53 protein-coding genes, 1 tRNA gene and 1 pseudogene (1 of these 55 only partly in view) are annotated in these 56,067 nt (G+C 72.1%); 28 read left to right on the top strand and 27 right to left on the bottom strand.

The window, feature by feature from the left end; all coding sequences use genetic code 11:
- Positions 1-143 precede the first annotated feature (143 nt).
- From ABZ877_RS14070 to ABZ877_RS14090, 5 genes are read right to left on the bottom strand one after another with little or no spacing between them, the layout of a single operon-like run.
- A complete protein-coding gene (locus tag ABZ877_RS14070) occupies positions 144-1,145 on the bottom strand; it encodes an SIS domain-containing protein (RefSeq protein ID WP_361069494.1) in 1,002 nt (333 codons plus the stop codon).
- Positions 1,146-1,203: 58 nt separating this feature from the next.
- Positions 1,204-2,040 (bottom strand): ABC transporter permease, encoded by an 837-nt coding sequence (locus ABZ877_RS14075; RefSeq protein WP_361069497.1) that lies wholly within the window; start codon positions 2,038-2,040, stop codon positions 1,204-1,206.
- Positions 2,037-2,864 carry an ABC transporter permease gene (locus tag ABZ877_RS14080; protein ID WP_361069987.1) on the bottom strand — a complete coding sequence of 276 codons (828 nt, stop codon included), beginning with the start codon at positions 2,862-2,864 and terminating at the stop codon, positions 2,037-2,039. Before ABZ877_RS14080 ends, ABZ877_RS14075 begins: the two co-directional genes overlap by 4 nt.
- A gap of 53 nt (positions 2,865-2,917) precedes the next feature.
- Positions 2,918-4,174: a spermidine/putrescine ABC transporter substrate-binding protein gene (locus ABZ877_RS14085; RefSeq protein ID WP_361069500.1), complete on the bottom strand. Its 1,257-nt coding sequence runs from the start codon at positions 4,172-4,174 to the stop codon at positions 2,918-2,920.
- A gap of 23 nt (positions 4,175-4,197) precedes the next feature.
- Positions 4,198-5,373 (bottom strand): ABC transporter ATP-binding protein, encoded by a 1,176-nt coding sequence (locus ABZ877_RS14090; RefSeq protein ID WP_361069503.1) that lies wholly within the window; start codon positions 5,371-5,373, stop codon positions 4,198-4,200.
- 257 nt (positions 5,374-5,630) lie between these two features.
- Between ABZ877_RS14090 and ABZ877_RS14095 the strand changes: the two genes are divergently transcribed.
- The 5 genes from ABZ877_RS14095 to ABZ877_RS14115 all read left to right on the top strand — a co-directional run bounded on the left by ABZ877_RS14095 (position 5,631) and on the right by ABZ877_RS14115 (position 9,711).
- On the top strand, positions 5,631-6,728 hold the full coding sequence (locus tag ABZ877_RS14095) for a LacI family DNA-binding transcriptional regulator (protein WP_361069505.1): 1,098 nt from the start codon (positions 5,631-5,633) through the stop codon (positions 6,726-6,728).
- 277 nt (positions 6,729-7,005) lie between these two features.
- On the top strand, positions 7,006-7,758 hold the full coding sequence (locus ABZ877_RS14100; RefSeq protein WP_361069508.1) for an alpha/beta fold hydrolase: 753 nt from the start codon (positions 7,006-7,008) through the stop codon (positions 7,756-7,758).
- Between the two features lie 33 nt (positions 7,759-7,791).
- A complete protein-coding gene (locus ABZ877_RS14105; RefSeq protein ID WP_361069511.1) occupies positions 7,792-8,421 on the top strand; it encodes a class I SAM-dependent methyltransferase in 630 nt (209 codons plus the stop codon).
- A gap of 85 nt (positions 8,422-8,506) precedes the next feature.
- Positions 8,507-9,079, top strand: coding sequence for a DUF308 domain-containing protein (locus ABZ877_RS14110; protein ID WP_361069514.1), 573 nt, complete (start codon positions 8,507-8,509; stop codon positions 9,077-9,079).
- Positions 9,076-9,711 (top strand): chorismate mutase, encoded by a 636-nt coding sequence (locus tag ABZ877_RS14115; protein WP_361069517.1) that lies wholly within the window; start codon positions 9,076-9,078, stop codon positions 9,709-9,711. Before ABZ877_RS14110 ends, ABZ877_RS14115 begins: the two co-directional genes overlap by 4 nt.
- 24 nt (positions 9,712-9,735) lie before the next feature.
- On the opposite strand, the gene ABZ877_RS14120 is transcribed toward ABZ877_RS14115, so the two are convergent.
- Together ABZ877_RS14120 and ABZ877_RS14125 are read right to left on the bottom strand one after the other, a co-directional pair.
- Entirely contained in the window at positions 9,736-10,326 is a 591-nt protein-coding gene (locus ABZ877_RS14120; RefSeq protein WP_361069520.1) for a helix-turn-helix domain-containing protein, read from the bottom strand.
- A gap of 124 nt (positions 10,327-10,450) precedes the next feature.
- Positions 10,451-10,573 carry a hypothetical protein gene (locus ABZ877_RS14125; RefSeq protein ID WP_361069523.1) on the bottom strand — a complete coding sequence of 41 codons (123 nt, stop codon included), beginning with the start codon at positions 10,571-10,573 and terminating at the stop codon, positions 10,451-10,453.
- 167 nt (positions 10,574-10,740) lie between these two features.
- Between ABZ877_RS14125 and ABZ877_RS14130 the strand changes: the two genes are divergently transcribed.
- The gene (locus ABZ877_RS14130) at positions 10,741-11,970 is read left to right on the top strand and encodes a GNAT family N-acetyltransferase (protein WP_361069526.1); all 1,230 of its coding nucleotides are present in this window, start codon (positions 10,741-10,743) and stop codon (positions 11,968-11,970) included.
- A 19-nt stretch (positions 11,971-11,989) separates the two neighbouring features.
- Here ABZ877_RS14130 and ABZ877_RS14135 read toward each other — a convergent pair whose 3' ends face one another.
- Genes ABZ877_RS14135 through ABZ877_RS14150 form a run of 4 tightly spaced genes read right to left on the bottom strand, consistent with a single transcriptional unit; the run spans position 11,990 to position 17,725 of the window.
- A complete protein-coding gene (locus ABZ877_RS14135) occupies positions 11,990-12,757 on the bottom strand; it encodes an ABC transporter ATP-binding protein (RefSeq protein ID WP_361069529.1) in 768 nt (255 codons plus the stop codon).
- 9 nt (positions 12,758-12,766) lie between these two features.
- Complete coding sequence (gene mdlC, locus ABZ877_RS14140) at positions 12,767-14,386, bottom strand: benzoylformate decarboxylase (protein ID WP_361069531.1); 1,620 nt, start codon at positions 14,384-14,386, stop codon at positions 12,767-12,769.
- A gap of 5 nt (positions 14,387-14,391) precedes the next feature.
- Positions 14,392-16,734 (bottom strand): ABC transporter permease subunit, encoded by a 2,343-nt coding sequence (locus ABZ877_RS14145; protein ID WP_361069534.1) that lies wholly within the window; start codon positions 16,732-16,734, stop codon positions 14,392-14,394.
- Positions 16,735-16,753: 19 nt separating this feature from the next.
- Positions 16,754-17,725 carry an ABC transporter substrate-binding protein gene (locus ABZ877_RS14150; protein WP_361069537.1) on the bottom strand — a complete coding sequence of 324 codons (972 nt, stop codon included), beginning with the start codon at positions 17,723-17,725 and terminating at the stop codon, positions 16,754-16,756.
- Positions 17,726-17,848: 123 nt separating this feature from the next.
- On the opposite strand from ABZ877_RS14150, the gene ABZ877_RS14155 reads away from it, so the two are divergent.
- Both ABZ877_RS14155 and ABZ877_RS14160 read left to right on the top strand, forming a co-directional pair.
- A complete protein-coding gene (locus ABZ877_RS14155) occupies positions 17,849-18,697 on the top strand; it encodes a cyclase family protein (RefSeq protein ID WP_361069540.1) in 849 nt (282 codons plus the stop codon).
- Entirely contained in the window at positions 18,694-20,343 is a 1,650-nt protein-coding gene (locus ABZ877_RS14160; protein ID WP_361069543.1) for a thiamine pyrophosphate-binding protein, read from the top strand. Before ABZ877_RS14155 ends, ABZ877_RS14160 begins: the two co-directional genes overlap by 4 nt.
- A 21-nt stretch (positions 20,344-20,364) precedes the next feature.
- Here the strand turns inward: ABZ877_RS14160 and ABZ877_RS14165 are convergent, their stop codons facing one another.
- Positions 20,365-20,571, bottom strand: coding sequence for a DUF397 domain-containing protein (locus ABZ877_RS14165; RefSeq protein WP_361069546.1), 207 nt, complete (start codon positions 20,569-20,571; stop codon positions 20,365-20,367).
- Complete coding sequence (locus ABZ877_RS14170) at positions 20,568-21,413, bottom strand: helix-turn-helix transcriptional regulator (RefSeq protein ID WP_361069549.1); 846 nt, start codon at positions 21,411-21,413, stop codon at positions 20,568-20,570. The genes ABZ877_RS14165 and ABZ877_RS14170 overlap by 4 nt, the downstream gene beginning before the upstream one ends.
- Before the next feature lie 109 nt (positions 21,414-21,522).
- Between ABZ877_RS14170 and ABZ877_RS14175 the strand changes: the two genes are divergently transcribed.
- Positions 21,523-21,669, top strand: coding sequence for a hypothetical protein (locus ABZ877_RS14175; protein WP_361069552.1), 147 nt, complete (start codon positions 21,523-21,525; stop codon positions 21,667-21,669).
- A gap of 142 nt (positions 21,670-21,811) precedes the next feature.
- Here the strand turns inward: ABZ877_RS14175 and ABZ877_RS14180 are convergent.
- Both ABZ877_RS14180 and ABZ877_RS14185 read right to left on the bottom strand, forming a co-directional pair.
- Positions 21,812-22,927, bottom strand: a pseudogene (locus tag ABZ877_RS14180) (polysaccharide lyase family 1 protein); the annotation flags it as partial.
- 92 nt (positions 22,928-23,019) lie between these two features.
- Positions 23,020-23,511: an FBP domain-containing protein gene (locus tag ABZ877_RS14185; protein WP_361069554.1), complete on the bottom strand. Its 492-nt coding sequence runs from the start codon at positions 23,509-23,511 to the stop codon at positions 23,020-23,022.
- 87 nt (positions 23,512-23,598) lie between these two features.
- Between ABZ877_RS14185 and ABZ877_RS14190 the strand changes: the two genes are divergently transcribed.
- The 7 genes from ABZ877_RS14190 (at position 23,599) to ABZ877_RS14220 (ending at position 32,422) form a co-directional block, all read left to right on the top strand.
- The gene (locus ABZ877_RS14190) at positions 23,599-24,174 is read left to right on the top strand and encodes a WHG domain-containing protein (RefSeq protein ID WP_361069557.1); all 576 of its coding nucleotides are present in this window, start codon (positions 23,599-23,601) and stop codon (positions 24,172-24,174) included.
- 69 nt (positions 24,175-24,243) lie between these two features.
- A complete protein-coding gene (locus ABZ877_RS14195) occupies positions 24,244-25,431 on the top strand; it encodes a GDSL-type esterase/lipase family protein (RefSeq protein ID WP_361069560.1) in 1,188 nt (395 codons plus the stop codon).
- A 47-nt stretch (positions 25,432-25,478) separates the two neighbouring features.
- Positions 25,479-26,939 carry a glyceraldehyde-3-phosphate dehydrogenase gene (locus ABZ877_RS14200; RefSeq protein ID WP_361069562.1) on the top strand — a complete coding sequence of 487 codons (1,461 nt, stop codon included), beginning with the start codon at positions 25,479-25,481 and terminating at the stop codon, positions 26,937-26,939.
- A gap of 311 nt (positions 26,940-27,250) precedes the next feature.
- The gene (locus tag ABZ877_RS14205) at positions 27,251-28,201 is read left to right on the top strand and encodes a TauD/TfdA family dioxygenase (RefSeq protein WP_361069565.1); all 951 of its coding nucleotides are present in this window, start codon (positions 27,251-27,253) and stop codon (positions 28,199-28,201) included.
- Between the two features lie 141 nt (positions 28,202-28,342).
- Positions 28,343-29,515 carry a histidine kinase gene (locus ABZ877_RS14210; RefSeq protein ID WP_361069568.1) on the top strand — a complete coding sequence of 391 codons (1,173 nt, stop codon included), beginning with the start codon at positions 28,343-28,345 and terminating at the stop codon, positions 29,513-29,515.
- Entirely contained in the window at positions 29,512-30,168 is a 657-nt protein-coding gene (locus ABZ877_RS14215; protein ID WP_361069571.1) for a response regulator transcription factor, read from the top strand. Before ABZ877_RS14210 ends, ABZ877_RS14215 begins: the two co-directional genes overlap by 4 nt.
- A 145-nt stretch (positions 30,169-30,313) precedes the next feature.
- Complete coding sequence (locus ABZ877_RS14220; protein ID WP_361069574.1) at positions 30,314-32,422, top strand: MMPL family transporter; 2,109 nt, start codon at positions 30,314-30,316, stop codon at positions 32,420-32,422.
- A gap of 282 nt (positions 32,423-32,704) precedes the next feature.
- On the opposite strand, the gene ABZ877_RS14225 is transcribed toward ABZ877_RS14220, so the two are convergent.
- From ABZ877_RS14225 to ABZ877_RS14240, 4 genes are all read right to left on the bottom strand, one after another.
- A complete protein-coding gene (locus ABZ877_RS14225) occupies positions 32,705-33,178 on the bottom strand; it encodes a thioesterase family protein (protein WP_361069577.1) in 474 nt (157 codons plus the stop codon).
- Positions 33,175-34,137: a 3-hydroxyacyl-CoA dehydrogenase NAD-binding domain-containing protein gene (locus tag ABZ877_RS14230; RefSeq protein WP_361069580.1), complete on the bottom strand. Its 963-nt coding sequence runs from the start codon at positions 34,135-34,137 to the stop codon at positions 33,175-33,177. The genes ABZ877_RS14225 and ABZ877_RS14230 overlap by 4 nt, the downstream gene beginning before the upstream one ends.
- Entirely contained in the window at positions 34,137-35,039 is a 903-nt protein-coding gene (locus tag ABZ877_RS14235; RefSeq protein ID WP_361069583.1) for a 3-keto-5-aminohexanoate cleavage protein, read from the bottom strand. Before ABZ877_RS14235 ends, ABZ877_RS14230 begins: the two co-directional genes overlap by 1 nt.
- 95 nt (positions 35,040-35,134) lie before the next feature.
- Positions 35,135-35,962 carry a TetR/AcrR family transcriptional regulator gene (locus tag ABZ877_RS14240; RefSeq protein WP_361069585.1) on the bottom strand — a complete coding sequence of 276 codons (828 nt, stop codon included), beginning with the start codon at positions 35,960-35,962 and terminating at the stop codon, positions 35,135-35,137.
- A gap of 203 nt (positions 35,963-36,165) precedes the next feature.
- On the opposite strand from ABZ877_RS14240, the gene ABZ877_RS14245 reads away from it, so the two are divergent.
- From ABZ877_RS14245 to ABZ877_RS14260, 4 genes are read left to right on the top strand one after another with little or no spacing between them, the layout of a single operon-like run.
- Positions 36,166-37,170, top strand: coding sequence for an ABC transporter substrate-binding protein (locus ABZ877_RS14245; protein ID WP_361069588.1), 1,005 nt, complete (start codon positions 36,166-36,168; stop codon positions 37,168-37,170).
- A complete protein-coding gene (locus ABZ877_RS14250) occupies positions 37,170-37,928 on the top strand; it encodes an ABC transporter permease (protein ID WP_361069990.1) in 759 nt (252 codons plus the stop codon). Before ABZ877_RS14245 ends, ABZ877_RS14250 begins: the two co-directional genes overlap by 1 nt.
- Positions 37,925-38,728, top strand: coding sequence for an ABC transporter permease subunit (locus tag ABZ877_RS14255; RefSeq protein WP_361069591.1), 804 nt, complete (start codon positions 37,925-37,927; stop codon positions 38,726-38,728). Before ABZ877_RS14250 ends, ABZ877_RS14255 begins: the two co-directional genes overlap by 4 nt.
- Positions 38,721-39,509 carry an ABC transporter ATP-binding protein gene (locus tag ABZ877_RS14260; protein WP_361069594.1) on the top strand — a complete coding sequence of 263 codons (789 nt, stop codon included), beginning with the start codon at positions 38,721-38,723 and terminating at the stop codon, positions 39,507-39,509. Before ABZ877_RS14255 ends, ABZ877_RS14260 begins: the two co-directional genes overlap by 8 nt.
- Here the strand turns inward: ABZ877_RS14260 and ABZ877_RS14265 are convergent.
- Positions 39,485-40,516: a hypothetical protein gene (locus ABZ877_RS14265; RefSeq protein ID WP_361069597.1), complete on the bottom strand. Its 1,032-nt coding sequence runs from the start codon at positions 40,514-40,516 to the stop codon at positions 39,485-39,487. The genes ABZ877_RS14260 and ABZ877_RS14265 overlap by 25 nt on opposite strands.
- An 89-nt stretch (positions 40,517-40,605) precedes the next feature.
- Here ABZ877_RS14265 and ABZ877_RS14270 point away from each other — a divergent pair, with 89 nt between their 5' ends.
- The 6 genes from ABZ877_RS14270 (at position 40,606) to ABZ877_RS14295 (ending at position 47,727) form a co-directional block, all read left to right on the top strand.
- Positions 40,606-42,360 carry a histidine kinase gene (locus tag ABZ877_RS14270; protein WP_361069599.1) on the top strand — a complete coding sequence of 585 codons (1,755 nt, stop codon included), beginning with the start codon at positions 40,606-40,608 and terminating at the stop codon, positions 42,358-42,360.
- A complete protein-coding gene (locus ABZ877_RS14275) occupies positions 42,357-42,995 on the top strand; it encodes a response regulator transcription factor (protein ID WP_361069993.1) in 639 nt (212 codons plus the stop codon). The genes ABZ877_RS14270 and ABZ877_RS14275 overlap by 4 nt, the downstream gene beginning before the upstream one ends.
- Positions 42,996-43,357: 362 nt before the next feature.
- On the top strand, positions 43,358-44,545 hold the full coding sequence (locus ABZ877_RS14280; protein ID WP_361069602.1) for a thiolase family protein: 1,188 nt from the start codon (positions 43,358-43,360) through the stop codon (positions 44,543-44,545).
- Between the two features lie 32 nt (positions 44,546-44,577).
- Entirely contained in the window at positions 44,578-45,336 is a 759-nt protein-coding gene (fabG, locus tag ABZ877_RS14285; protein ID WP_361069605.1) for a 3-oxoacyl-ACP reductase FabG, read from the top strand.
- A 66-nt stretch (positions 45,337-45,402) separates the two neighbouring features.
- Positions 45,403-46,920, top strand: coding sequence for a long-chain fatty acid--CoA ligase (locus tag ABZ877_RS14290; protein ID WP_361069607.1), 1,518 nt, complete (start codon positions 45,403-45,405; stop codon positions 46,918-46,920).
- Between the two features lie 33 nt (positions 46,921-46,953).
- On the top strand, positions 46,954-47,727 hold the full coding sequence (locus ABZ877_RS14295; RefSeq protein ID WP_361069610.1) for a sulfite exporter TauE/SafE family protein: 774 nt from the start codon (positions 46,954-46,956) through the stop codon (positions 47,725-47,727).
- A 10-nt stretch (positions 47,728-47,737) separates the two neighbouring features.
- On the opposite strand, the gene ABZ877_RS14300 is transcribed toward ABZ877_RS14295, so the two are convergent.
- Positions 47,738-49,804 (bottom strand): MDR family MFS transporter, encoded by a 2,067-nt coding sequence (locus tag ABZ877_RS14300; protein ID WP_361069613.1) that lies wholly within the window; start codon positions 49,802-49,804, stop codon positions 47,738-47,740.
- Positions 49,805-49,939: 135 nt separating this feature from the next.
- Positions 49,940-50,437 (bottom strand): DUF309 domain-containing protein, encoded by a 498-nt coding sequence (locus tag ABZ877_RS14305; protein ID WP_361069616.1) that lies wholly within the window; start codon positions 50,435-50,437, stop codon positions 49,940-49,942.
- A 121-nt stretch (positions 50,438-50,558) separates the two neighbouring features.
- On the opposite strand from ABZ877_RS14305, the gene ABZ877_RS14310 reads away from it, so the two are divergent.
- Together ABZ877_RS14310 and ABZ877_RS14315 are read left to right on the top strand one after the other, a co-directional pair.
- A tRNA-Pro gene (locus ABZ877_RS14310) sits at positions 50,559-50,632 on the top strand.
- Between the two features lie 80 nt (positions 50,633-50,712).
- Complete coding sequence (locus ABZ877_RS14315; protein ID WP_361069619.1) at positions 50,713-51,603, top strand: aminoglycoside phosphotransferase family protein; 891 nt, start codon at positions 50,713-50,715, stop codon at positions 51,601-51,603.
- On the opposite strand, the gene ABZ877_RS14320 is transcribed toward ABZ877_RS14315, so the two are convergent.
- From ABZ877_RS14320 to ABZ877_RS14340, 5 genes are all read right to left on the bottom strand, one after another.
- Positions 51,600-52,682, bottom strand: coding sequence for a mechanosensitive ion channel family protein (locus tag ABZ877_RS14320; RefSeq protein ID WP_361069622.1), 1,083 nt, complete (start codon positions 52,680-52,682; stop codon positions 51,600-51,602). The genes ABZ877_RS14315 and ABZ877_RS14320 overlap by 4 nt on opposite strands.
- A 193-nt stretch (positions 52,683-52,875) precedes the next feature.
- On the bottom strand, positions 52,876-53,910 hold the full coding sequence (locus tag ABZ877_RS14325) for a Gfo/Idh/MocA family oxidoreductase (protein ID WP_361069624.1): 1,035 nt from the start codon (positions 53,908-53,910) through the stop codon (positions 52,876-52,878).
- Positions 53,907-54,941 (bottom strand): Gfo/Idh/MocA family oxidoreductase, encoded by a 1,035-nt coding sequence (locus ABZ877_RS14330; RefSeq protein WP_361069626.1) that lies wholly within the window; start codon positions 54,939-54,941, stop codon positions 53,907-53,909. Before ABZ877_RS14330 ends, ABZ877_RS14325 begins: the two co-directional genes overlap by 4 nt.
- A gap of 23 nt (positions 54,942-54,964) precedes the next feature.
- Positions 54,965-55,801, bottom strand: a complete 837-nt coding sequence (locus ABZ877_RS14335) for a carbohydrate ABC transporter permease (RefSeq protein ID WP_361069629.1) — start codon at positions 55,799-55,801, stop codon at positions 54,965-54,967.
- Positions 55,794-56,067, bottom strand: partial view of a sugar ABC transporter permease gene (locus ABZ877_RS14340; RefSeq protein WP_361069632.1) — the 3' portion only. 695 nt of this gene lie beyond the right edge of the window; only the last 274 of its 969 coding nucleotides appear in the window; its start codon lies off the right edge, out of view; it ends in the stop codon at positions 55,794-55,796. Before ABZ877_RS14340 ends, ABZ877_RS14335 begins: the two co-directional genes overlap by 8 nt.

Below are 56,067 nucleotides of genomic sequence, written 5' to 3' on the forward strand. Positions count from 1 at the left end.
GGGGTGGGGGCCGAACACCGACAGCCCCGGGGGGGGCGGGCGCGCCGCGCGCGCGCGCGGCGCCCGCCGGCGGCGCGCGGGGGCCGGCCGGGCGGCACCGGCGCGCTGGAGGGATGGACGAGGGGGACGAACCGTCGAGCCGGTCAGTAGTCCATGACGCGGTAGTAGCGGCGCAGGTCGAGCGAGTGGTCCCGGACGCGCTCCAGGTGCTTGCTGACCCGGTCCATCACGGTGTCCATGACCAGCGGGGAGAGCAGGCCGCGGAATTCCGGGCTGATGCCGTCGAGCGGGTAGTCGCGGGTGTCGAAGACGGTGACGTCCTTGGAGACCCGCTTGGCGAAGGACTCGGCGCGGTCGGTGAGCGGCCGCGTCTCGTCCTCACCCTGGAAGAGGATCACGCTGGTGTCCTCCTCAAGCAGTTCGAGGGAGCCGTGGAAGAACTCCGCGCTGTGCACGCGCGTCGTGCGCAGCCACTGCATCTCCTCGAGGATGCACATGGAGTACAGGTAGGTGAATCCCCACAGGTTCCCGCCGCCGATGAGGAAGTGGTAGTCGTTGTCCTTGTGGGCCTTGGCGAAGGCTTCCGCGACCGGCTCCGCCTGGCGTGAGACGTCCACGAGGACGCGGGGGAGGGCGGCCAGCTCGTCCGCGAGCCGCTCGTAGCCCTCGAACTCGCCCCGACGGGACAGCAGCCGGCCCATGAACAGCAGCATCTGTACGTCGAAGGGCCAGGCCTTCGGCGCGGAGATGAGCGCCGTGTCGACGTTCTGCGCGACCGGCGAGTCGGCGATGCCGGTGAAGCCGACGGTGTGGGCGCCGCGGGACTTGCAGTGGTCGATGGCGCGCAGGCTGTCCTCGGTGGTGCCGGAGACGGAGGTGAAGACGGCGACGGTGCGCTCGCCGAGGAGGGCGTCGCCGGAGACGGCCAGTTCGGCGGCGATGGCGGCGCGGACCGGGAGGGCCGAGGTGCGGCGGGCGAGGTGCTCGTAGGGCCACATCTGCGCGTAGGTGCCGCCGGCGCCGACGAGGAGGACGTTGTCGTAGCCGTCGTCGACGAGCCGGTCGACCAGCTCCTCGATCTGCGGGCGGAGTGCCACGAGGCTCTCCGTCTGGGCGACGAACTCGGCTTCGTTGAACTTGAGCACGGTGAAGGTTCCTTCGAGGGTGGAGGGGTGTTTCTCAGGGGCGCGGGGACCGGTTCGGTCAGGCCGCGCGGCGCCGGGAGAACAGGACGTTCGCCCCGGCGATGATCAGACCGCCGACGAAGATCAGCGTTCCCATGACGTTGACCTGCGGGGGCACGCCGGTACGGCTGGCGCTGTAGACCCACAGCGGGAACGTGACCGTACGGCCGGCGTTGAAGCTGGTGATGATGTAGTCGTCGACGGACAGGACGAAGCAGAGCAGGGCGCCGGAGGCCACACCGGGCAGCAGGGTGGGGAGGGTGACCAGGCGGAACGCCGTCCAGGGCCCTGCTCCCAGATCGCGCGCCGCCTCCTCGAGCGTCGGGTCGTGGCCCGCCATCCGGGCCCGTACGGTGATGGCGACGTACGGGATGCAGAACGCCACGTGGGCGAGGACGACCGTCCAGTAGCCGCGCGGTACGCCGAGCACGATGAGCAGCGACAACAGGGCGGCGCCCAGGGCGATTTCGGGGGCAGCGATCGCCGCGAACAACAGCAGGTCGACCGAGCCCCGGCCGCGGAAGCGGTAGCGGCCGAGCGCAAGGCCGATCGGGGTGCCGAACAGGGTGGCGACGACGGCGACGATCAGCGCGATCGTGAGGCTGTTGACCAGCGCGGACGTCAGGTTGGGGATGGCGAACAGGTGCCGGTACCAGTCGAGGGTGAAGCCCTGCCAGGTGAAGTTCACCTTGCTGTGCGTGTCGTTGAAGCCGAACAGGATCATCACGGCGATCGGTGAAAGCAGCCAGAGCAGGACCAGGACCGTCCACACGGTCAGGGTCGGGCGGCGGCGCACCCGGGTGCGCGCGGCGGGGCGTGGCGGGGTCGCGGCGGGCGCGACGGTGGACGTGGTCATCGCGCGGCCGCCTCCAGGACGTCCTCGGTGCCCAGGACGCGGGCGTAGGTGAACACGGCAAGCAGCAGCGCGCCCATGAGGACGAAGGAGAGCGCGGCGGCGCTGGGGTAGTCGAGGTTGGTGAAGTACTGGGACTGGATGATGTTGCCGATCATCGTGGTCGAGGGGCCGCCCAGGATCGCCGCGTTGACGTAGTCGGAGGAGGCGGGCACGAAGGTAAGCAGCACCCCCGCGAAGACACCGGGCAGCGACAGCGGAAGGACCACGCGCAGGAAGGTGCCCGCGCGGGAGGCGTACAGGTCGGTGGAGGCCTCGACGACCTTGGGGTCGACCCGCTCCAGGGCGACGTACACCGGCAGCACCATGAACGGCAGGAAGTTGTAGGTGAGCCCGCCGATCACCGCGTACGGCGTCGCCAGCAGGTGGAAGTCGGCCGGGAGCAGCCCCGCGTCCTTGAGCGGGCCGAGCAGGACGCCGTGGTCGGCGAGCACGACGTTCCAGGACTGGGTGCGGATGACGAACGAGACGAAGAACGGCAGCAGGATCAGGAAGAGGAAGACCGACTTGTGGCGGCCCGCCCGGAAGGCGATCCAGTACGCCACCGGGTAGCCGATCAGCGCGCAGGCGGCGGTGGCGGCGGCGCCGTAGCCGAGGGAGCGCAGGAACTGCACGTGATAGGTGCTGATCACGTCGGCGTAGGTGGCGAAGTGGAAGGTCTGGCGGAAGCCCTCGATGAAGTCGCCGGTCTGGAGCGACAGGGAGACCATGACGATGACGGGCATGATGAAGAAGGCGGCCAGCCACAGCCAGCCCGGCAGGATCATCCAGTAGGGGGCCAGCGCGCCCGCGCGGCGGGGCCGCCGCTTCCGGCTCGGGCTCACGCCTGGTAGATCGGCTCGAACAGCTTGTTCCACTGCTTCTCCTCCTCCTTGTCGAGCACCCGCAGGCGGCGCAGCTTCTTCTGGTCGGCCTCGGTCGGGAAGACGAGGGGGCTGGTGCTGAGGGCGTCGAGGACGGTGCGCCGTTTGCCGGTGGCGGCGGCCGCGTGCTCGGCGATGACCTGCTGGGCGCCGGGGACGGGGCAGACGAACTGCACGGTCTCGCTGATCCTCGCGGCGACCTCGGGCCGGTACACGTAGTCCATGTAGGCGAGGGCGTCGACGGGGTGGGACGCGGACGAGGGGATGCACAGGTTGTCGGTCCAGAGCAGACCGCCCTCGTCGGGGATGACGAACTCCAGCTGCGAACCGCTCTGGTTGGCCTGGAACACGTCGCCCGAGTAGACGAGCGAGGCGGCCAGGTCACCGCGTTGCAGCGAGGACTGGTACGTGGCGGTGGAGTAGGAGCGGACCATGCCCGCGTCGCGCTGCTCGCGCAGCCAGGCCGCCGCCTTGCGCCAGTCGGCGTGGGTGGAGGTCTCGGGGTTCACGCCGATGGCGAGGAGGCCGACGTTGCCCATCTGCACGGCGTCGTTCCACATGCCGATCTTGCCGCGCAGCTTGGGGTCGCGCAGGTCCTGCCAGCTGGTGATCTTCCGCCCGACCTGCGCCGGGTCGTATCCGATGCCGGTCATGCCGGACTGCCAGGGCACGGTGTAGACGTTGCCGGGGTCGAAGGAGGAGTTCTTGAACACGGCGCCGCCGTGCCGGGCGAAGGTGGGGAGCCGGCTGTGGTCGAGCGGGGCGAGGTAGCCCAGTTCGATGTACTTGGTGAGGTAGCTGTCCCCGCCGACGACCATCAGGTCGTAGCCGATGCCCTGCCCGGAGGCGAACTCGGGCTGGATCTTGCCGAACCAGGAGGCGCTGTCGTCGATCAGCTCGTGGTAGGAGACCTTGGTGCCGGACTCGCGGGTGAAGGCGTCCAGGGTCGGGTGCTTGCTCTGGTCGGCGGGGTCGACGTCGATGTACTGCGTGTAGTTGACGAAGTCGATCTTGCCGGACTTCTTCTTCCCGTCCCAGAAGTCGTGGACGGCGGCGGCGATCTCCGCCTTGCCGGTGGGTACGTGGACCCGGGCGCCGGGGACGCTGCACGCGGCGAGCGGCGCGAGCGCGGCGGCGCCGAACGCGGCGCGCAGCAGGCCGCGCCGGGTGAGTCCGCGCGGCCGGGGCGCGAACGGGGTGGAGTGCTCGGGCATGGTGGTGGTCTGCCTGTCGTCGGTCAGCGCGAGGTGAGGGAGACGGGGGCCGTGTCCGCGGCGGCGGGCGCGGTGGAGAGCAGATAGGAGTGGCCGGCGGCCCAGGACAGCCAGACGGTGTCGCCGCGTTCGGGGAAGACGAGGGCGGTGCCGTCGTTGGGCTGGAAGACCGTCATCTCGACGCCCGCGTCCGTGTCCACGGTGTAGCTGGTGGAGGTGCCGAGGTAGACCACCTCGCGGACGGTGCCGCGCACGCGGCTCGCGGTGTCGGCGGGGCCGGTGGTCAGCGTGATCTTCTCGGGGCGCACGGTCATCTCGACCCGCGCCCCCGCCCGGTGGTCCTTGTCCTCGATCGGGACCGCGAGGCGCTGGCCGTCGCCGAGGTCGACGGTGCCGCCGTCCCCGTCCACGGAGGTCAGGCGCCCACCGATCAGGTTGGAGGTGCCGATGAACCCGGCGACGAACGCGGTGGCGGGCCGCTCGTAGACCTCGCGGGGCGGGGCGACCTGTTCGACCAGGCCGTTGTTCATCACCGCGATCCGGTCGGACATGGTCAGGGCCTCGGCCTGGTCGTGCGTGACGTAGATGAAGGTGATGCCCACCTCGCGCTGGATCCGCTTCAGCTCCAGCTGCATGGACTGGCGCAGCTTCAGGTCGAGGGCGCCGAGGGGTTCGTCGAGGAGGAGCGCGCGGGGCCGGTTGACCAGGGCGCGGGCGAGCGCGACCCGTTGCTGCTGGCCGCCGGAGAGCTGGCGGGGGCGGCGGTCGGCCTTGTCGGCGAGTTCGACGGTGTGCAGGATCTTCTCGACGCGGTCGCGGATCTCGTCCTTGGGGACGCGTTTGCGGCGCAGTCCGAACGCCACGTTGTCGGCGACGCTCAGGTGCGGGAACAGCGCGTAGGACTGGAACACCATGTTGATGTCGCGCTTGTTGGCCGGTACGCCGACCATGTCGCGGCCGTGCAGCAGGATCTGGCCGCTGGTCGGCTCCTCGAACCCGGCGATCATCCGCAGGGTGGTGGTCTTGCCGCAGCCGGAGGGGCCGAGCAGGGAGAAGAACTCGCCCTCGCCGATGGAGAGGTCGACGCCGCGGACGACGGCGGTGTCCCGGGCGCCGGCCCCGTCGAAGTACTTGACCACGTCGACGAGGGTGATGGCCGGTTCTGCGGCCGGTGGCGGCGAGAGGGTGTCGGGTGCCATCCGTGGTACCTCCGGTGTTCGGGACGAGGAGCCGGGGCGACCGTGGACGCGGGCATGCCGTGGTCGGCCCGGGGAGGACAGGGGAGGGTGGCCGGTCGGACACGGGCAGGGAGAGCCGCCGACCGGTTTTTGATAACGTTACCAATCTGCTCGTACCTTACCCATCGGCTGTTGCCCTCCGTCAATGGTTGGATGGAGGCGGATTTCACCGACCGTTCCCTCGGCGTCCGCCGAGCCGTCCCCGCGAGAGACCGCCCATGTCGAACACCGCACGGCCGCCGCGTCGCGTCACCATCCCCGACGTCGCCCGGCACGCCGGCGTCGGACAGGCCACCGCCGCCCGCGTCCTCGGCGGCTACGGCTCGGCCAGCGCGGCCACCCGGGAACGCGTCCTCGCCGCCGCAGCCGAACTCGGCTACAGCACCAACGCGGTGGCCCGCAGCATGATCAGCGGACGCACGCACACGCTCGGAGTGATCGTCGCCGACGTGGAGAACGCGTACTTCGCCCGTGCGGTGCGCGGCGTCAGCGACATCGCGGCGAAGGCCGGTTTCCAGGTGGTCCTCGCCAACAGCGACGAGGACGGCGCGACCGAGAAGGCCGCCACGCAACTCTTCATCGAGCGGCGCGTGGACGGCCTGGTCGTCGCGCCCGCCGCCGCCGACCACGAACACCTCGACAAGGCCGTCGCCTCGGGCATCCCGGTCGTCCTCCTCGACCGCGCCCTCGGCGGCGCCGCGCTCGACACCGTCGTGGTCGACAACCGGGGCGCGGCCAAGTCCGCCGTCACCCGGTTCACCGACGCCGGGCACACCCGCATCGGCGTCATCACCTCCGCCACCGCCGACGCCACCTCCGGGCAGTTGGCGCCGGGCGCGGACATCTGGACCACGACCGAGCGCCTCACCGGCTACCGGCAGGCCCTGCGCGCGGCGGGCATCCCGCGCGGCGCTGAGGTCATCCGGCACACCGGCTACGACCGGGCCTGGGCCCGCTCCGTCGTCCTGGAGCTGATGACCGGCGACGACCGGCCCACCGCGCTCTTCACGACGGACAACGTGGCCACGCTCGGCACCCTGGACGCCCTGCTCGACCTCGGCGCCCGCATCCCCGACGACGTCTCCGTCATCGGCTTCGACGACGCGGAGTGGGCCACCCTCGTCCGCCCCCGCCTGAGCGTGGTCAGCCAGCCGGTGCAGGAACTGGGCGGTCTCGCGGCGGACATCCTGGTACGCCGGATCAACGGCTCGGCGACCCGTCCGCGCCGCCACACGCTCCGCACGAGTTACGTGGAACGGGAGTCGACGGGGGGCGCGCCGGGGCGGGTACGGGCGCTGCGGGGGCCGGAGGGATGAGCGATACGGGGCCGGGCGTCGACTGCGCCGGTTTCGCTCCGGGGGCGAGGCCCACGGCCGGACCGCGACTGCTCATGGCCTCGGCCCGCATGTATGTGGCCGCCATTGACGGGACCGGTCACCGGCAGTAGTTCGGCACCGTACCCGGCACCAGGGCGAGCGGGCCCGCACGCACGCCCCACCACCCTGTCAACACCGGTGATTTCACCGATGGCGCGCGGGCCCGGCGCCATGACCCTGGTCGGGACAGCTACCCCCACCCCGACAGGAGGGCTCCATGAGCTCCGCATCCCGTCGTTCCCCGCGTCGGCTGCTCGGTGTGCTCGTCGCCACCGCCGCCGCATTCACCTTCTTCTCCCCGGCCACGGCGGCGGGCGCCGCCGACACCGGAGCCGCCGCCGCACCGGCCGCGGCCGAGCGGTCCGCCGCGCAGCCGCTGTCCACCAGCACACCGGTCGTCTTCGTCCACGGCTACACCGGCAGCGCCTCCAACTGGATCACCGCCATGAGCGTCTTCCGCGCCAACGGCTGGTCCAGCTCCAACCTGTTCGCCTACGAGTACAACTCGTACGGCAACAACATCACCAACGCGCAGGGCCTCGCCTCGTACGTCAACACGGTCAAGGCACGGACCGGCGCCGACAAGGTCGCCATCGTCAACCACTCCATGGGCGGCCTGGTCAGCCAGTACTACCTGAAGGTGCTCGGCGGCAACACCAGCGTCAGCCACCTCGCCTCGATCGCGGGCGCCAACCACGGCACCACCTACGCCGGGGCCTGTCTGATCTACACGACCTGCCAGCAGATGTACCCGGGCTCCTCGTTCATCTCCCAGATCTCCTCCGGTGACGAGACGCCCGGCTCCACCAAGTACGCCACCTGGTACTCGGCGTGCGACGGCATCATCATCCCGTACACGAGCACCCGGCTCGACGGCGCGACCAACAACAACGTGCTCTGCCAGACCCACCTCGGATACCTGACGGACACGGTCGTCCTCGGCCAGATCGCCCGCTTCGTCGCCTCCTGATCGCCTCCGCCCCGGCCACCTATAGTCGATCACATGAGCCGTTGGCAGGAACTGACCGGTGGGACGTCCGGGGAGGAGTACGCCGCCCGCTTCGACGCACTGCGCCGGGGCGGGAAGGACGTGCACGGCGAGGCCGCGTTCTGCGCGGCGCTCGTGCCCGCCGGGGCGCGGGTGCTCGACGCCGGGTGCGGCACCGGGCGCGTCATGATCCGGCTGGCGGAGCTCGGGTACGACTGCGTGGGGATCGACCTGGACGCCTCGATGCTCGACGTGGCGCGGGAGCGGGCACCGCACCTGCCCTTCCTCCAGGTCGATCTCGCCGACTTCGCACCGGCCCCGCTCGGCCTCGCCCCGGACTTCGACCTCGTGGTCGCCGCCGGGAACGTCCTGCCCCTGCTCGCGCCCGGCACGGAGGCCACGGTGGTCCAGCGCCTCGCCGCGGTCCTCCGCCCGGGCGGCCTGCTCGTGGCGGGCTTCGGCCTGGACGCGGCGCATCTGCCCGTGCCGCCCGCTCTCACGCTGCCGGAGTACGACGCGTACTGCGCGGCGGCCGGTCTCGCACTCGTGAACCGATGCGCGACATGGGACGCCGACCCTTACGGGGGTGGCGGTTACGCGGTCAGCGTCCATCGCGCGGGCCCGGTCGATCCGGTGCGTATCTGAGGGAGAACGTTCGGTCTTGACAGGGTGGACCACGCTTGCCACTCTGAGGGTACAGAACGTTCGTTCTTCCCTGAGAGGACCCGTCGTGACCACCCTCACCGCCGCACCCGGCGTCACCAACACCGCCGCCGCACTGCGCCGCCTGTACTTCGTCCGGTTCGGCTTCGCCATCGTCTGGGCGCTCGTGATGTTCACGATGGCATCGGAGATCACCCCGGTCGGCGCCGTGCTGCTCGTGCTGTACCCGCTGTTCGACGTGGGCGCCGCCGTCGTCGACGCGCGGGCGTCGCGCGCCACCGGAGCGCCCGGATCGCCTACGGTGCTCTACGTGAACATGGTGGTCAGCCTGGCCGCGGCCGTCGGCGTCGCGATCGCCGCCGCGTCCGGCGTCCCGGCGGTCCTGCGCGTATGGGGCGCCTGGGCGATCCTGTCCGGCCTCGTGCAGCTCATCGTCGCCGTGCCGCGCCGCGCCATGGGCGGACAGTGGCCGATGATCCTCAGCGGCGCCATCTCGGTCCTGGCCGGTGCCTCGTTCGTCGCGTCGGCCGGTGCGGACGAGCCCGCCCTCACCAGCGCGGTCGGCTACGCGGTACCGGGCGGCATCTTCTTCCTCGTCTCGGCGCTGCGTCTGGGCCGCGCCGCGAAGGAGGGCCGATGACCGGGCGACGTCCCGCTGTGATCGCCGGTACGCTGCTGGCCGCAGCAGTGCTGACGACCCCTCAGGCGGTGGCGGCGGGCGCCGAGTCGAGCCCCGTGCCCGCCGACCGTACGGTCCTGAGCGCCGGGTCGCTCGGCGGGCTCGGGCCGCTGACGGACCTGGTCATCGAGCGGCTCCGGGTGAGCGACGACGTGGCCGCGTCCAAGTACGGCACCGACTCGCCCATCGAGGACCCGGTGCGCGAGGAGCAAGTCCTGGCGCAGGTCCGCAGGAAGGCGGAGGCGGCCGGGGTGGACCCCGGCGCGGCGACGGCGTTCTTCCGCGACCAGATCACCGCGAGCAAGAGCGTGCAGCGGGGCTTGTTCGAGCGCTGGGCAGCCCATCCCGAGGAGGCCCCCACCGAGCGCCCCGACCTGGCCAGGATCCGTGAACGGCTCGACGGGCTGACCACGGCCCTGCTGCGGGAGCTCAAGGAGACGGAGCGCGTACGGGAGCGGCCCGTGACCTGCGCGGTGCGGCTCGCCCTGGCCGGCGGGTCGGGCGCGGCGCGGGAACACCTCGACGGGCTGCACCGTCAGGCGCTGCGGACCGCCACAGGGTCCGTCTGCGGGTCCGCGCACCCGGCGCCCTGACGGGACGCTGGGGGCCGGGTGGGATCAGGCGGCGCGCGCCAGCAGGATCCCCTCCACGCCCTCCAGGAAGGTCTCGGAGACCAGTACGGGGTCGGCCAGGCAGCCGGAGGCCATCGCGCCGTCCCGGAGCATGACCAGGTGGCGGCCCGCGGGTTCGGCCGGTCCCTCACCGGTCTTGGCCAGCAGCTCCGTGACGGTCTCCAGGAACCACTGACGGTGCGTCAGGACAGCGCGGTGCACGGGGTGTTCGCGGTCGGGGTACTCCGCCGCCGCGTTGAGGAAGGCGCAGCCCCTGAACCCGGGGGACTGGATTCCGGCGGTGATGGCCCGGCAGACGGCGCGGACCTTGTCGGCCGCCGACTCCGCACCCGCCTGCGCGGCCTCGGCCTGCGCCCGCATCTCCCGGTCCGCCAGGTCGAGGTAGGCCAGGACGAGGTCCTCCTTGCCTTTGAAATGGCGGTAGAGGGTGGCCCGGGTGACCTGCGCCTCCGCGATGATCCGGTCGACGCCGACGGAGTGGATCCCCTCCGCGTAGAAGATCCGTGTCGCCGTGGCGAGCAACCGCGCCCGCGCCTGCGAGGTCGAGGTACCGCCCGGTTTCGTGCTCTGGGTCATGGGGCCAGGTTAGCGAAGAGTGAGGAGAACGGTCTGTATCGCCCGGGTCCCGGGGCCTCCGGGCCGGTCCCGCCCCCGCGCGGGCCGGGGGACCGGCCGGTGCGGGGGCTTGGCCCTCTCCCGGTCACTGTTGGCCGAGCCAGACGTAGAGAATCAGGCCACCGAGAACGGTGCCCGTCGTCTGGACTGCGACGGCGGCCGCGAACTCGAAGAGCCGCTGCCATGTGTTGGGCTTGCTGTTGTCCATGAGATGTCCCCTCTCAACTGGTGAAGCTTGAGAGAGAGCCCGCGCTGAAAATACCGTCGGCCGGGCCGTTTGGGTAGCGAGGGGGACTTACGCGGGGCCGTGAGCGTTGGGTCCACAGAGTCCGACGCGCCGACACCGGCGGCCTGCCGAAGTAGGGAGCTGCACCGATGGAGATACGCCCCACCACCGACGACGACCTGGAGCTGTTCGTCGACACGCTCCACATGGCGTTCGGGAAGTTCCCGGAGCCCCCGGTCGCGGGCGATGGCCGCTGGTGGTCGGCGCTCGAGATGGACCGCGGCCTCATGGCCCTCGGAGCGGACGGGCGGCCCGTGGGCACGGCGGGCGCGTACTCCCTCGACCTCACGCTGCCCGGAGGGGCGCTCACCCCTGTCGCCGGGGTGACCGGGGTCGGCGTCGTGCCCTCGCACCGGCGCCGTGGCGTGCTCACCGCCCTGATGCGGCGCCAGCTTGCCGACGTACGGGCCCGGGGCGAATTCCTCTCCGTGCTGCTCGCCTCCGAGGCGGCGATCTACGGCAGGTTCGGGTACGGCCCCGCGACCTTCACGACGCGTCTGGCGGTGACCCGCCACCGCGCCGCTCCCGCCGCGCCCCGGGCGCGAACCACCCCGCAGGAGACGGGCGCGGACACCGGGTCGGTCGAGGTGCTGCGCCGCTCCGACTGCGGCGAAGTCCTCGAACAGGTCTACGACCGATACCGCCGAGCCCAGCACGGCGCGCTCTCCCGGCCGCACCGCTGGTGGGCTCGCGGGGCCGGACAGCCCCCGGTCTCCGAGGCGCCGCGCTACGTCGCCGTCCACCGGGGCGCGGACGGTACGCCAGACGGGTACGCCAGCTACTCCATCGGCGGCGACCCCGCCACCTTGACGGTCGACGAGACGATCACCGCGGATGACACGGTCTACACCGCGCTGGCCCGCTTCGCCCTCGGCCACGACCTGATCACGCGGGCCGTCTTCCGGCACGTCCCGCCCGACCACCCCCTGCGCTGGCAGCTCGCCGACCTCCGCGCGGGCGAGGTGACCGAGCACAGCGACTGGCTGTGGGTGCGCCTCCTCGACATCCCGCGCGCCCTGACGGCTCGGCGCTGGTCCGCGGACGGTGAACTCGTCCTCGACGTCGACGACCCGTTCCTCACCGAGCAGGGCCGCTACCTGCTGACGGTGCGCGACGGCGAGGCCGCGTGCGAGCCGACGGACCGGGAGCCCGATCTCTCCATGGACGTACGGGACTTGGGCTCGCTGTACCTCGGCGGCGTGGCCCCCAGCACGCTGGTGCGGGCGGGGCACGTACGGGCCCACCACGCGGAGGCGTCGGCGCGCGCGGACGCGCTCTTCCGCACCGAACGCGCCCCGCACTGCCTGCACTGGTTCTGACCCCGGCTCGAACAGCCGGCTACGGCTCGACCGGGCCGTTCCGGGTCCGTACGGCCTGTCCGACCTCCGCCCGCAGCGCCACGAACTCGGGCAGGCCGCGGGTGGTGATCTGGTCGCGTTTCAGGGGCAGCCCGACCGGCAGGTCCAGGGCGACGCGGGAGCCCGGGCCGGGGGAGAGGACGACGACGCGGTCACCGACGTACACGCTCTCGTCGATGTCGTGCGTGACGAAGACGATCGTCGTGCCCTCGGTGCGGTGGACGTCGAGGAGGAGGTCCTCCAGGTCCTCGCGCGCCTGCGCGTCGAGCGAGCCGAACGGTTCGTCCATGAGCAGCAGTGACGGGCGGACGACCAGCGCGCGGGCGATGGCGACTCTCTGCTGCATGCCGCCGGAGAGCTGCCAGGGGTGGCGGCGGGCGGCGGTGAGCAGGCCGACGCGGTCCAGGATGCGTTCGGCCTCCTCGCGGCGTGCGGCGCGGCGCAGGCCCTGGCGGCGCAGGGGGAGCGCCACGTTGTCGCGGACGGTGAGCCAGGGGAGGAGGGAGCGGCCGTAGTCCTGGAAGACGACGGCGAGCCGGTCCGGGACGCCGGTGACGGGTGTGCCGTCGACGGTGACCGTGCCCGCGCGCGTGGGCAGCAGTCCGGCGATGGTGCGCAGCAGGGTGGACTTGCCGCAGCCGGACGGGCCGACGACGCAGAGGAGTTGGCCGTCGGGGACGGTCAGGGTCACGTCGTGCAGGACGTGGTGGTCGCCGTAGTACTGGCTCACGGAGTCGAGGCGGAGCATACGGTGCCCTCACTCGGCCCAGGGTTCGTACAGGACGCCCTCGGTGCCGGTGACGCGGAGGTGGAGGAGGTGGGGGCCGTCGCCGTCACCGAGGCGCGTCACCGCGCGGTCCAGGGCCTTGCCGAGTTCGTCCGGCCGGTCGGCGTGGTCGGAGGCGCACCCGAACGCCTCGGCGAGCCGCGAGAACTCGATGCCGCCGAGGTCCGTGCCGGGCACGTGGGCGATGCCGAGCCGGCGGCCGAGGGCACTGACCGCCCCGTAGCCGCCGTTGTCGAGGATCACGAAGGTGACCGGGGCGCGGTGGCGGGCCGCCGTCCACAGCGCCTGCACGGAGTAGAGCGCGGAGCCGTCGCCCAGGACGCACACCACGCGCCGCATGTCGGCGAGCGCGCGGCCGACCGCGAGCGGCAGGCCCCAGCCGAGGGCGCCGCTGCCCGCCGTGAGAAACCCGCCCGGCAGATCGACGGGCACGCGCGCGTGCAGCGCGTCACGGTGGCTGGGCGCCTCCTCGACGAGGACGCGGTCGCGGGGCAGGCGGCGGCGCAGCTCGTCGAGGACGAGTTCGGGCGTGAGACGGTCCCCGGCGATCGGCGTCGCGGGTGGTGTGCGGGGGGCGGGTGGTTTGCGGTCCGACTGCCGCATCAGGGGGAGGAGTTGCGTGAGGGCCGGTCGCAGCGTCGTGATCAGGCTCGTGCCGGTGGGCAGCCACGCCGCCTGGGCCGGGTCGCAGTCGAGGTGGAAGAGGTCCGTGCCGGGCGCGAGGGGCGGGCTGTCGTCCGCCACGTGGTACGTGAACACGGGCGTCCCGAGCGCCACCACTACGTCGTACGGGGCCAGGCGCGCGGCCAGTCGGCCCGCCACCGGGGGCAGGAAGCCCTGGAAGAGCGGGTGCGACTCGGGGAAGCCGGAGCGGCCGGACAGCGGGCTGATCCACACCCCGGCGCGGGTCCGCTCGGCGAGCGCCAGCGCCTCGGGCAGCGCCGCCTCGTCCTCCACGCCCTGGCCGATCACGAGCGCGGGGCGGACACAGGCGTTCAGGCGGGCGGCGAGCGCGGCCAGCGCGTCCGGCTCCGCGGTGAACCCGGTGTGCACGGTCCGGGGCGCGACCGGTTCGGCCGGCCGGTCCCAGTCGTCCTCCGGTACGGAGACGAACACCGGCCCGCGCGGATGCGTCATCGCCACCCGGTGCGCCTCCGCGAGGACGGCCGGTACGTCGGCGGCGCGCTCGGGCTGACGGGCGGACTTGATGTACGGGCGCGGGAACTGGGCCGGTTCGTCGGCGCCCAGGAACGGGCGCGACTGGAGCAGGGAGCGGGTCTGCTGTCCGGCGACGATCACCAGCGGCACGCGGTCGCGGTACGCGTTGAAGACGGCGCCCAGGGCGTGCCCGACGCCGCCGGCGGAGTGCAGGCTGACGAACGCCGCGCGGCCCGTGCCCAGCGAGTGGCCCGCGGCCATGGCGACCGCCGTGGACTCCTGGAGGCCGAGAACGTAGCGGAAGTCGTCGGGCCAGTCCCGGAACATGCGGAGTTCGGTGGAGCCGGGGTTGCCGAAGACGGTGGTCATGCCGGTGTCGCGCAGGAGGCCGACGACGGCCTCGCGGACGGTGGTCCCGGTACGGTCGCTCACGTGGGTCACGCCGTCCTTCCTGGGGTCAGCAGGCGTCTCTCGATCGCCAGCAGGCCGGAGTTGAGCAGATAGCCGAGGACGCCGAGCAGGGCAAGGGCGGCCCATACGGTGGGCAGGTCCGAGCGGGACTGGGCGTCGGTGAGGGTGAAGCCGATGCCGTTCTCCGTGCCGGGCAGCAGCTCCGAGAACACCATCAGGATCAACGCGAGGGACAGGCTCAGCCGCAGCCCCGCGAAGACGCGCGGCAGGGCCGAGGGCACGATCACGAACCGGAGCCGTTCGACCGGGGTGAGCCGCAGCACGGCGGCGACCTCCATCCGGAGGGGGTCGGTGTTGCGGGCGCCCTCCGCCGTGTTGATGAGCACGGGCCACACGGCGCTGAACACGATCGACGCGACCTGCATCGGCGTACCGAAGTCCAGGACCACGACGAAGACCGGCACCAGCGCGGGCGGCGGAACGGCCCGCGCGAACTGCAGCACGGGATCACAGAGCGCGTACGCCCGCCGCGACCGCCCGACGACGACCCCGAGCACGCCCCCGACGGCGGCGGCGACCGAGAACCCGGCCGCCATACGCCCAAGGCTCGGCCCAATGGTGCCCAGCGCGTCCCCGGTGAGAAACAGATGCCGGGCGGGCCCGGAGAACCAGAGTGCGTAGGCGTGCCGAGCGATGCGGGAGGGCGGAGGAAAAAACACACTCCCACGCGCGCGTGCGGCCACCTCCCAGACCCCGACCGCGAGAAGAAGCACCGTCCACCGAAGAAGGGCACGCCCCGTCCGAACCGCCGACCGGGCCCCCAGGGGACCACCCACCGCACGGAACACCGCCGAACCGCTGTCCCAACGCCCCAGCGCCGAACGACCGGGCCGACCATCCCCGGGAACGCTTGCCGCCCCCCACACCGGCCGACTGTCGCCGAGGGAGGTGTCCGTCGGTTCCGGTCCGGCCTGACCTGCAACTGGGGGCGGCCCAGTCGTTCGTTGTCCGGCGTGGGTGTCGGTCGCCGGGTCGTGGGTGGTGGTGTCGGCGGGTTGCGGCCTGGTCCGGTTGTCGGCTGGGGATGTCGTCGTTCGTTGTCCGGTATGGGTGTCGGTCGCCGGGTCGTGGGTGGTGGTGTCGGCGGGTTGCGGCCTGGTCCGGCTGTCGGCTGGGGGTGTCGTCGTTCGTTGTCCGGCGTGGGTGTCGGTCGCCGGGGCATGGGTGGTGGTGTCGGCGGGTTCCGGCCTGGTCCGGCGTTCGGCTGGGGGTCTCGTCGCCCGTCGTCCGGCGCGGGTGTTTGCCGCCGGGGCGTCGGCAGTGGTGTCAGTCGGTTGTGGTCCGGTCTGGGGCTCGGGTGGAGAGCCGGTTGCTTCTCGTCCTGCACCTGTGTCTGCCAGGGCCGCCTCCGCCTCTCGGACCTGCGCGCCTTCCACCGTACGGGCCGTCGTTCGCGGGGGCCGTGTGCTCGCCGAAGCGTCCGCCGCCTGCCGAGGGGGCCGCTCGCCCGCTGACCGCCACGAACTCCCCGCACCTCTCCCCGCCCGCGCGAACACCACCCGCGAACCGGTCCGCCCCCTCCTCTCCGGTGTCCACGGGAACAACGCCGCCTCCGCCCGCACCAGCAGCCCGTTGATGACCAGGCCGAGCGCCCCGGCCCACACCACGCCCGCCAAGACGTCCCGCGTGCCGTTCGTCGCGAGTTGGGACTGGGCGATGTGGATGCCGAGGCCCTGACCGAAGCCGGACAACAGTTCCGTGGCCACTGCCACGATGAGGGCGACCGACGCCGAGATGCGGATGCCCGCGGCGATGAAGGGAGCCGCACCGGCCAGTTCGACGCGGAGGAGTACGGAGAGGCGGCCGAAGCCGAAGGCGCGCAGCGTGTCCTTGGCGAGGGGGTCGCTCTCGCCGAGGCCGTACATCGTGTTGTAGAGGATGGGCCACACGGAGGCGTACGTGACGAGCGCGATCTCGGTCTCGGCACCCGAGCCGAGGAGCAGGGACACCAGCGGGATGAGCGCCACGGACGGCATGGGCCGCAGGAACTCCACGATGGCCCGCACCGCCGCGTCGACGACCGGCACGCTTCCGAGCAGCAGCCCCGTCGGCACGGCGATGGCACAGGCCAGGCCCAGACCGAGCGCCCAGCAGCGCACCGTCGCGGCGACCCCGTCGAGGAACGCGGAGTCGCCGGCCAGTTCCACGGCCCGCGCGAGGACGTCGGACGCGGGCGGAAGGTAGGTGCGCCGCACGAGCCCCGCACGCGGCACCGCCTCGCACACGCCGAAGGCGAGCAGCACACCGAGGACGCCGAGCCCGATGTCGGTGCCCCGACGGCTGCCCCGACGGCTGTGGCGCCGCCTCACGGACGGCCGCCTTCCCCGCTCACTTCACCAGCAGCGCCGACGGGTCGACGTCCTTCTTCAGCAGCCCTTGTTCCCGCATGAGGCCGACGAGGCGTCGCAACCGCGCCGGGTCGGCCGTCGCCGGGTACGACGGCAACCCCATCGTCCTGGCCTGCGCCGCTGTCACCTTCGTGTACTTCGGCAGCTCCGCGCGCACGGCGGAAGGGTCCCGCGCCGCGATCCTCGACGCCGCCTCGATCGCGCGCCGGAACTTGGCGGCGGTCTCCGCATGGTCCTTCACGTATCGGGCCGTGGTGACGTACCCGCTGATCGGCATCGCCTGGACCGGGTCGGCGCCCCCGTCCAGGACGATCCGCGCCCCGAGGTCGTCCTGGATCGAGCTGTCGAACGGCTCGACGGCGTGCACCGCATCGACCTGGCCCCGTTCGAGCGCGGGCCCCATCTGCGGAAACGCTATCTGCCGATAGTCCGGTCGGCCGACTCCCCGCTTGTCCAGTATTGCGTTGAGGGTCAATGTCTGGATGTTGTTGAGAATGTTGACGGCGACCTTCTTGCCGTCCAGATCAGCCGCACTCTTGATGCCGGAGTCCTTGGGCACGAGCACGTCCATCATGTGCGGTGCGGTCCGTACACCCTCCGCGAGGACCCGTACGTCGAGCGTGCCCTTCTCGTACGCCTGGAGGAACGTCACGTAGTTCGCGCTCGCGATGACATCGACCTGCCCTTTCGTCAGCGCGGGCAACGCCTGGAGGCTCTGTTGCACCGGCTGGATCGTCACCTTCAGCCCCTCCTTCGCGAAGAGGCCGCGGTCACGGGCGAGGTACAGCGCCGCGGAGTCCGTCAACGGAAGCGCGGCGACGGTGACATGGTCGTCCCGCCCGGCACCCGCGCTGTCCGAGTCGGAGTCGCCGCACGCCGTCAGCAGCAGCGCGAGGGCGACTGTGGCGACGGCCGCCTCACGCGTTCTCGTCCTTACCTGACGTAACGTCACGTCATCCTGCCTACCAGGTCGACCACATTGATCGCCATAGCGGACCACGTACATGGCGGGTCCTTGCAAAAAGTTGGGGATCCACTGTGGCGCGCACGGCGCCGTTGCCCCCAAGATGCGGACATGCCCGAGCCGCCGTCACCGCCCGCCGCGCCCGCCGCATCCTCCGCGTCTCCCGCCCCTTCCGTTTTCGGCGCCCTCGTCGCCGGGTTGCGGGGCGGCGCGATCGAGGCCGTCGATCTCACCGCTCCCTTGTCGTCAGGCACCCCGGTGCTCGAACTGCCGCCCCAGTTCGGGCAGACCGCGCGGTTCGAACTGGAGGAGATCAGCCGGTACGACGAGCGCGGCCCCGCCTGGTACTGGAACAACTTCCGCACCGGCGAGCACACCGGCACCCACTTCGACGCGCCGAACCACTGGGTCACCGGCAGGGAGGGCGCGGACATCGCGTCGGTCCCGGCCCGGCAGCTCATCGCCCCGGCCGTGGTCGCCGACTTCACCGACGAGGCCGCCAAGGACCCCGACTTCCTCGTCGGGGTGGCGGACCTCCAGGCGTGGGAGCAGCGGCACGGCGCACTGCCCGAGGGCGGCTGGCTGCTGCTGCGGACGGGGTGGAGCAGCAGGGCGTACGCGCAGGAGCCGTTCCTGAACGCCGACGAGAGCGGCCTGCACACGCCCGGCCTGTCCGCCGAGTGCGCCCGCTGGCTCGCCGAACGGACGCCGGTCATCGGGCTCGGCGTGGAGACCGTCGGCACCGACGCGGGCCGCGCCCACAGCTTCGAACCGGCGTTCCCCTGTCACTCGTATCTGATGGGAAGCGGCAAGTACGGCCTCACGCAGTTGCGGAACCTGGACCGGCTGCCGCCGACCGGTGCCGTCCTCGTCGCCGGGCCCCTTCCCATCGTCACGGGTTCCGGCGCCCCCGCGCGCGTGCTCGCCCTGGTCGAGCACACCGGCGGGCAGCGGTCGTGAAGGTGGCGGAGGCGGTCGGGCGGGCCCTGGTCGCGTCGGGCGTCGGGCAGGTCTTCGGCGTCGTCGGATCGGGCAACTTCCACGTCACCAACGCGATGGTGGCGGCCGGAGCGCGCTTCGTCGCGACCCGCCACGAAGGCGGCGCCGCCACCATGGCCGACGCGTACGCCAGGGTGAGCGGCGCCGTCGCGGCGGTCAGCGTGCACCAGGGGTGCGGGTACACCAACGCCCTCACCGGCATCGGTGAGGCCGCCAAGAGCCGTACGCCGCTCGTCGTGGTCGCGGCGGAGGCGTCGCAGCCGCGCTCCAACTTCGCCGTCGACCAGGACGCGCTCGCGCGTGCGCTCGGTGCCGGGGTCGCCCGGGTGACGTCCGCGGCGGACGCCGTCGCGCAGGCGTGCGACGCCGTGCGCACCGCGGTCCAGGAACGCCGTACGGTCGTGCTCAACCTGCCGCTCCACGTGCAGGCCGAGGACGCCCCGGACGCGGCCCACGCCCTGGCGGCCGTGCGGCCGCCCTCACCGCGCCCCGCGGTCGCACCCGCCGACACCGACGTGGCGGCCCTCGCCGACCTCCTCACGCGCGCGGAGCGTCCCGTCCTCCTCGCCGGACGCGGTGCGCGCGGGCCCGGCTGCCGCGCCGCCCTCGAAGCGCTCGCCGAACGGTGCGGCGCGCTCCTCGCCACGTCGGCGGTGGCCCGCGGCCTGTTCGCAGGCAATCCGTGGTCCCTCGACGTGGCGGGCGGCTTCGCCTCGCCGCTCGCCGCCGAACTGCTCCAAGGCGCCGACGTCCTGGTGAGCTGGGGCTGTTCGCTCACCATGTGGACCACCCGGCACGGGCGGCTCATCGGCGCGGACACCACGCTCGTCCAGGTCGACGACGATCCGGCGGCGCTCGGCGCCAACCGGCCCGTCGCCCTCGGTATCACCGGCGACGTCCTCCTGACGGCGCGACGCACGCTCGCCGCGCTCGGCGACCACGACGCCCTCGCCCACCGGACGCCCGGCACCGCCTCCGCCCTCGCCGCCCGACTGCGCTGGCGCGACCTCCCGTACGAGGACACCAGCACCCGGGACCGCATCGACCCGCGCACGCTGAGCATCGCCCTGGACGACATCCTCCCCGCCGAGCGCGTGATCGGCGTCGACTCGGGCAACTTCATGGGCTACCCGACCATGTACCTGTCCGTCCCCGACGAACAGGGCCTCTGCTTCACACAGGCGTTCCAGTCCATCGGCCTCGGCCTCGCCACCACCGTCGGCGCGGCCCTCGCCCGCCCGGACCGGCTCGCGGTGGCCGCGCTCGGGGACGGCGGCCTGATGATGAGCGCCGTCGAGCTCGACACGGTGCGACGGCTCGGAATCCCGCTGGTCATCGTCGTCTACAACGACGACGCGTACGGCGCGGAGGTGCACCACTTCGGGCCGGACGGCTTCCCGCTCGCCACGGTCCGGTTCCCGGACACCGACATCGCGGCCGTCGCCCGGGGGTACGGCTTCCAGGCCGTCACCGTACGGACACGGGACGACCTGAAGGCCGTGGAGGAGTGGGTGGCGGGCCCACGCTCCGCACCCCTGCTCATCGACGCGAAGGTGGTGCGGGAGCGCGGGGCGTGGTGGCTGGAGGAGGCGTTCCGGGGTCACTAGGACCCAAGCGCTGCCGCGCCCTTAGGGGCGTGACAGTGCCATGAACGCCTCCCACTGGTCCCGGCCGACCCGTAGTACGGGGCCGTTCCCGGTGGCCTTGGAGTCCCGTACGTAGACGGCGTCGGGACCGGCGGCGACCTCGACGCAGTCGCCGCCGCCGGATCCGCTGTAGCTGCTCTTGTACCAGTGCAGCGGGTGGACGCCCTCGGATACCTGCTCGACGCTCATGTCTCTCCTACCAGTCGTTCGATGAGCCGCGCAGACTGGTCGCTGTTCAAAGCCTGCGAGCGCAGCTTGCCATAGCGCAATCCGAAGGCGCTGACATCTGCCGGATCTTGAACGATGTACCCGACTTCCTGTGACTCGACGTACCCGAGGTGCCGGTGTTCTTTGGTCTCCAGCGTCACGAACGGTCCGTCCAGGCCGCAGTGGAACCCGCTGGCGGCCGGCATGACCTGCACCTCGACGTTGCGCAAGGCGCCCACCGCCAGCAGGTGTTGCCACTGTCCGCGCATGACGGCGGGGTCGCCCACAGAGCTGCGCAGGGCCTCCTCGCCGATGGTGAACGACAACTCCGCGAGCGGCACCCGGCTGAGCAACTTCTGCCGGGACAGCCGTGCCTCGGTGTGCCGGTCGATGATCTCGGCGCTCAACGGCGGACAGTGCCCCGCAAAAACGGCCCGCGCATACGCCTCGGTCTGCAACAGACCAGGCACCAGCAGCGGGTCGTACGAGAAGCGGCTCACCACCTCCGCCTCGATCTGGGCGAAGTTGCGGAAGAACCGCGGCAACTTGCCCCGGTCCACCTCGTCCTGGAGCGCTTCCAGCGAACCCCGCGCCTCCAATGTCCGGTCCGCCGCCGTCGTGAACGCCGCCTTCGCCGGGCGGCGCCCCTGCTCGACCGAGGCGACCTGTTCCAGCGAGTAGCCGATGGCGTCGCCCAGTTCCTGCTGCCGCAACCCGGCCCGCTTGCGCAGGTGTCGCAGCAGCGCGCCGTACGCCGCCCACGCGCCCGGCAGATCCTTCTCCTCCCGTGGCTTGGCCGCGCAGCCCTTCTGCGTGTCCCGCATCGTCCTCACATCCTTCTGTCGGGCATGGTTCAACGCGGGGCGCTCGTGCGCGGACACGGGGCCGGACCCGTACAGGACCCGTACAGAAAGGGGCCGCATCGCCGTACGGGTGGCATCGGTACGGGCGTCGTACCTGGTCGGCGTCGGCGGTGTCCGCCTGGCCCGTACGCTCGCCGTGCAGCAACTGAACGACTGGTGCGGCGTCGCGAACGGCTCGGAGACCGCGCACGCGGTGGCTGTCGTCACGGCCGCCTGACGCTCCGTCTGCTGCCGGACGTGTTCCGCGTCGAGGTCGCCGACACCCGCCCCGACGCGGCACCGCCCCGGACGGGCGGAGGTGCCGCTCCCGCCCAGTCGGTGAGTCCGTAAGTCCGTAAGTCCGTAGTCCTTACGGGTCAGCAGCTGCCGTCGGACACCTTCAGGCCCGTGCTGGCGCCCGCCGTCCTGCTGACGATCGACGGCACGCAGCTCGCCTTGTCGAGCGTGTAGGAGTACGGGACCGAGACGGTGGTCGTGGACTTCATGTCGGGGCCTGCCGGGTTGTTCTCCTCGCCGGGCGAGGACCAGGTCACGTTGTCGAGGATGTTGCCGCTGGTCTGCCAGTAGCCCTTGGCGTCGGTGTAGAAGGTGCCGAGGACGTCCTTGGAGTCCTTGAAGTAGTTGTTCTCCACCTTGGCCTTGGCACCGGCCCGCGCGTTGATGCCCGACTCGTTCAGCTTCACGTACGAGTTGTTGTAAATGTGGGCTGTGCCGCCGCGCAGCAAGGGGGCGCGCGAGTCCAGGTTTTCGTACAGGTTGTGGTGGAACGTGACGTTGCCGTTGGACAGGTCGCTCTCGCTGGAGCCGATGAGGCCACCGCGGCCGCTGTTGCGCAGCGTGCTGTAGGACAGGGTCACGTACTGCGTGTTGTTCTTCATGTCGAAGAGGCCGTCGAAGCCCTCGTCCTCGCCGCCGGACGCGGCGAGGGAGACATGGTCCACCCACACGTTGCGGACGTTCTTCTCCATGCCGATGGCGTCGCCGCCGTTGGAGGTGGGGGAGCCGGACTTCTTCACGTTCCTGACCGTGACGTTCTGGATGACGATGTTGCTCGACTCCCTGATGTGGATGCCGAGTTGATCGAATACAGCACCGCTGCCGACGCCGACGAGAGTGACGTTCTTGACCTTCTTCAGCTCGATCACCCCGGCGGCGGTGTCGCAACTGTCGCCGGAGACCTTGCTCGTGTTGCCGTGGTTGATCGTCCCCTCGACCTGGATGGTGAGCGGGGTGTCGGCGGCGGCGCGGCCGCACAGGGCCTGGTGGATCTGGGTGCCCGTGGTGGCGCGCACGGTGGTGCCGCCCGCGCCGCCCGTCGTGCCGCCGTTCTGCGTCGCGTAGCCGGTGGCGCCCGCGGCGGCGGCGGACGCCTCCGGCACGGACAGGGCCACTCCGGCGCCCGCGGTGAGGGCCGCCGCGGTCAGGGTGGCGGAGAGGCGCCGTGCCAGGGGGCGCTGTGTCGTGCGTCGGCTCATCGTGGTCTCCCGCATCGTCTCGTCCCGTTCCGGCGGGGTGCCGGTTCAGCACCTAGTGGTCGCGGGGGAGCCCGGGGTTGCCGGGTCGGCGCCTACGCGGTGACCTTCGCGACGAACGTCGCCAGGTTCGCCATCGTCCGCTCGGCCTTCTCCTCGACCGTCAGCGTCTCGTGCAGGCGCGATCCCATGCCCGCGTCCTTCTTGCCGCGCACGTACAGCGAGCAGGCGAGGTCGCTGCAGATGTACGCGCCCACCGAGTTGCCCTGCTTCCCGGCCTTGCCCGCCTTGGGCGCGACCATGAGCGAGACGCCGCCGGTGTGCGTGGTCACGCAGAACGAGCACATGCTGCGCCGCGTCATCGACGCCCCGGTGTGCGAGGCGCGCAGCGCGACCCCGCGCAGGCGGCCGTCGAGTTCGGCGACGAGGTAGGCGCGGTCGGGCGCCTGGGGGTCCCGCCAGCCGAAGTAGTCCAGGTCGTCCCAGGGGCGGTCGGCCAGATCGCGCGGGATGTTCATCCGGGTCGCCTCGCCCTTGGTGCAGTTCACGAATGCGGAACGGATCTCCCGTTCGGTCAGTGGCTTCATAAGACCGAGGCTAATTTGCCTAAAGGTTTTAGGCAAATGCATAATGAGTGCAAGGTCGAGCTAGAGCTACATGGAGGACGTACGGGCATGGTGCGAGCAGGGCTGAACGCGGAGCGGCTGGCGCGGGCCGGGGCCGAGCTGGCCGACGAGGTGGGGTTCGAGCACGTCACCGTCTCGGCGCTGGCCCGCCGGTTCGACGTCAAGGTCGCGAGCCTGTACTCGCATGTGAAGAACTCGCACGACCTCAAGGTCCGGATCGCGATGCTCGCCCTGGCGGAGATGGCCGACCGCGCCGCCGACGCGCTCGCCGGCCGCGCGGGCAAGGACGCGCTCAGCGCCCTCGGCAACGTCTACCGGGACTACGCCCGCGAGCACCCCGGCCGCTACGCCGCGTCCCAGTTCCGCCTCGACCCCGACGCGGCCGCCGCCAGCGCGGGCCCCCGGCACTCCCGGATGACCCGCGCCCTGCTGCGCGGCTACGACCTGGCCGAACCCGACCAGACCCACGCCGTGCGCCTCCTCGGCAGCGTCTTCCACGGCTACGTGAGCCTGGAGATGAGCGGCAGCTTCAGCCACAGCGCCCCGGACACGGACGAGACGTGGCTCCGGACGCTGGACGCGCTCGACGCGCTGCTGCGGAACTGGCCGGAGCGGGACTCCTGACCGCCCCATCGATCAACAGGTTGAGGGCACATCGAAGGTATGGACAGCGATAGCGATATGGACAGCGATATGGACAGCAACGTGAACATCACCACCCCGCTCACCCCCGAGCTCCTGCGCGGCGCTCTCGACGTCGAGCGCACCGAGCGCGGGCTCCTGCCGCACCGGCTCCCCGCCTGGGCCCGCGCGCAGAACACCGACGGGCAGCTCGCCATGGTCGAGAGCCAGCCCTCCGGCGTCCGGATCGTCTTCCGCAGCCGCGCCACCGTCATCGAGCTGGACACCTTGCCGACCAAGCGCGCCTACACCGGCGTGCCCGGCAGGCCCGACGGCATCTACGACCTGCTCATCGACGGGCGGCTCGCGCGGCAGGGGAGTGTGAGCGGGGGCGACGTCCTGACCATCGACATGGCCACCGGCGCCTTCGGGCGCTCCCCGGGCGCGCCCGGCACCCTGCGGTTCGACGAGCTTCCCGGCGCCATGAAGGACGTCGAGATCTGGCTCCCGCACGACGAGACCACCGAGCTGCTCGCCCTGCGCACCGACGCCCCCGTCGAGCCCGCGGCACAGCGCGGCCGGCCGGTGTGGCTGCACCACGGCAGCTCCATCAGCCACGGCTCCAACGCCGCGAGCCCCACGACGACCTGGCCCGCGCGCGCGGCGGCCCTCGCCGACGTCGACCTCGTCAACCTCGGGTTCGGCGGCGGCGCCCTGCTCGACCCGTTCACCGCCCGGGCCATGCGGGACACCCCGGCCGACCTGATCAGCGTCAAGATCGGGATCAACATCGTCAACTACGACGCGATGCGGCTGCGCGCCTTCGGCCCGGCGGTGCACGGCTTCCTCGACACCCTCAGGGAAGGGCATCCGACGACCCCCCTGCTCGTCGTCTCCCCGGTCCTCTGCCCGATCCACGAGGACACCCCGGGCCCCGGCGCGCCCGACCTGAGCGAGATGGCCGAGGGCCGGTTCACGTTCCGGGCCATGGGCGACCCCGCCGAACGCGCCCAGGGCAAGCTCACCCTGAACGTGATCCGCGCGGAGCTGTCCCGCATCGTCGAGCAGCGCGCCGCCGACGACCCGCACCTGCACTACCTCGACGGCCGCGCGCTCTACGGCGACGAGGACTTCGCCGAGCTACCGCTGCCCGACGGCATCCACCCCGACGCCACCGCCCACCGCCGCATGGGTGAGCGCTTCGCGGAGCTGGCGTTCGGCGGAAACGGACCCTTCAAGGGGGCGCCGGAGCGCCGCTGAACGGGCGGGTTAGCATATGAGCGCCGCCTAGCTCGAAAGAGACGCACGTGACTGTCAATGACGACTCGTTCACCAATTGGAAGCACCGCGAGGAGACCGCGGAGTCGATGATCCCGATCATCGGGAAGCTGCACAGGGAGCGGGACGTCAACGTCCTGCTGCACAGCCGCTCCTTGGTGAACAAGTCGGTGGTCAGCATCCTCAAGACCCACCGATTCGCCCGGCAGATAGCCGGCGCCGAGCTCTCGGTCACCGAGACGATGCCGTTCCTGCGCGCCCTCGCCGGCCTCGACCTGGGCCCCTCGCAGATCGACATCGGCATGCTCGCGACGACGTACCGCGCCGACGAACGCGGGCTCTCCGTCGAGGAGTTCACCGCCGAGGCCGTCGCGGGGGCCCTGGGCGCGGCCAAGATCGAGCGCGGCGCCGGACGCGACGTCGTCCTCTACGGCTTCGGCCGCATCGGCCGCCTCGTCGCCCGCCTCCTCATCGAGAAGGCGGGCTCCGGCAACGGCCTGCGCCTGCGCGCCATCGTCGTGCGCGGCGGCGGCGAGCGGGCCGCCGAGGACATCGTGAAGCGGGCGTCGCTGCTGCGCCGGGACTCCATCCACGGCCAGTTCCAGGGCACGATCACCGTTGACGAGACGAACGGCACGATCAACGCCAACGGCAACGCCATCAAGGTGATCCACGCGAACGACCCGTCGGAGATCGACTACACCGACTACGGCATCCGCGACGCGATCCTCATCGACAACACCGGCAAGTGGCGCGACCGCGAGGGTCTCTCCCAGCACCTGCGCCCCGGCATCGACAAGGTCGTCCTGACCGCCCCCGGCAAGGGCGACGTGCCCAACATCGTCCACGGCGTCAACCACGACACCATCAAGCCGGACGAGCGCATCCTGTCCTGCGCCTCCTGCACCACCAACGCCATCGTGCCGCCGCTCAAGGCCATGGCCGACGAGTACGGGGTCCTGCGCGGCCACGTCGAGACGGTCCACTCGTTCACCAACGACCAGAACCTGCTCGACAACTACCACAAGGCCGACCGGCGCGGCCGCTCGGCGCCGCTCAACATGGTCATCACCGAGACCGGCGCCGCCTCCGCCGTCGCCAAGGCGCTGCCCGACCTCAAGGCGCCGATCACCGGCAGCTCGATCCGCGTGCCCGTCCCCGACGTGTCGATCGCCATCCTCAGCCTGCGCCTCGGCCGCGAGGCCACCCGCGAGGAGGTCCTCGACTACCTGCGCCAGGTCTCGCTGACCTCACCGCTCAAGCGGCAGATCGACTTCATCAGCGCGCCCGACGCCGTCTCCAGCGACTTCATCGGCTCGCGCCACGCCTCCATCGTCGACGCGGGCGCGACCAAGGTCGACGGCGACAACGCGATCCTCTACCTCTGGTACGACAACGAGTTCGGCTACTCGTGCCAGGTGATCCGCGTCGTCCAGCACGTCTCCGGCGTGGAGTACCCCACCTTCCCGGTCCCTGTCCCGGTGGCCTGAACCGCACCCCGACCGCCGCCCCCGCCGAACGCGGGGGCGGCGCGCTCTTGACGCGATGATCATCCTCGGCGCAGGATGAGGGCATGTTCACCTATCGCGCCCACGCGTTCGGAACGGCCACCGCGCCGGACCGATGTGGTTGCGCGCGCAGCGGCTTGTAGCAGGACCGCCGGTCCCTCGTCGCTTCCTTCTCCGTACGTTCCGCGGGCCCCCTGGACCTCTTCGCGTGGGCCGCGCCCGTACGGCTCCCCCTCGCGTCTCCCGCCACCGCCGCGAGTACGCGATCACCGCGCGCCTTCCGGAGAGTGCCCATGTCCGTGACGGAACTGTCCCCCGAAACGCCTGCCATCGCCCCCCTGCGCCCCGCGCCCATTCCCGCCGACGGCCTCTACGAAGGGCGGCGCCTGCTGCGCCGTACGCCCGACGGATGGCGCGAGCGCCCCTACGAACTGTTCGAGCTGGTCCCGCAGGCGGCCACCATCGGCGCCGAGATCCGCGGCCTCGACCTCGCGCGCCCGCTCACCGACGCCCTGCGCGAAGAGCTGAACCGGGCCCTGCTCGAATGGAAGGTGCTGTTCTTCCGCGGCCAGCACCTCAGCAGCGACAGCCAGCGCCGATTCGCGCTCAACTGGGGCGAGTTGGAGACCAACCCGCTCCTGGAGCGCGGCGACAGCGACGACGTCGCACGCTTCGACAAGGGCGCCGCGGGCACCCCGTCGTTCGAGAACGTGTGGCACACCGACGTCACCTTCCGCGAGCGGCCCGCCATGGGAGCCGTACTGCAACTGCGCGAGGTCCCGCCGTTCGGCGGCGACACCATGTGGGCCGACATGGCCGCCGCCTACGACAACCTCCCCGACGACGTGAAGGCCCGCATCGACGGAGCCGTCGCCGAGCACGACTTCCTGCCCGGCTTCCGCCGCTTCTACGGGCCCGAGCGCCTCGCCCGCTGGCAGGACACCTTCCCGCCCGTCCGCCACCCGGTCGTGCGCCGCCACCCCGAGACCGGACGGCGCATGCTCTTCGTCAACACCTCCTTCACCACCCGCATCGTCGGCCTCGACCGCGCCGAGAGCGACCGCCTGCTGCGGCTCCTCTTCCAGCAGGCACACGTCCCGGAGTTCCAGGTCCGCTTCCGCTGGCAGGCGGGCGACGTCGCGTTCTGGGACAACCGCGCCACGCAGCACTACGCCGTCGCGGACTACGGCGACGCGCGCCGTGTCGCCGAGCGCGTCGCCATCGCGGGCGACCGGCCGTACTAGACCGCACGCGGACCAGAACGTACGGGGACCAGAACGTACGGGGACCGAAATATCCCTCGCACCGGCGAGGACCCACCGGGCCGGGCGGCCGATACTGGCCCCGCCCGGAGGGTCCCGTCACGCGCCGCGAGGAGTCGTCCCATGCGTCTGCCGCGCACCACGTCCCCGTACCTGACCTCGCCGTACGTCGTCGACGGCGCCCTCGCCGCGCTGGTCTTGTTCGCCGTGTCGCTCCAGTTCCTCTTCCCCGACCGCGACGGCGACCCGCTGTCCTGGCAGGGGTTCCTGCTCGGCGCGGGCACCGCCGTGCCGCTGGTGTGGCGGCGCCGGGCGCCGATGACGTGCGCGTACACCGTCGCGGCGTTCACCACCGCGATGGCCCTCCACCACGCGCCGCCGCCCGACGTCGTGTACGGCGGTCTCGTCGTCCTCTACACCGTCGCCGCCTACTGTCGCAGCGGGCCGCGCCGCTTCATGCTCACCGGGTGGGTGGTGTTCGGCTCGGTGACGATGGCGATGAAGGAACACGCCGAACCGTTCGAGTACGCCTTCCACCTGCTGAGCTTCCTCAGCGCGTACGGCTTCGGCATCCTCGCCCGGCTGCAACGCGCCCACACCGCCACCCTGGAGGCGCACGCCCGGACCCTGGAGCGCGAGCGGGAGACCGACCGGGCCCGTGCCGCCGCCCGCGAGCGCGCCCGCATCGCCCGCGACATGCACGACGTCCTCGCCCACGCCGTCAGCCTCATGGTCGTGCAGGCCGAGGCAGGGCCGGTCGTGGTGCGCAGCCGCCCCGAGCGGGCGGAGGCCGCGTTCGACGCCATCGCGGGCGCGGGCCGCGACGCCATGGTGCAACTCCGCCGCATCCTCGGCGTGTTGCGCGACCCCACCGACCTCGGCGACGACGTCCGGGCCCGCGCCCCGCAGCCCGGCCTCGACGACCTGCCCGAGCTGCTCCACCGGGTCGACGCGACCACCGGCCTGCGCGTCACCCTGCGCTCCACCGGCCACCCCCGCCCCCTCGGCCCCGACACGCAGACGGCCGCGTACCGCATCGTCCAGGAGGCACTGACCAACACGGTCAAGCACGCGTACGCTGCCCGGGCGGACGTACAACTCGACTGGGCGGAGCGGGAGTTGACCATCACCGTGACGGACGACGGCACCGGCCCCGGACCGCGCGCGAACGGCGGCGGGCACGGGCTCGTCGGCATCCGGGAGCGCGCCACGGCCTGCGGCGGCACCGCGCACGGCGGCCCGGGGCCCGAGGGCGGGTTCCGGGTGCGTGCCCGCCTGCCACGGGCCGCCCCATGAGTATCCGCGTCGTCGTCGCCGACGACCAGGAACTCGTCCGCAGCGGCTTCACGATGATCCTGGAGGCGCAACCCGACATCGAGGTCGTCGCCGAGGCGGGCGACGGCGACGAAGCGGTCACCGCGGTCCTGCGCCACGCCCCCGACGTGCTGCTCCTCGACATCCGGATGCCCCGCGCGGACGGCCTGGAGGCGGCGCGCCGCGTGTGCGCGCAGTCCACGTGCCGCGTCGTCATGCTGACGACGTTCGACCTCGACGAGTACGTGTACGAGGCGCTGTACGCCGGTGCGTCCGGGTTCCTGCTCAAGGACGTGCGCCGCGACGACCTCGTGCACGCCGTCCGCGTCGTCGCGGCGGGCGACTCCCTCCTCGCCCCGTCCGTGACCCGCCGTCTCGTCGCCGACCTCGTCCGCCGCGGCCACCGGAGCGCCACCCCGCCGAGCCTCACCCAGCTCACCGCCCGCGAGACGGAGACGCTGCGCCACCTCGCGCGCGGCCTCACCAACGCGGAGATCGCCCGCACGCTCCACGTCAGCGAGCACACCGTCAAGACGCACGTCAGCAACGTGCTGAGCAAGCTGGGGCTGCGCGACCGGGTGCAGGCGGTGATCCGCGCGTACGAGTCCGGGCTCGTGACGCCCGCCGCCGACTGACCTCCCACGCGCGGGCGATCCGACGCGGGCCGCCTCACCCGCGCGGACGAGCCCCGGAACCGCCCGCCCCGGCGATCCGCCCGCCCCCTCCGAGCCGCCACGCTGACCGGGTCCCTTCGGCCCACCGGACCTCCGAGGAGGAGCCGTGCTCAGCGCACTCGCCCGGACGGCGACCCGCCGCCCCCGCACCGTGATCCTCATCTGGCTGGCCCTGATCGCGCTCGGTCTCGGCCTCGGCACCGGCGTGTTCGGCCGGCTCTCCGACGCCGTGCCCGACGTGCCCGGCACCGAGTCCGACCGCGCCGAGGCGCTGCTCGAACGCCTCGACCCGCGCGGTGAATCCCTCACCGCCGTCGTCCAGGCGCCCCGCGTCACCGACCCGCGGGTACGCGCCACGGTCGGCCGCGCCGTCGCCGACCTGCGCCGCATTCCCGGTGTCGCCGACGTCCCCGACCCCTACGCCGAACCCGGCCTCGCCGCCGAGGACGGCCGGGCCCTGATCGTCCCCGTCACGCTCGCGGGCGGGCTCGACGACGACGCGGAGGACGCCGCCGTGGACGCCGCCGCCGACCGCGTCGAGGAGATCGACGGCGCCGAGGCGCACATCAGCGGCGGCCCCCTGCTCGGCAAGCAGCTCGGCGAGCGCGCCCAGGAGGACGTGCAACGCGCCGAACTGCTCTCCTTGCCGGTCGTCCTCGGCCTGCTGCTGCTGATCTTCGGCGGGCTGCGCGCCGCCGGTCTTCCGCTGCTCGTCGCCGTGAGCGGCGTCGCGGGCGCCTTCCTCGCCCTGTTCGGCTTCAGCCAGATCACCGAGATCTCGGTCTACGTCGTCCAGGTGACGACGATGCTCGGGCTCGGCCTCGCCGTGGACTACGCGCTCCTCATGGTGGTCCGCTTCCGCGAGGAGCGCCGCGCGGGCGGCGACGTCGCCGGGGCCGTGCACCGCACCGTGGAACGCGCGGGCCGCACCATCCTCTTCTCCGGCCTCACCGTCGCCGTCAGCCTCAGCGGGTTGCTCGTCTTCCCCAGCCCGTTCCTGCGCAGCATGGGGCTGGCCGTCGCCGCCGTCGTGGTCGTCGACATGCTCGCCGCGCTGACCCTGCTGCCCGCGCTCCTCGCCCGCTTCGGCAAGCGCATCGCCCCGCCCAAGCCGCGCGCCCCTGGCGAGGAGGGCCGCGTCTTCGCCCGGCTCGCCCGGTTCGCGGGCCGCCGCCCCGTCGCCGTCCTCACCCTGGGCGTCCTCGGGCTCCTCGCCTTGGCTTTTCCCGTCACCGGCATGCGCATCGACATCGGGGACGCCCGCCAACTGCCCGCGTCCACCGAGGCGCGGCAGGTGTACGACGCGGTGCACGCGCACTACCCAGCCGGGACGGGCGTGGACCCGGTGACGGTCGTGGCGCGGCCGGGGACGGACGCGGCATTCGAGCGGCGGGTGGCGGCGCTGCCGGGCGTGGCGTCGTCGCGGGCACGGACACTGGACGACGGCACGCGGGTGCTGCGCGTCGAGCCGGCGGGTTCGGTGGACGGGGGCACGGCGACCCGGCTGGTCACCGACATACGGGAGGTACGGGGGTCCGACCCGGTCGTGGTCGCCGGGACGGCCGCGCGGCTCGTCGACTTCCGGCAGATGCTCGCCGACCGCACGGCCTGGGCCGCGCTCACCGTCCTCGCCGGGATCCTGGTCCTGCTCTTCGCCTTCACCGGCTCGGTACTGATCCCCCTGCGCACGGTCCTGACGACCCTGCTCAGCCTGGGCGCCGCGCTCGGGGTCGTCGTGCTGGTCTTCCAGGACGGACACCTGGCCTCATGGCTCGGCGGGGAGGGGCTCGGCGCGCTGAGCCTCACCGCGCCCCCGCTGATCATCGCGATCGCGTTCGGCCTCGCCATGGACTACGAACTGTTCATCCTGGCCCGGATGCGCGAGACATGGCGCGCGACCGGTGACCCGGACCAAGCCGTGGTGGACGGCCTGCGCCGCTCGGGCCGCGTCGTCACCTGCGCGGCGCTGCTCCTCGCCGTCGTCTTCGGCGCCTTCATGACAGGCGGCTTCGCCCCGATCCTGGAAATCGGCCTCGGCCTCACCCTGGCGGTCCTGATCGACGCGAGCGTGGTGCGCCTACTGCTCGTACCGGCGTCGATGACCCTGCTCGGCCCCTTGGCCTGGTGGGCCCCGAGCCGCTTGCGGCGACTGCATGAGCGGTTCGGGGTACGGGAGGAGACCGAGGCGGGGGAGCGGACCGGGGCCGAGGCCTGAGAGCGAGCGCGGGGCGGGGTCTGGGTCGGGTGTTGGGCGGGTCCGGGCCGGGTGCCGGGTGGGTCCGAGGGCGGGTGCTCGCGAGGGTTGCGGACGAGCGTCGTTCCGGGCCCCGCGAGGTGCCCGGACGGCGCCGTTTTCGGCTGCCAGAGTTTCGCACCCGCCGTTCCCTGGCGCCGCGAAGCGCCGGCCCGCGAGGTGACCGGACGGTGCCGTTCTCGGATGCCAGGGGCCCGCACACGCCGTTTCCGGGCGCCGCGAAGCGCCCCGGACGCGTCTTCCTCAGCCCACCGCCGCGATCGACCTCCCCGCCCACTCCGGTGCCGGCTCCGTCAGTTCCACGAACCGTTCCCGGATCGCGGGCGGGAACTCGGTTGCGCGGCTCGCCCGCTGGTCGACGTGGAGTGCGAGCAGTTCTGTCGTCGCCACCGGTTCCGCGTCCGGGGCCGGGGTGCCGGACGCGTTCTGGACCACGTACATCTCGTGCGTGAACCGCGCCTTCCTCGCGGCGGCGCCCAGTACGCGCGTGCGGAGGGCGAGGTGGGCGCCCTCGGGGACGTCGCGGAGGAAGCGGAGGTGGGACTCGACCGTGTAGAGGGAGCAGCCGGTCGACTCGCGGTACGCGGAGTGCAGGCCCGCCTCGATCATCAGGGCGTCGGTGGCGTGGCCGAAGGCGAGGACGTAGAACGCCTCGCTCATGTGGCCGTTGTAGTCGATCCACTCGGGGTGGACCGTGCGGTGCAGAAGGGGGATCAACGGTCCTCCCCCTTCCGGCCGAGGCGGCCCGTCGCGCGCAGGACGGCGATGACACCCTGGTCGCGTTCGGCCACGAGGTCCGCGATGGTGCGCCCGTCCGCCGCGTCGTCGCACCCGGCGACCACCGCGTCGTACAGGGCCCGGTCCAGTTCCGGCGCGTCGAGGCGGGTCCAGGGCGCCTTCAGGGACGGGCCGAAGTGGTCGAGCATGTGCGCCATGCCGCCCTCGCCGCCCGCGAGGGCGAACGTCAGCATCGGGCCCATGACCGCCCAGCGCAGGCCGGGCCCCTCGGTGATCGACGCGTCGATGTCCCGTACCGTCGCCTCACCGTTGGCGACCATGTGCAACGCCTCGCGCCACAGCGCCTCTTGGAGCCGGTTCGCGATGAACCCGGGCACCTCGCGCTCCATGGTGATGACCGACTTGCCCGCCACCTCGTAGAACCGGGAGGCCCACGCGACGGCGGCGGCGTCCGTCCGCTCACCGCCGACGACCTCGACGAGCGGGATCAGGTACGGCGGGTTGAACGGGTGTCCGACGACCAGGCGCGACGGGTCCGCGGCCGTCGTCTGCATGTCCGTCATCGGGTAGCCGGAGGTCGAGGAGGCGATGACGACACCGGGCGGGGCCGCCGCGTCAAGCCGGGCGAGCAGATCACGCTTGAGATCGAGCTTCTCGGGTGCGCTCTCCTGCACGAACTCAATGTCCTCCACGGCCAGTTCGAGGCTCGGGGCCACCGTGAGGCGGTCGCGGGACGCGCCCTCCGCGAGGCCCAGCCGAGTGAGCGCGGGCCAGGCCGCGTCGACCAGGCGGCGCAGCCTCGGCTCCGCGTCCGGTGCCGGATCCCAGGCCGTGACGTCGTAGCCACGGGCGAGGAAGTGGGCGACCCAGCCGCCGCCGATGACACCGGCGCCGACGCAGGCGACACGGCGCACTTCTTCCGGAGTGACCGGGCTCATCAGCGGTTCTCCTTCCGGGCACGCAGGCCGAGCATCTCGCGCGCCTCGTCCGGAGTCGCGACGCGCGTGCCGAGCGACTCGGTGATGGTCACGGCCCGCTCGACGAGCTGCGCGTTGGTCACCTTGTTGCCCTTGCCGAGGTACAGGTTGTCCTCCAGGCCGACGCGGACGTGACCGCCGAGCAGGATCGACTGCGCCACCCACGGCATCTGCATCCGCCCGAGCGCGAAACTCGCCCAACGGGCGCCGTCCGGCAGCATGTTCACCATGGACTGGAGCACGCCGGGGTCGGCCGGCGCGCCCCACGGGATGCCCATGCACAACTGGAAGACGGTCGGATCGTCGAGCAGCCCCTCGGCGAGCAACTGCTTGGCGAACCACAACTGTCCCGTGTCGAAGATCTCCAGCTCGGGCCGCACCCCCAGCTCCTGGATGCGACGGGCGCCGGCCCGGAGCATGTCGGGCGTGGAGACGTACAGGCTGGAGCCGTCGCCGAAGTTGAGGGAGCCGCAGTCGAGCGTGCAGATGTCGGGGAGCAGCTCCTCGACGTGCGGGAGCCGTTCGAGGCCGCCCACGAGGTCGGTGCCGGGGAGATGGGTCAGCGGGTCGTCGGGGTCGACGACCAGGTCACCGCCCATGCCCGCGGTGAGGTTGATGACGACATCGGTGCCGGTCTCCCTGATCCGCTCGACGACCTCGCGGTACAGCTTCGGGTCGCGGGACGGGGCGCCGGTCTCCGGATCACGTACGTGGATGTGGACGACGGCGGCGCCTGCCTGTGCGGCCTGCACCGCGTTCTGGGCTATCTGCTCCGGGGTCACGGGGACGTGGGGGCTCTTGCGGACGGTGTCGCCCGCGCCCGTCAGGGCGCAGGTGATGATGACGTTCTCGGTGATGGGCATGTGGGGGCCTCCCGTGTGGCCTTCTCGCCGTTGGGCTGTTGTGGTGTGCGCGGGTGCGGGCCGTGTGTGGTTGCTCGCGCCGTTCCCCGCGCCCCTTACGGGGCTTTCAGCAGCGCCGTTCTCACGTGTGTCTCCAGGGCTGTCTGCATCGCGGCGGGGGCGATCCCCGAGGCCAGTACCTGGGTCGCCAAACCGTCGATCAGCGCGGTCAGCGTCAGCGCCGCCGCCTCCGGGTCCGTCGCCGCGCGGAACACGCCCTGCGCGACCCCTCTCCGTACGACGTCGGCGACCGTCTCGCGCCACTGCCGGTAGTACTCGGCGTGCAGCCGGCCCACCGCCGTGGAGCGCGCCGCCTCCGCCCACAGATCGAGCCAGACCGCCCACTGGCGGCGCTGCTGCGCGGTGCGCGGCGTCTGCAACTCGATGAGCTGGGCCAGCTCCGCGACCGCGTCGTCCGCCGAGGCGAGGCGCGCGGCGCGGCGTGCGGTGTCCTCGTCCATGCACCAGCGCACGGCGGCTTCGAGGAGGTCGGCGCGGCCGGGGAAGTGGTAGTGGATGGCGGCGGTGCTGGTGGCGCAGGCGCGGGCGATGTCCGCGACCCGCACCGCGTGGAAACCGTGCTCGGCGATCAGCCGGACCGTCTCGCGGACGATCTGCAGCGGCCGCCCGCCCTCGACGGGCGCGGCGACGGCCGGTGCCTGCTCCCGCTCCCGGGGTGAGCGGGTGCCGAGCAGCCAGCCGACGTCCACCCGCCCCTCGTCGGCGATCCGTGCCAGCTCGGCCGCGGTGAAGCGGCGGGTGCCGCTCAGCGACCGGGACAGCTTCGACGGGTCCATGACGATGCGGCGCGCGAACTCGCGCTGGCTGACGCCCACGGCCGCGATGACCTCGCGGACCCGGGCGGCGGTGTCGGTGGTCTCCACGCGGCCCGACCCTAGTCAGGTGTTGAGCAGAACTCAACACCCGTTCCCGAGAAACTGGCTGTTTCACGAGGCTATTGCGCCCCTGACTTATGCGTCAGTCAGCATCACATCGCAATGCCCGCCCCTGTGTGAAGGGGGCAGTCATCGGCATTGACCCGGTGGGGCGCGGGCTCTATGTTCCCGCTGAGTCCCAGGGGGGATCCATGTCTCGCACCGGTCGCACTCGTCGTACCCGTCGCACCTTCCTCGCGCTCGCCGCCGCGGTCTCGCTCACGACCGCGGCGGCCTGCGATTCCGACTCCGACTCGGGCGCCAACGGCTCACGCTCGCCCACGAACGCAGCGGGGGAGACGACGGTGAAGCTCGGCGTCATCCCGATCCTCGACGTCGCGCCGATCTACCTCGGCCAGCAGAAGGGCTTCTACCGCGAGCACAAGCTCCGGCTCGCCCTGTCCACGGCGCAGGGCGGCGCGGCGATCGTGCCCTCCGTCGTCAGCGGGCAGACCCAGTTCGGCTTCTCGAACGTCATGTCGCTGATGATCGCCCAGTCCAACGGCGTCCCCGTCGAGGGTGTCGTCAACGGCGTCAACTCCACCGGCAAGCCGGGCGCCGACTTCGGCGGTGTCGTCGTGAATAAGGACAGTCCCCTCAAGACCGCCAAGGACCTTGAGGGGAAGACGGTCGCCGTCAACACGCTCAAGAACATCAATGACACCACCGTCCGCGAGTCCGTCCGCAAGGCCGGCGGCGACCCCTCCAAGGTCAAGTTCGTGGAGATGGCCTTCGACCAGATGCCCGCCGCCCTCTCCGGCGACCAGGTCGACGCGGCGCAGGTCGTCGAGCCCGCCCTCGCCACCGTCAAGGCGCAGGGCGGCCGCGTCATCGCCTCCAACTTCACCGACACCGCCCCCGACCTCACCGTGGCGATGTACTTCACCTCGACCACCTACGCCAAGAACCACCCCGACATCGTGGAACGCTTCACGGCCGCCACCAAGAAGTCCCTCGCCTACGCCGACAAGCACCCCGACGAGGCGCGGTCCATCCTCACCACCTACACCAAGATCCCCGACTCGCTCCGCGGCGACCTGATCCTGCCGCGCTGGCCCGAGACCGCCAACCGCGCCTCGATCGAAAAACTCGCCGAACTCGGGCAGAAGGACGGCCAGTTCAGGAAGGCCCCCGACCTGAACGCGCTCCTTCCGTGATCCTCGGCGCCCTCGGACTGCTCGCGTGCGCGGCGCTGTGGGAGGCGGTGGCGCGCACCGGTCTCGTCGACCCCGCCTACTTCCCGCCCTTCACCACCACCATGAACGCCCTCGGCGACGAACTCACCGACCCCGCCTTCTGGACGGCCCTCGGCTCCACCCTCACCGGCTGGGCGGTCGGCCTCGCCCTCGCGACGCTCGCCGGGGTCGTCGCGGGAGTGGCCATGGCGACCGTCCCGTATCTGCGTGAGATCACGGCCTCCACGGTCGCTTTCCTGCGCCCGATCCCGTCCGTGGCGCTCATCCCGCTGGCCGTCCTGCTCTACGGCACGGAGCTGCGCTCGGTGCTGCTCCTCGTCGTCTACGCCGCGTTCTGGCAGGTCCTCGTGCAGGTCCTGGACGGGGTCCGCGACGTCGACCCGGTCGCCGACGACACCGCCCGCGCCTTCGGCCTCGGCACCTGGGCCCGCGTCCGGCACGTCGTGTGGCCGACCGCCCTGCCGTACGTGATGACGGGCGTCCGGCTCGCCGCGGCCGTGGCCCTGATCCTCGCCATCACCGCCGAACTCGTCATCGGCGCACCGGGGTTGGGTACGCGCATCGCCGTCGCGCAGACCTCGCAGGCGGTGCCCGAGATGTACGCGCTGATCGTGGTCACCGGATGCATGGGGGTGTTGATCAACACGGGGGCGCGCCTGGTGGAGCGACGCGCCCTGGTCTGGCACCAGTCGGTACGGAGGGAGGCGACCCCCGCATGATCACGAAGACGGTCCGTACGGTCCGTGCGGTCCTCCTCACCCTCGGCCTGCCGTGTCTCCTCGTCGCCGTCTGGTGGCTGGCCTCCGACTCCAGCCGGAGCGTCTACGCGCCGCCGCTCCGCACGATCCTGGCCCGCTTCGACGACGTATGGACGGCGGACCGCATCCGTACCGACGTCGTGCCGAGCCTGCTGCGGCTCGCGGCCGGGTACGCCTCGGCGGCGCTCGCGGGCGTGCTCCTCGGCGTCGGGATCGGCCTGTCCCGCACGGCCCGCACCGTCTGCGAACCGGCCCTGGAGTTCCTGCGCGCCGTGCCCCCGCCGGTCCTCGTCCCCGTCATCATGCTCTTCGCGGGCATCGGCGACACGATGAAGATCGCCGTCATCGCCTCGGGCTGCGTCTGGCCGGTCCTGCTCAACACGGTGGCCGGGGTGCGGGCGGTAGACACGGTGGCGACGGAGACGGCGCGCGCGTACGGGGTCACGGGCGCGGCCCGCCTGCGCTCCCTGATCCTCCCCTCGACGAGCCCGCAGATCTTCACCGGCCTGCGCCAAGCCCTCTCCATCGGCGTCATCCTCATGGTCATCAGCGAGATGTTCGCCGCGAGCAACGGCCTCGGCTACACCGTCGTCCAGTTCCAGCGCGGCTTCGCCGTCCCCGAGATGTGGACCGGCATCCTCGTCCTCGGTCTGCTCGGCGTCGCCCTCGCACTCCTGTTCAGCCTTGTCGAGCGGCGGGTGCTCGCCTGGTACCACGGCTCGCGGGGCGCACGACGGAGGGCGGGGAGCGGCGGTGCTTGAGGTCAAGGGGCTCCGGAAGGTCTACGAGGGGTCGGGGCACCGGAGCGTGGAGGCGCTGCGGGACCTGACGTTCCGGGTGGCCGACGGCGAGCTGGTGTGCGTCGTCGGCCCGTCGGGCTGTGGAAAGACGACGCTCCTGAAGTGCGTGGCGGGCCTGCTCCGCCCCACGGACGGCACGGTCGCCCTGGACGGTTCCCCGGTGACCGGCCCGCGCCCCGGGCTGGCCGTCGTCTTCCAGGAGTACGGGCGGAGCCTGTTCCCGTGGATGCGGGTCGCCGAGAACGTTGAACTGCCGTTGCGGCAGCGCCGGTCCCTCTCCCGCACGACACGCCGCGCACGGGTCGCCGAAGCCCTCGGCGCGGTCGGCCTCGCCGGGGTCGGCCGCGCCTACCCCTGGGAACTCTCCGGCGGCATGCAGCAACGCGTCGCCATCGCACGGGCGCTCGCCTACGAGCCTGAAGTGCTCCTGATGGACGAGCCGTTCGCGGCGGTGGACGCGCAGACGCGGGCGGAGCTGGAGGATCTGGTGCGGGGACTGTGGCGGGAGCGGAGCATGACGGTGCTCTTCGTCACGCACGACATCGACGAGGCGGTGTACCTGGGGGAGCGGGTACTGATCCTGACCCCTTCGCCGACGGTGGTCCGGGAAGAGGTCCCCGTCGACCTGCCGCTGGAGCGGGACCAGTTGGTGACGCGGGCGGACGAGAGGTTCGTGGGGTTGCGGAGCCGGGTGCTGGGGCTGATCCGGGGGGACGGTCAGGTGGAGAAGAGGCTGGGGTAGTGGCGTGCGAGGACGCGGCGGAGACGCAGCCGAGTCGGCTGCGGCACACGGGATTCCGCGTGGGCCAAGTCGACGGCGAGCGCGATGAACTCCTCGACCCGCTCCGTGACGACGGCGGGCAAGCGCTCCCGGTCGCGGTGGTACGCGGTGAGCAGAAGGTCCACCACGCGGTCGAGCGCGGCGAAGTGCCCCGGGAGCGTGCTCATGCCGCGCAGGACCCGCGTGTAGCAGGCGGCGAGTTCGGCGGCGGGGGTCGCCCGCGCGTCGTCGAGCAGGAGGCACAGCAGATCGTGCGCGAGGGATGTCGCCGGCGCCCCTTCCCCGGGCACGAACGTCAGCACCGCCGGACCCAGATTGCGGAACACGGGGTCGGGCGCCGCCAAGCAGAGTTGCGCGTACAGGGCGCGGTACCGCGCCACGGCGGCGGGCGGCACCTCCCGCACGGTCGTCCCGTGGAACGCGTCCCGCTGCGTCTCCGTCATCCGCTCCCACAGGGCGAGGCCGCTCACGAACGCGGCGAAGCGTGAGGCGAGGCCCTGGTACCAGAGCGTCAGGTAGGCGTGGAAGTCCTCGTGCGGCTCCGGGTACGGCAGGTCCAGCGTGAGCAGCTCCCGCACCAGGTGTTCCCCGGCGCGCGCTCCGGCCACCGTCATCTGCTCGTCCCGCGTCAGCTCCACCTCGTCCAGCGACAGGGGCAGCTCGGCCGCGCCCAGCGCCTCGAACCACGCCACCACCACGATCACCGTGTGCGCCGCCCGCAGCACCTCCGTCCGCTCGGCCCGCGCCGTCGCGCGCCCGAGACGTTCGCCGAGCCCCCGCACCGCGTCCCGGCCCGCCCCGATGATCCGCCCGCGCCCCGAGACGATGCCGAGCACCGTCCCGCTCACCCCACCCGTGGCCACGTTCAGGGCCCCGCCGAGCGCCCGGTCCAGCGCGGCCACCCGTTCGGAGTCCACCCCCAGCAACTCCAGCGCGTCCGCGAACGACAGCAACCCGCGTGACCCCACGATCGATCCCCCCGTCTCCCCGTCCCGGGTGCGCTCTACACTACGAACGCGTTGCACCCCGTGCACCCGAATGGCTTACGGTGTGGCGCGTGGACAGTCAGGGGAAGCGGGCGGTTCGGCTGCGCCTGACCGGGGCCGCCGGGGTCGCTGTCGTGTCGGGTGCGGCGGGGTCGTGGGCGTACGCGCGGGCGGGCGCGTCCGCGGGTGATCTGGTGCGGGACCTCGCGGTGGGCTGGGCGTACGTGGTCGCCGGGATGATGGCCTGGCGGCGCAGGCCCGCCAACAACACCGGCCGGCTCATGGTGATCGAGGGCATCACCTGGTTCTTCGGCAATCTGCAGGGCACCGCGGTGCCCGCCCTGTTCGCCTTCGGCGCGTGGTGGGAAGCGCTGAACATGGCCGTGCTGCTGCATCTGGTCCTGTCCTTCCCCGAGGGGCGGCTCACCACGGTCCTCACGCGCCGCCTGGTGCAGTGCGCGTACGCTCTCGTCGCTGTCGGCGGCCTCGTGCGCACCCTCATGTTCGATCCGGCGGCCGACACCGGGGCCACCTACCTGGACTGCCGGGACTGCGGCCCGAACCTCCTCCTCGTACCGTCGTGGCACGGCGCGTTCGACGCCTTCGACGCCGCCTACCACGCGGCGGGCTGGGCGGTCTCGGTGGTCGCGGCCGTCGCGATCGTGCTGCGCTGGCGCCACGCGTCCGCCGCGCGCAGGCGGGCGCTGCTGCCCGCCTGGATCGGCATCGGCATCGCCGTCGTGTTCCTGATGTGGGACATGCTGTTCTACGTCGTGCCGTGGTTCGGGGAGGTCGGGTCCGTCGCCGAGCAGTCGGTGTATCTGCTCTCCGACCTCGCGCAGGTCGCCGTTCCGTTCGCCTTCCTCGCCGGGCTCCTGCGGATGCATCTGCAGCGCGCCGAGGTCAGCGGGCTCGTCATCGACGTTGGCGCCGACCCCGACCCGGCGAGGGTGCGCGAGGCGCTGGTCCGCGTCCTCGGCGACCCGACGCTGCGGCTCGGGCTGTGGCGCGAGGAGCGGCGGGCGTACGTGGACGGGGCCGGTGGCGAAGTGAGCCCCGAGGGGCCGGGGCGGACCCCGGTGCGCGCGGCCGACGGGCGGCCGCTCGCGCTGCTGCACCACGATCCGGCCCTGCACGAGGACCCGGAGCTGCTTGAGTCCGTCGCCGCCGCGCTGCGGCTCGCCCTGGAGAACGTGTGGCTGCGCACCCGCGCCAAGGACGTCGCCAGCCGCATCGTCCAGGCCGCCGACGCCGAGCGCGGCCGCCTTGAGCGGAACCTGCACGACGGGGCGCAGGCCCGCCTCGTCTTCGCCCTCATGTCGGTGCGGCGCGTCCAGCGGGGACTCGCGGACCACCCCGACGAGACGCTGCGCGCCGCCGCCGGGGAGGCCGAGTCGAGTCTGCGGCTCGCCATCGAGGAGCTGCGCGGCCTCGCCCAGGGCATCCATCCGGCGGTCCTCACCCGCGAAGGGCTCGGGCCCGCGCTGACCGCGCTCGCGAAGGAGGCCGCGCTGCCGGTCGTCGTCGCCGCCGAGCCGCGCCGCTACGAACCCCTCGTCGAGACCACCGCCTACTTCACCGTCTGCGAGGCGCTGTCGAACGCGGCCAAGCACGCGGGGGCCCGCGCCGTCAGCGTCTCGGCCCGCCATCAGGACGGGCGGCTCGTCGTGGAGACCGTCGACGACGGGATCGGCGGCGCCGACACCTCGCGCGGCACCGGGCTGCGCGGCCTCGCCGACCGGCTCGCCGCCGTCGACGGCGTACTGCACATACACAGTCCCGCGGGCGGCGGGACCCGGATCAGGGCGGAGCTTCCGTGCGGGTGATCGTTGCCGAGGACTCGGCGCTCCTTCGACAGGGGATCGTGCGGCTCCTCACCGACGAGGGGGTCGAGGTGGCCGCGGAGTGTGCGGACACCGGGCCGCTGCTCGCGCTCGTCGCCACGCACGAGCCGGACGCCGTGCTGCTCGACATCCGGATGCCGCCGACCCACACCGACGAGGGACTGGTCGCGGCCGCCGCGATCCGCGCCGCCCACCCGGGTACCGGGGTGCTGCTGCTGTCCCAGTACGTGGAGACGACGTCCACGGTGCAGGCGCTGGCCGAGCGGCCCGAGGGGTTCGGCTATCTCCTCAAGGAGCGGGTCGCCGACGTCGACGAGCTGCACAGCGCGCTGAAGCGGGTCGCGGCGGGGGAGACCGTGCTCGATCCGCTGGTGGTGGCCCGGCTGATGAACGCGCCGGGCACGGCGGGGCCGCTGGAGGAGCTGACCGGCCGTGAGCGGGACGTCCTGGCCCTGATGGCGGAGGGCCGGTCGAACGAGGCGATCGCACAGCGGCTCGTCATCGGCGGCAAGACCGTCGAGACGCACGTCCGCAACATCTTCGGCAAGCTGGGCCTCGAACCCGACCTGCTCGAACACCGCAGGGTCATGGCGGTTCTCGCGTACCTGCGCGGCTGAGCCACCCGGCGCCGGGTTCTCGCGTATCCGTGCGGCCGAGCCCCCCAGCTACGGCCGCACGGATACGTGCGAGAGGTTCCGGCTGTCCGCTCCGGAGACGACGTCGTCCCCCGTTTTCCCCCGTGGTCCCCCGTCGTCGTCCGCGGAGCGGTGCCGGACCACCAATGTAGGGCGGGCCCGTGGCGGGTACATCAGGGTCAGCCCTGAGATCCGGAACCGGGCCCACCTTTTTGATCACGGCATGTCCCCATTTGATCACCGGATGATCGTCCGGGCTCCCCTTCACAGCTGCCCCGCGCCGGGTCTATAGTCCAAAACTAGCAGTGCTAATTAACCGCTGGCCCTGGCCCTGGGAGCTGACCGTGCGTTCCGTCCACTTCGCCGCCGCCCGCCGCACCCCGATCGGCAAGCTCCGCGGAGCGCTCTCCACGATCCGGCCCGACGACCTCGCCGCCTCCGTGGTGCGCGGCGTGCTCGCGGACGTGCCCGGACTCGACCCGGCCCGGATCGACGACATCTACTGGGGCGCCGCCAACCAGGCCGGCGAGGACAACCGGAACGTCGCCCGCATGGCCGCCCTCCTCGCGGGCCTGCCCGAGTCCGTGCCCGGCGCCACCGTCAACCGGCTCTGCGCCTCCGGCATGGAGGCCGTCACCACGGCGGCCCGCACCATCGCCGCCGGGGAGGCCGACATCGTCCTCGCGGGCGGCTCCGAGTCCATGAGCCGCGCCCCCTTCGTGCTGCCCCGCCCCGACGAGGCGCTGCCGCACCAGATGCAGACCTACGACACGCGCCTCGGCTGGCGCCTGGTCAACCCGGCGATGAAGGACCTGCACGGCGTCCTCGCGATGGGGGAGACGGCGGAGGAGGTCGCGGACCGGTACGGGATCTCGCGCGAGCGCCAGGACGCCTTCGCGCTCCGCAGCCACCAGCGGGCCGCCGCCGCCCGCAAGGACGGCCTCTTCGACGCCGAGATCCTGCCCGTCACCCGCCCCGACGGCGTGGTCGTCGACGCCGACGAGTGCATCCGCCCCGACACCTCCCTGGAGAAGCTGGGCGGCCTCAAGCCCGTCTTCCGCAAGGGCGGCTCCGTCACCGCGGGCAACGCCTCGCCGATGAACGACGGCGCGGCCGGCCTCCTAATCGTCAGCGAGGAAGCCCTCAACGACCTCGGCCTCGAATCCCTCGGCCGCTACGTCGCCGGAGCCTCGGCCGGAGTCCACCCCGACGTCATGGGCATCGGCCCGGTCCCCGCCACCCAGAAGGCGCTCGGCCGCGTCGGCTGGTCCATCGGCGACATCGAGGAGGCCGAGTTCAACGAGGCGTTCGCCGCGCAGGCCCTCGCCTGCGTCGACGGCCTCGGCATCGACCCCGACCTGGTCAACCCCACCGGCGGCGCCATCGCCCTCGGCCACCCGCTCGGCTGCTCCGGCGCCCGCATCCTCACCACCCTGCTGCACCGCCTGCGCCGCACCGGCGCCTCCCGCGGCCTCGCCACCATGTGCGTCGGCGTCGGCCAGGGCAGCGCGGTCCTCGTCGAGCGCGGCTGAACCCACCCACGGCGTAAGGAAGTCATACAGCAATGAGCAGGTTCACCGGGCGCGTCGCCGTCGTCACCGGCGCCGCGCAGGGCATCGGCGCGGCCACCGCCCTGCGCCTCGCCGAGGAGGGCGCGGCGGTCGCCGTCATCGACCTCACCGCCGAGCGCGCGCAGGCCACCGTCGACGCGATCGAGGCGAAGGGCGGCACGGCCCGCGCCTACGGCTGCGACGTCACCGACCAGGACGCCGTCGAGGCCACCTTCGCGCAGCTCCACGAGGACCTGGGCGGACTGCACATCCTCGTCAACAACGCGGGCATCACGCGCGACGGCATGTTCTTCAAGATGCCGAAGACCGACTGGGACACGGTCATCAACGTGAACCTCACCAGCGTCTACACCTGCTCGCAGGCCGCGCAGAAGTACATGTCGAAGCAGCGGTACGGAAAGATCGTCTCGCTGTCGTCGCGCTCCGCGCTCGGCAACCGCGGCCAGGCCAACTACGCCGCCGCCAAGGCCGGCATCCAGGGCTTCACCGCGACCCTCGCCATCGAGCTGGGCCGCTTCGACATCAACGTCAACGCCGTGGCGCCCGGCTACATCGCCACCGCCATGACCGCCGCCACCGCCGAGCGCGTCGGCTCCACCGCCGACGAGCACCAGCGGCTCGCCGCCGAACGCACCCCGCTCGGCCGCGTCGGACAGCCCGAGGACATCGCCGCCGTCGTCGCCTTCCTCGCCAGCGACGACGCCTCCTACGTCAGCGGCCAGACCCTGTACGTGAACGGCGGCGCCCGCTAGCCGAGCGCCGCAGCGACCTGGTTCAGAGCCGCACCAGAAGTCAGCACCGAACGGAGCACCACCCCCATGGCAACCCTCTCCCTCGCCGCGATCCTCGCCGAGTCCGCCCGCCGCCGCCCCGACAAGGTCGGCCTCGTGGAGGGCGAACAGCGCTTCACCTTCGCGGAGTTGTGGCTCCAGGCCCGCAAGCAGGCCGCCGCCCTCGTCGGGCTCGGCCTCCAGCCGGGGGACCGGGTCGCCCTGATGGCGCCCAACACGGCCGAGTTCCCGCGCGCCTACTACGCGGCGCTCGCGGCGGGCGCGGTGGTCGTCCCCGTACACCTGCTCCTGTCGGCGGAGGAGGTGCGGCACGTCCTCACCGACAGCGGGGCGACGCTGCTCCTGTGCCACCCGGCGCAGGCCGCGGTCGGCGAGGCGGCGGCGGAGGCGGCGGGGGTGCGGATGGTGCAGCTCTCCGCCGTCGGTGAGTTGGAGCGACTGACGGCCGCCGCCGAGCCGCTGCCGTCGTACGTCACCCGCGAGGCCGACGACCCGGCCGTCATCTTCTACACCAGCGGCACCACCGGCGTCCCCAAAGGTGCCGAGCTGAGCCACCTCAACCTCGTCATGAACGCCACGGTCAGCGCCTTCGACGCCAACGACGTGCGCGCCGACGACATCGCCCTCGGCGCGCTGCCGCTCTTCCACGCCTTCGGCCAGACCGTCTCCCTGAACGCGACCTGGCGCGCGGGCGCCACCCTCGTCCTCCTGCCGCGCTTCCACGCGGACCGCGCGATCGAGCTGATGGTCGCCGAGAACGTCAACACCTTCCACGGCGTCCCGACGATGTACGTGAACCTGCTCGCGGCGGCGCCGGACGTCGAGAAGCTGCCGCAGCTCAAGATCTGCATCTCGGGCGGTGCATCGCTCCCCGTAGCCGTCCTCGAAGGCTTCGAGAAGGCGTTCGGCGCCACCGTCCACGAGGGGTACGGCCTCTCCGAGACCTCCCCGGCCGCCGCCGCGAACCAGCCAATCTTCGGCGCCCGGCCCGGCACCATCGGGCAGCCGCTGTGGGGCGTCGACGTGGAGATTGCGCGGGCCGAGGTCGAGGACCGCATCGAACTCCTGCCCACCGACGAGCTGGGCGAGGTCGTCGTCCGCGGCCACTGCGTCTTCACCGGCTACCTCGGCCGCCCCGAGGCGACCGCCGAGGCCCTCGTCGACGGCTGGTTCCGCACCGGCGACCTCGGCACCAAGGACGCCGACGGATATCTGCGCATCGTCGACCGCAAGAAGGACATCATCATCCGCGGCGGCTACAACGTGTACCCGCGCGAGGTCGAGGAGGTCCTGATGCGCCACCCCGGCGTCGGCAACGCCGCCGTCATCGGCCTCCCCGACGACGTGCACGGCGAGGAGGTCTGCGCCGTCGTCGTCCCCAAGCCCGGCGCCACCCTCGACGCGGCGGAGCTGACCGCCTGGTCCAAGGAGCACCTCGGCAAGCACAAGTACCCGCGCCGCGTCGAGCTGACCGAACGGCTGCCGCTCGGACCCAGCATGAAGATCCTCAAGCGGGAGCTGCGGGCGGTGTACGGGGGTCAGTAGGCGCGGGGTCGGTGGGGCTACCATCGACCAGCCATGCACGACTTGTTCGGGATCACCGCCTGGGGGTTCGCCGCCCTGGCCGCCGCGGCGCTGCTCGTCGGCTTCTCCAAGACCGCCGTCAGCGGCGCCAACACGGTCAGCCTCGCCGTGTTCGCGGCGATCCTGCCCGCCCGCGCCTCCACCGGCGTCCTCCTGCCGATCCTGATCTTCGGCGACGTCCTGGCCGTCCTCACCTACCGGCGCCACGCCCACTGGCCGACCCTGTGGCGGCTGTTCCCGGCCGTCGCCGGGGGAGTGGTGCTCGGCACGGCCTTCCTCGCCTTCGCCGACGACGGCGCCGTGCGGACGTCCATCGGCGCGATCCTGCTGCTGATGGCGGGCGTCACGCTGTGGCGGCGCCGCAAGGCCGACGGCCCCGAGGCCCCGGAGGCCGAACGGACGCCGACCCGCGCGGCCCGCGTCAAGGCGGGCTCCTACGGAGTGCTCGGCGGCTTCACCACCATGGTCGCCAACGCGGGCGGCCCCGTCATGTCGATGTACCTGCTCTCGGCAGGCTTCCGGAAGCTGGGCTTCCTCGGCACCTCCGCCTGGTTCTTCCTCATCGTGAACTCGGCGAAGGTGCCGTTCAGCGTCGGCCTCGGACTGATCGACGGACGCTCGCTGCTGCTCGACGCGGCCCTGGCGGCGTTTGTCGTGCCCGGCGCCCTGCTCGGCAAATGGGCTGTGAACCGCATCAACCAACTTCTCTTCGAGCGGCTGGTCATCGCGGCAACGGTGGTCGGCGGCCTGCAACTCCTCCTGCGCTAGCCGACGCGCGTCACGCCGGGCTCAGCGTACGGTCCGAACCCGCCTTGTTCGGGAGGCCCTGTTGCAGGTCCTCGGCGAGCAGCCGCTTCGCGATCGTGTCCACCGCCGCCCGCAGCTCGTCGTCCGCGGGCCGGCCCAGGTCCTCCTCGACCCGGTCGGCCAGCCACGAACCCCACGCGGCGCTGATGACGTCCGTCTCGCGGCGCCCCGCCGCCGTGTGCGAGAAGTACACCCCGGTACGGGACAGATAGCCCTCGTCCACCATGCGCTGGAAGACCGGCACCAGCACCTCCGGCGGCAGTGCGCGCCGCGCGGCGATCATGCCGAGGCTCGCGTGGCCGACCATCCGCGTGAAGAACTCCACCTGCATCACCGCCCAGGCCCCCGCGATGTCCAGGCGGGTGTCGGAGTCCCTGAGGATGCGCCGTGCGGTCGCCAGGTCCGTCGACCGCACGATGGAGCCGACGGTGCGTTCGAGGAGGTGCGCCTTGTCCCCGGTGGTCGGCTGCGCGAAGCCCTCGCCCATGTCCGACGAGCCCATGCGGGCGCTGTCGCGCAACTGCACCTGCTTGAGGAACAGCGCCACCAGGAACCCGATCAGCGCCACCGGCACCGTCCACAGGAAGACCGTGTGCAGCGTGTCCGCGTACGCGTCGACGACGGGGGTGCGCGCGGCGTCGGGGAGCGCGTGCAGGCCGCCGGGGTTCTGCGCGGCCTTGGCGAGCGTCGCCGGATCGACCCCGGAACCGGCGCGGGCCGCCTCCGCCACCCCGTCCGACAGATTCGGCTTGAGGGTGTTGGCGTAGATCGTCCCGAAGACGGCCGTGCCGAAGGAGCTGCCGAGCGTACGGAAGAAGGTGACGCCGGAGGTCGCCGTGCCCAGGTCCGCGTAGTCCACGGTGTTCTGCACGGCGATCGTCAGGACCTGCATGCACAGGCCGATGCCGACGCCGAGCACGAACATGTACAGCGACTCCAGCCAGACGCCCGACGAGCGGCCCATCAGCGACAGGAGGTACAGGCCGAGCGCCATGACGAGCGAGCCGATGATCGGGAAGAGCCGGTACTTGCCGGTCTTGCTGACCACGTTGCCCGAGAAGATCGACGCGATCAGCAGGCCGATCACCATGGGCAGCGTCCGCACGCCGGAGATCGTGGCCGAGTCCCCGTCCACGTACTGCAGGTACGTCGGCAGGAACGTCATGGCGCCGAGCATGGCGAAGCCCACGACGAAGCTGAGGATCGAGCAGACCGTGAAGACGGGGTTGGCGAACAGGCGCATCGGCAGCATCGGCTCCGCCGCCCGCGTCTCCACCCAGCAGAACAGGCCGAGCGCGACGACGCCGCCCGCGAAGAGGCCGATGATCGTCGCCGAGCCCCACGCGTACTCGTTGCCGCCCCAGCTCGTCGCCAGGATCAGCGCGCTCGCGCCGATCGCGACGAGCGCGATGCCGAGGTAGTCGATGACCGGGCGGGCCGCCGACTTCACCACCGGGATCGTCCGGGCCGCCGCGAGCACCACGACGATCGCGATCGGTACGTTTACGTAGAACGCCCAGCGCCAGGTCAGGTGGTCCGTGAAGAGACCGCCGAGGAGCGGGCCGATCACCGTCGCCACCCCGAAGACGGCGCCGATCGCGCCCTGGTACTTGCCGCGCTCGCGCAACGGGATGACGTCCGCGATCAGCGCCATCGCCGTCACCATCAGGCCGCCCGCGCCGATCCCCTGCATCGCCCGCCACGCGATGAGCAGCGACATGTTGCCCGCGAGGCCGCACAGGAACGAGCCCGTGATGAAGACGACCGCCGAGACCTGGAAGACCACCTTCCGCCCGAAGAGGTCACCGAACTTGCCGACGAGCACCGTGGCGACCGTCTCCGCGAGGAGGTACGCCGTCACCACCCACGACATGTGCGCCGCGCCGCCCAGGTCCGAGACGATCGTGGGCAGGGCGGTGCCGACGATGGTCTGGTCGAGGGCGGCGAGGAGCATGCCGAGGACGATCGTGGCGAAGACGATGTTGCGGCGGCGCTGGTCCAGGTAGGGCGGGGCCTGGGTTTCTGCGGTGGCTGTCACTTATGCAGGGTCCGTCGGGGTGGGGCTGGGCGCATGTTCGTTGCGGCCGGACTGGTGACGCCCTGGCGCCGTGGGGGTGGTTCTCCGGTGGCGCGTGCCGCTCGTGTGTGGCTGGTCGCGCAGTTCCCCGCGCCCCTAGGCGGTTCCCCGTAGCCGGGGTGCGTAGGTGGCCGCCTCCACGGGGGTGGCGTCATCGTCCACCTGCGCCGCCAGCTGTCTGGCCCATCGCGTCACCGCCGCCGGGTCCAGGCCGCCCGGTGCCTCGCCGTGCCAGGCCGCCAGGCCGTCCGCGCCTCTGCGGAGCAGGCGGGCGCCGCCCCTCGCGTTGCCCCGGGCTGCGTGGGTGAGGCCCACCGCCACCTGGGCCAGGGCGCGCCACAGGGCGCGTTCGGAGTCCGGGCCCGACTTCCAGGCGTCCTCGAAGACCTCGTGGGCGTGGAACGGGCGGCCCGCGTCGAGCAGCTCCTGCGCCTCCGTGACGGTCTCGGCGGGGGTGCGCACGACCCCCTCCGGCTGACGCTCGACGCCGGGGGAGCCGTAGGGGAGGGGGCGGCCGAGGCCGTCGCGGGGGCGGGCGTTGCGCGCCCGGCCCTCCTCGTCCCGGTCCCGGCCGCCGCTTCGCGAAGTGCTCATCCGCCGATTCTCGCGCACGTCGCACGGCATCCGCGTGATCGGTTTCAAACCAGCCGTGAGCTTGGGGTATTGTTCTGTCTGTCGCCGCCGGACGGGACTCGACCGAGCCGGCAGCCGACATCGGGACGTGGCGCAGCTTGGTAGCGCACTTGACTGGGGGTCAAGGGGTCGCAGGTTCAAATCCTGTCGTCCCGACTTGAGAAAGTCGCAGGTTGTGGGGCCGGTTCGGAGCAATCCGAACCGGCCCCACAGTCGTTCCGCCGCGGAAGGGCACCATGGCCGTACCCAAACTGCATCCCGACGAGCCCGACATCGACGAGGACCTCGTACGGGGCCTGGTCGACGAGCAGTTCCCGAGGTGGGCCGCGCTGCCGTTGCGCCAGGTGCGCTCGCACGGCACGTCGAACGTGCTGTACCGGCTCGGGGACGAGCACGTCGTGCGGCTGCCGCGCGTGCGCGGGGCCGTGCCGGACCTCGCCGGGCAGCGGCGCTGGCTGCCCCACCTTGCCGCGCGGTTGCCGGTCGCCGTGCCCGAGCCCGTCGCCGAGGGGCGCCCGGGGCGCGGGTTCCCCTACCCGTGGGCGGTGCACCGGTGGCTGCCCGGGGCGATCCCCGAGGTGGGGAGTCTCAGCGAGCCGGAGGCGCTGGCCCGGGACCTCGCCGCGTTCGTGGCCGCCCTGCGCCGCGTCGACACCGCCGGCGCCCCCGCCGCCTACCGGGGGCGCCGCCCGCTCGCCGAGCGGGACGGCGACACCCGTGACGTGCTCCACCGACTGGCCGGGACCATCGACAGCGCGGCCGCGCTCAACCTCTGGGACGACGCCGTGCGCACCCCGCGCGGCCCGCACCCCGACGTGTGGCTCCACGCCGACCTCCAGCCCGGCAACCTCTTCGTCAAGGACGGGCGGCTCAGCGCCGTCATCGACTTCGAGTGCATGGGCGCCGGTGACCCCGCCGTCGACCTCATCGTGGCCTGGTACGTCCTCGACGGCGCCGGGCGCCGTCTGTTCCGGGACGCCGTCGGGCTGGACGCGGAGACCTGGAAGCGCGGCCGGGGCTGGGCCCTGACCGTCGCCGCGCACGAACTCGCGTACTACCGGGGGTCCAACCCGTTCATGGCACGGACCGCCGAACGGGTCATCGGCGAGGTGCTGCGGCCGGGCTAGACGAGCGGCGCCTCCGAGGCGTCCCGCTGGTGCGGGATGACCACAGGGGCGCTGCCCTGCGCGAGCGCCACCGTCCGTGTCGGCGCCGGGATGCGGATGCCCTCCTCGCGGAAGCGGCGGTGCAGGCGCTTGATGAACTCGTGCTTGATCCGGTACTGGTCGCTGAACTCGCCGACGCCGAGGATCACCGTGAAGCTGATCCGGGAGTCGCCGAACGTGTGGAAGCGCACGGCCGGTTCGTGCTCGGGGAGCGCGCCCTCGACGTCCTTCATGACCTCGGTGACGATCTCGACGGTCACCCGCTCGACGTGCTCAAGGTCGCTGTCGTAGCCGACGCCCGCCTGCACGGTCAGCGTCATGTCCTGCTCGGGACGGCTGAAGTTCGTCATGTTCGTGCCCGACAGCTTCGTGTTCGGGATGATCACGAGGTTGTTGGAGAGCTGGCGGACCACGGTGTTGCGCCAGTTGATGTCGACGACATAGCCCTCCTCACCGCTGCTCAGCCTGATGTAGTCGCCGGGCTGGACCGTCTTCGAGGCGAGGATGTGCACGCCCGCGAAGAGGTTGGCGAGGGTGTCCTGGAGGGCGAGCGCCACCGCGAGGCCGCCCACGCCGAGGGCGGTGAGCAGCGGGGCGATGGAGATGCCGAGCGTCTGCAGGACGACCAGGAAGCCCATCGCGAGGACGACGACCCGTGTGATGTTCACGAAGATCGTCGCCGATCCGGCGACCGCCGCGCGGGACTGCGCCACCGCCCGGACGAGCCCGGTGACGATCCGGGCGGCGGTGAGCGTCGCCGCGACGATGAGGAACGCCGTCAGCGTCATGTTCACGGTGCGGGTCGTGCGGGCCGTCAGCGGCAGCGCGGCGGCGGCCACCGCCGCGCCCGCGGCGACGGCGGCCCACGGCACGAGCGTGCGCAGCGCGTCGACGAGCACGTCGTCACCGCTCCAGCGCGTCCGCTTCGCCCGCTCGCCGAGCCAGCGCAGCAGGATCTTGAGGAGCAGCCCGGCCAGGAGGCCCGCGACCAGGGCGACGCCGGCGATGATCAGGTCATGGAGTTCGACCGCACGGGTCACCGGGCACCTCCCGGGCACAACGCGGTCCTGAGGGCGGCTATGTGATGTTTCGTCACGTGTTCTCGCTCGATAGCTCTGTAGGGGGGTGAGGCGGGTGCGGCGCCCGGAGAGCACCGCACGCCGGGCCATCCTGCCGCACTCCGGACCCGCCTCGTGCCACCTGCCCGCTCCACCCCCTGTGACATCGCCCCCGCTACCCCAGGGTCACCGCCCGCCCCTCCCGTGCCGACTCGTACGCGGCGGCCACGATCCGCAGCGTGCGCAGCCCGGCCGCACCGTCCGTGACCCCGACCGGGGCCGTGCCGTCGCCGGTGCCGTACAGGAAGGCGCGCAGCATCAGCGCGTCCAGGTCGACCCCGTAGGCGAGTTCGATGCCCGAGCGTGACGCCTCGCTGAAGCCGTGCAGCTTCTGGTCGAAGGCGTCCATCTCGATGGTGGCCCGGTCGCCGATCACCTGCATGGCGAGGCCGCCCCAGGCGGGGTGGTGCTGCGGCTGGCTCCACGAGCAGTCGATGGTGGCCACGGCGCCGTTCGCGTAGGTGAGGGTGAGCAGGCCCGCCGTCTCGACCGGGACGTCCTCGTCGTCCGCGTACAGGACGTTGTTGGTCTGCGCGTAGACGGAGGTCACCGGGGAGGCGTCGAAGAGATCGTCGAGGAGGTCCGCGATGTGGACCGTGTGGTCCATCAGGGCGCCGCCGCCCGCGAGTTCCGGATCGGTGAACCAGCGGCGGCGCGCGCCCGGCATGTAGCCGTTGTTGGCGCCGGACACCGTGAGCACCTCGCCCGCCGTCCCCGCCCGCACCGCCGCCCGCACCGCCAGGTAGGCCGGGCTGAACCGCACGGGGTGCGCCACCGCGAGCCGGACCCCGGCCGCCCGGCACGCCTCGACCATGGCCTCGCCGTCCTCGACCGTGGTGGCCAGCGGCTTCTCGCACAGCACGTCCACGCCGTGCGAGGCGGCGAGTTCGACCAGGGGGCGGTGGCGGGCGTTCTCGGAGCAGACCACCACCTTGTCGGGTCCCCAGGCGAACAGTTCCTCGTACGTGTCGACGTAGTCGACGCCGAGCTGGGCCGCGAAGTCCTTGCCGCGGACCTCGCCGGGCGCCGCCAGGTCCGTGTCGGGGTCGGCGGCGAGGACCCGTACGCCGTCCATCGAGGCGAGCAGGCGCGCGAAGCCGCCCGCGTGGACGTGGGCGAACGACAGCACCCCGACTTTCAGGTCCTTCACAGCGCGGCTCCCTCGACGGCGTGGGGTACGACGGGCTTTCCGGTGCGGGCGGACTCGGCGGCCGCGGCCGCGATCCGGACGGCCTCGACGCCGTCGCGCGCCGACACCCGCGGCGGGGGCCCGCCCGCGACGGCGGTGGCGAAGTCCCGCAGCTCCGTCAGGTAGGGGCTCTCCGTCATGGGGCTGCCGGGGATGCCCTCGCCGAGGGGCCGCACGCCCTGCGCGAGGACCCGGAAGCCGGTCTGGGCGGTCGAGTCGTGCTCCAGGAAGCCGCCGGGCCCCGCGACCCTGAACGTCGTACGGAAGGCCAGGTCGGGCGGGCCCCACACACCGAGTACGTGGCTGATCGCGCCGGACGCGTGGGTGAGGACGGCGGTGCCGGTCGCCACGTCCCCGTCGACCGCGCCCGGCTCCTGACGGCCGCGGACCTGGGCGTGGACGCGGACGACCTCGCCCGCGAGCAGACGGGCGAGGTCGAAGTCGTGGATCATCTGGTCGACGAGGATGCCGCCGGAGAGCGCCGGGTCGCTGAACCACGGCGCCCACACCGGGTAGCGGCCCGAGCGGCTGAACCGCAGCACGGCGGGCGGTCCGACACGGCCCGCCGCCACGGAGTGCGCGAGCGCCGCGTACGCCGGGAAGTACCGCACGACGTGCGCCGGGAACAGCAGCACCCCGGCGGCCTCGGCGGCGTCCGCCATCTCCTGCGCCTCGGCGGCGGTCAGCGCGAGCGGCTTCTCGCACACGACGTGCTTGCCCGCCGCGATCGCCTCCAGGGTCAGGTGCCGGTGGGTGAAGGTCGGGGTGCACACGTCCACGACGCTGCTGCGTGCGAGGAGTTCGTCGAGGCTGTGCACGGCGGTCGCGCCGGACGCGGCATACTGCGCCGCCAGCTTGTCCGCGTGGCCGTCGGTGGACAGGATCGTGACGCGTGCGCCCAGCTCCGTCCAGGCGGGCAGATGGGCGCGGGCGATGCCGCCTGCGCCGATCAGGCCCACGTCGAGGTGTGCCATGTAGGTCCTTTCTCGCATGTGACGAGTCTTGATGCGACGGGTCAGCCCTTCGTGCCGCTCTGGGCGATGCCCTGCACGAAGTGGCGCTGGAGGAACAGGTAGAGCAGGATCATCGGCAGGCTCGCGATCAGCGAACCGGCCATCATGACCGGGTAGTTGGTCTCGAACTGGCCCTCCAGGGAGGTCAGCCCGGCGCTGATCGGCATCTTCGCCGGGTCGGTGTTGACGACCAGCGGCCACAGCAGGTCGTTCCAGGACCACATCGCCGTGATCACCGCCAGCGCCGCGAGCGCGGGCCGGATCAGCGGCAGCATGATCGACCAGAAGATCCGGAACGGGCCCGCGCCGTCGATCCGCGCCGCCTCCTCCAGCTCGCGCGGCAGGGAGAGGAAGAACTGGCGGAGCATGAAGGTGCCGAACGCGCTGAACATGCCGGGCAGGAACAGCGCGGGCGGCGAGTTCAGCAGCCCGAGCCGCTGGACGATGTCGTACTGCGGCAGGATCAGCAGCGACGACGGGACGAGAAGGACCGACAGGAACAGCGCAAACAGCACGTTCCGCCCCCGGAACCGCATCCGGGCGAAGGCGTACGCGGCGAGCGAGCAGAACACGAGCTGCCCCACCGTCCGCCCGACCGTGTTGATGAGGCTGTTGCCGAGCATCTCCCCGTACGGCAGAGCGGTGAACACGTCGTGGAACGCCGTCCAGTTCCACCGCTCGGGGAAGAACGTCGTCGGTACGTGCACGGCCTCCGGCAGCGTCTTGAGCGCCGTCAGGAGCTGCCACAGGAACGGGAAGACCATGACGAGCGCGCCGAGGGAGAGCAGGGCGTGCGTGGCGATCGAGCCGCCGTTCAGTCCGCGCAGGCGGTCACGCATAGTGCACCCACTTCTTCTGGAGGCGGAACTGCAGGAGGGTCAGCGCCGCGGTCAGCAGCATGAGGAGGAACGCGAGTGCGGCCGCCGCGCCCTGGTTGTTCTGCTGGAACGCCCACTGGTAGAAGAGGCTGACCACGGACTGGGTGGAGCCGAGCGCCGGGTTGGTCGGGGACATCATCACGTAGATGAGGTCGAACATCTGGAGCGAGTTGATCACGCAGATGACCGCCGCGAAGAAGATGCTCGGGCTGAGCAGCGGCAGCGTG

This window comes from Streptomyces sp. NPDC046939 (assembly GCF_040644575.1).
Lineage (GTDB): Bacteria > Actinomycetota > Actinomycetes > Streptomycetales > Streptomycetaceae > Streptomyces.

Excerpts from the sequence above, each read along its gene's own strand:
- ABZ877_RS14295 (WP_361069610.1), top strand. The coding sequence starts at position 46,954 with ATGCACGACTTGTTCGGGATCACCGCCTGGGGGTTCGCCGCCCTGGCC.
- ABZ877_RS14335 (WP_361069629.1), bottom strand. The coding sequence starts at position 55,801 with ATGCGTGACCGCCTGCGCGGACTGAACGGCGGCTCGATCGCCACGCAC.
- ABZ877_RS14155 (WP_361069540.1), top strand. The coding sequence starts at position 17,849 with ATGCCCGAGCCGCCGTCACCGCCCGCCGCGCCCGCCGCATCCTCCGCG.
- ABZ877_RS14235 (WP_361069583.1), bottom strand. The coding sequence starts at position 35,039 with ATGCCCATCACCGAGAACGTCATCATCACCTGCGCCCTGACGGGCGCG.
- ABZ877_RS14085 (WP_361069500.1), bottom strand. The coding sequence starts at position 4,174 with ATGCCCGAGCACTCCACCCCGTTCGCGCCCCGGCCGCGCGGACTCACC.
- ABZ877_RS14305 (WP_361069616.1), bottom strand. The coding sequence starts at position 50,437 with ATGAGCACTTCGCGAAGCGGCGGCCGGGACCGGGACGAGGAGGGCCGG.
- ABZ877_RS14165 (WP_361069546.1), bottom strand. The coding sequence starts at position 20,571 with ATGAGCGTCGAGCAGGTATCCGAGGGCGTCCACCCGCTGCACTGGTAC.
- ABZ877_RS14125 (WP_361069523.1), bottom strand. The coding sequence starts at position 10,573 with ATGGACAACAGCAAGCCCAACACATGGCAGCGGCTCTTCGAGTTCGCG.
- ABZ877_RS14135 (WP_361069529.1), bottom strand. The coding sequence starts at position 12,757 with ATGCTCCGCCTCGACTCCGTGAGCCAGTACTACGGCGACCACCACGTC.
- ABZ877_RS14090 (WP_361069503.1), bottom strand. The coding sequence starts at position 5,373 with ATGGCACCCGACACCCTCTCGCCGCCACCGGCCGCAGAACCGGCCATC.
- ABZ877_RS14115 (WP_361069517.1), top strand. The coding sequence starts at position 9,076 with ATGACCGGGCGACGTCCCGCTGTGATCGCCGGTACGCTGCTGGCCGCA.
- ABZ877_RS14245 (WP_361069588.1), top strand. The coding sequence starts at position 36,166 with ATGTCTCGCACCGGTCGCACTCGTCGTACCCGTCGCACCTTCCTCGCG.
- ABZ877_RS14315 (WP_361069619.1), top strand. The coding sequence starts at position 50,713 with ATGGCCGTACCCAAACTGCATCCCGACGAGCCCGACATCGACGAGGAC.
- ABZ877_RS14075 (WP_361069497.1), bottom strand. The coding sequence starts at position 2,040 with ATGACCACGTCCACCGTCGCGCCCGCCGCGACCCCGCCACGCCCCGCC.
- ABZ877_RS14120 (WP_361069520.1), bottom strand. The coding sequence starts at position 10,326 with ATGACCCAGAGCACGAAACCGGGCGGTACCTCGACCTCGCAGGCGCGG.
- ABZ877_RS14215 (WP_361069571.1), top strand. The coding sequence starts at position 29,512 with ATGAGTATCCGCGTCGTCGTCGCCGACGACCAGGAACTCGTCCGCAGC.
- ABZ877_RS14255 (WP_361069591.1), top strand. The coding sequence starts at position 37,925 with ATGATCACGAAGACGGTCCGTACGGTCCGTGCGGTCCTCCTCACCCTC.
- ABZ877_RS14105 (WP_361069511.1), top strand. The coding sequence starts at position 7,792 with ATGAGCCGTTGGCAGGAACTGACCGGTGGGACGTCCGGGGAGGAGTAC.
- ABZ877_RS14190 (WP_361069557.1), top strand. The coding sequence starts at position 23,599 with ATGGTGCGAGCAGGGCTGAACGCGGAGCGGCTGGCGCGGGCCGGGGCC.
- ABZ877_RS14230 (WP_361069580.1), bottom strand. The coding sequence starts at position 34,137 with ATGAGCCCGGTCACTCCGGAAGAAGTGCGCCGTGTCGCCTGCGTCGGC.
- fabG (WP_361069605.1), top strand. The coding sequence starts at position 44,578 with ATGAGCAGGTTCACCGGGCGCGTCGCCGTCGTCACCGGCGCCGCGCAG.
- ABZ877_RS14210 (WP_361069568.1), top strand. The coding sequence starts at position 28,343 with ATGCGTCTGCCGCGCACCACGTCCCCGTACCTGACCTCGCCGTACGTC.
- ABZ877_RS14100 (WP_361069508.1), top strand. The coding sequence starts at position 7,006 with ATGAGCTCCGCATCCCGTCGTTCCCCGCGTCGGCTGCTCGGTGTGCTC.
- ABZ877_RS14205 (WP_361069565.1), top strand. The coding sequence starts at position 27,251 with ATGTCCGTGACGGAACTGTCCCCCGAAACGCCTGCCATCGCCCCCCTG.
- ABZ877_RS14330 (WP_361069626.1), bottom strand. The coding sequence starts at position 54,941 with ATGCGAGAAAGGACCTACATGGCACACCTCGACGTGGGCCTGATCGGC.
- ABZ877_RS14080 (WP_361069987.1), bottom strand. The coding sequence starts at position 2,864 with ATGATCCTGCCGGGCTGGCTGTGGCTGGCCGCCTTCTTCATCATGCCC.
- ABZ877_RS14195 (WP_361069560.1), top strand. The coding sequence starts at position 24,244 with ATGGACAGCAACGTGAACATCACCACCCCGCTCACCCCCGAGCTCCTG.
- ABZ877_RS14290 (WP_361069607.1), top strand. The coding sequence starts at position 45,403 with ATGGCAACCCTCTCCCTCGCCGCGATCCTCGCCGAGTCCGCCCGCCGC.
- ABZ877_RS14185 (WP_361069554.1), bottom strand. The coding sequence starts at position 23,511 with ATGAAGCCACTGACCGAACGGGAGATCCGTTCCGCATTCGTGAACTGC.
- ABZ877_RS14095 (WP_361069505.1), top strand. The coding sequence starts at position 5,631 with ATGTCGAACACCGCACGGCCGCCGCGTCGCGTCACCATCCCCGACGTC.
- ABZ877_RS14170 (WP_361069549.1), bottom strand. The coding sequence starts at position 21,413 with ATGCGGGACACGCAGAAGGGCTGCGCGGCCAAGCCACGGGAGGAGAAG.
- ABZ877_RS14130 (WP_361069526.1), top strand. The coding sequence starts at position 10,741 with ATGGAGATACGCCCCACCACCGACGACGACCTGGAGCTGTTCGTCGAC.